This window comes from Persicirhabdus sediminis, from assembly GCF_016595495.1.
GTDB classification, from domain to species: domain Bacteria; phylum Verrucomicrobiota; class Verrucomicrobiia; order Verrucomicrobiales; family Akkermansiaceae; genus Persicirhabdus; species Persicirhabdus sediminis.
Window position 1 is genome coordinate 1 of record NZ_JAENIM010000020.1, and the last position, 51535, is coordinate 51535.

A 51535-nucleotide genomic window follows, 5' to 3' on the forward strand; every position below is an offset into this window, starting at 1 on the left:
CGTTCGTTCTGAGCCAGAATCAAACTCTCCGTAATATTTATAAAACGGTTATTTGGCGTCACGTAAAATTACGTAAACTGTAAACTATTATGTTTTCCAAATTGACGGTCATAAACCTTAATAAATTAAGACTTAAAACCATACTGCACATCTCGCAATGCACAGCGCACAATTCAATCTTTCCTACTCCACTTAGTTATTTCTTCGCTTCTGAACATGCTAGTCAGAATCACAAATTGCTTTGTTTCATCTGGCACGCTCCTTGCTTAGAACTAGGAACTAAGTTAAGTACACTCTGTAAAAGAACTAATACGAGGAGATAAAAAACCCGACTGGCTACTGGAGCTCGTCGGCGTTTGCTTCTCTCTCGTGCCCCCCTTTCGGCTGGCGGGGCGCAACCTACTCAAAATTCGGATTTGCGCAAGATAAAACTACACCGAAAGTGACAAAAAATTCACCCACCACCCACAAAGCCCACAAAATCAACCCTTAGCGATTTTCACAAAAATCCCCCACCCCAGCAAACTACCCACACCACAGCTGGCCAAAATACAATTTCACCAAATCAACATGCACCACATCCCCAGCAAAATCGCCTAACCGCCAGCCAATTCAGCAAAATATCCAGCCAGATACCCGCCACACCACAAGCATCCCGCCTCACTCAATGTGAATAAGTGGTGAATAACTCCAGCTGGCTGGTCATCAGCTGAAATCACCAGCGCACAAATTCTCTTCTCCTGCAAATTTCAGCCAGCTGAGGGACTGCAGACAAAAGATCTGTGTCGCTCTTTCAGAGCTTTTTTCCTTGGGGCGCACCGGTTCCTTGGGTTGCGTTGCCCCTTCGGGGCGGCCTTACCCAAGGCTAGGCTATTTCACGCCTTCGGCGTAGGCATGCCATATTTGACGAGTTAGGAGTAGATCGAATCTGCCAGTTAGAATGAAACCCAGCTAGCATGAAACCCAGCTAGCATTATCCCAGCTAGCATTATCCCAGCTAGCATTATCCCAGCTAGCATTATCCCAGCTAGAATGAAACCCAGCTGGCTGGTGCCTAGCTAACAAACCCGTATAATCGCATAACAAACTTCGATTACTCCCATCGTCATGGTTCGCTTCTTTTCGTTATTTGCCAGTCTAGCTATTTAACGAAAAAAATAGCCCGCAAGGATTTCTCCTCACGGGCTATAAATTGTCAGGTTATCTGGAATGATTAGCCAAGAGCCTTTTCAGCTTCTGCAGCCAACTCAGCTAGTTTCTCGCGCTGAGGCGCGGCACCACGAGCTGTATCAGGACGACCGCCACCTTTGCCTCCGGCGATTGGCGCCAACTGCTGGATTAACTTGCCAGCCTGCAGGCCAGCTGCCTGAGCGTCGCTTCCAGCGTATGCACCTAAGTGGAGTTTTGACCCATCATCAACGATGAAGAAGGCAGCTTTAGTGAATTGCTTTTTCTTCAGCCCATTGAGCAGCTCTTGCAGCAGTGCGGCTGATGCTTCGATTTGGAAGACAAAGTTAGATCCTTCAGAAATCTTCTCTTCGAGCGCTTCATCCGCATGAGCGGCTGCATGAGCAGCTTCCGCTTTTTTAAGTTTTTTGTCCGCACGAATAACAGCTTCATTGAGCGTAGTGACATGCTCGCGGCTCTTTTTGATCACAGTATTGATCTGGTGGAATGTGCCACCACCCATGAGCAATCCAGCCATGATACGAGGAAAATCTGGGTGATCTTCTGGCTCAAGACCGATAGATTTCAGCTTTTCGTTAGCCTCATCTAATCGCTTGCGTAGCTTTTCATCTTCCTCGGAATCTTTAGCAACCTCCGAGCGAAGGAATTCCCATGCAGACTCACCACAAGCAGCTTCTAAGCGACGAACCCCTGAAGCGATCGCGCCTTCACTCTTGATTTTGAAAATACCAATTTCTTCGGTATTGCGTACATGCGTACCACCACAGAGTTCCATGGAATAGCCATCTAGCTGTTGGGCTTCACCGCCAACTTGCACCACTCTGACTAAGTCACCATATTTATCACCAAAGAACTGCATGATATCACTGCGGCTCTTCACGTCTGCATGCGGCACCTCCAACCAAGAGACAGGCTCTTTAGCGGAAATCTTCTCATTAACAAGTTCTTCGATCTGATCTATCTGCTCAGCCGTTAGCGGTGCTGAGTTAAAGTCGAAACGTAAACGCTTACGAGTTACCAATGAACCTTGCTGAGCGGCATCTTTAGACACCACCTCGTGCAATGCCCAGTGCAGCATGTGTGTCGCTGTATGGTGAGCTTCGATTGGACGACGACGCTCGGTTTCCAATATCAGCTCAACCTTATCACCAACGTGAACGTCAGCATCTGAAGGAACCAAGTGAGCGCGAGCTGCTCCTAACTGCTGAACACCAGCAATCGTATACTCTTTGCCATTCACCCGCATGATTCCCTGATCACCATGTTGACCACCCATTTCACAGAAGAAGGTCGTCTTATCCGTGATAACTAACAAATGACCATCATCCAAGTGATTTTCGATCACAGTCGCTTCAGTATCATCTTGGTCGAAACCAACAAATTCAGTCACCGCATCCGTAGCAATGTCTGCAGCACGCACCAGCTCGCTAGTACGGCTAGCGCGGCTACGCTCACGCTGCTCTTCCATCAGTTGCTTGAAAGTTTTCTTATCTAGCGGCACATTGCGTTCTTCGCAGAGCAGCTCGGTTAGATCGATTGGGAACCCGTAGGTATCGTAAAGACGGAAAGCAAAAGTTCCTGAAATTGCGCCATTGTTAGTCACCTCACGTTCGAACATTTCCAGCCCGCGGTCGAGAGTTTCGTTAAAGCTCTTTTCTTCACGCTCGAGAGTTTCTTCAATCACACTGCGGCGCTCGATGAGCTCTGGGAAAATGTCACCTAGCTGCTCGACCAGTGTCACCACGAGATCTTTGAGGAATGTTTGCGATCCAGAGAAACCTAACTTACGACCGTAACGCACAGCACGGCGGAGAATACGGCGCAGCACATAGTTACGGCCAGCATTGCCAGGAATGATCCCGTCTGCAATCGAGAATGAAAGTGTACGGATGTGATCAGCAATCACACGGAAAGCAATCGCCTGCTCCAGCTCATCACTGGCAGCCCCACGAGTTAGAGTCTCTGGATAGATATCGTGATATTTCTTCCCACAGAGTTCTTCGATTTTTCTAAACAAGGGCTGGAATACATCCGTTGCGTAGTTAGTTGGTTTCTGTGAGAAATCAGTAAAGTTCTTAGTCCCCTGCATGATAGAGCAGGCGCGCTCAAAGCCCATACCAGTATCCACATGCTTAGCTGGAAGATCGCGGAATGAACCATCAGCCTCAGCATTGTACTGAATAAATACGAGGTTCCAGATTTCGATACACAGGTCACTATCCATGTTTACCAGCTTGCCGCCAGTATCACCGTTAGGGGTGAGATCTACGTGCAGTTCAGAGCACGGACCACATGGACCAGTCTCGCCCATCATCCAGAAGTTATCCTTCACGTTGCCATCTACAATCTGCACATCAGGGTCGAGGCCTTTAGCGCGGAATAGCTCAGCCCACAGCTCCCATGCTTCTTGGTCAAACATGCCAGGATCACCTTTGCCTGGACGATAAACAGTCGCGTAAAGTCGCTCAGCTGGGAAACCCCAACGCTCAACTACCAATTCCCACGCCCATTTGATCGCTTCAGGTTTGAAATAATTGCCAAACGACCAGTTACCTAACATCTCAAACATAGTATGGTGATAGGTATCGTAGCCAACATCATCCAAATCATTGTGTTTGCCGCCAGCGCGGATGCATTTCTGAGTATCCGCTGCGCGCGGTGGATCGTATGGAGCTTTTTCTGTTCCTAGGAAATAAGGCACAAACTGGTTCATGCCAGCATTCGTGAAAAGCAATCCTGGTGACTGTGGCATCAGCGAGGCGGATGGCACGATCGTATGCTGCTTCTCTTTAAAAAAGTCAAAAAAACTCTGGCGAATTTCGGCTGCGGTCATGGTTCTTAGCTGGTTAAATCACCCGCCTGGCCGCCCGTGGCCATCGCGGTGAGCGCGCACACTGCACAATCTGTGACTATTAGTAAAGGCATCATGTCAATTCTCAGCGGCAAAATCTGCCTATAACTGCCCATTTCATCCACCACACACGTTTTCAGCTAGCCATCTGGCTGGAAATCCAGACTTGCATCACCGTGCTATTTCTCTATCAAAACACTATGCATGACCCAGATGACGCCATTTGGTACTACCGCCGTGTTGGCCAGAAATACGGACCCGTACCACTCCAGAAAATCCTCGATCTAGCGAAAGATGGCATGCTGCACAAAGAACTCGATGCCGTGTGGACCAAAGGCATGAGCGAGTGGGCCACCTCGGGTGAAGTGAAGGGCATCCATATCGAAGCCAAACGGCTCAAGGAGCTGGACTCAAAAGCCATTCGCTACCGCCAATGGTTAAAGAAGAAACCCTATAACATCGCCAAGGTAAACCCCGTCCACCTCAACAACCTCGTGGCTCTAATTGGCGCCGCCATCATCCTAACATGCGTTGGACTCTACGGCCAATATAGCCGACTATTCCAAGACATCAACCTGCCTGTACAAATAGACGAAATGCTCATTATTGCAGGAGGATTCTTCGCCGCCGTCGCCGCCATTATCTTCTCAGTCTGGTTGTTTCGCGCGTGGCACATGCTGCGTCCTACTGGTGAAAAAATCCCCGCTTGGCTCGCTGTCCTGCTCATCTGGATTCCCGGAGCACAGCCAGTCACCAGTTTCTTTTCTATCGGACTCTGGCCACACGCATACAACCGAGCCCGCGCCAGCCACCCGCAATTCCGCTTTGTAGAAAAAGTCCCTGCTGCGCAATTCTGGGTCTTTTGTCTCTTCCCATGGATAGGCGCAGCGCTCAGCCCGCTCGTCTTCTATCAAAACCTCCAGCTGGAACAAATCACCATCGCCGTTAGTGTGTTTGCATTTATCTATCTGATGCTCGGCTATGCGGTTCTAAAAGCCATCACAGGCGCCATTAACGACATGGCTAACCTATACAAAGCTCAGCTGATGCGCCGCGAAGCTTTATAAAATTCCCTAGCAAACCAGATGATTCAAAAAGGAACCATTACACAATGGAATGATGATCGAGGTTTTGGCTTCATCACCACACCATCGAACAGTGAACGGGTTTTTGTGCATATAAAGGCATTCAAAAATCGTCAACAACGTCCGAAGCAAGGAGACGAACTCACCTACCTTCTATCATCAGATGCAAAAGGCAGACCTTGCGCCAAGGACGCCAAACTATGCTCGCGTTCCTCCACCAGCTCGTATACCAGAGGTAACTCAACCTTCACGGACACCTTCGTCACGCTGTTTTTTATTACCCTCCTGTTAGCCGGCTGGAGATCACATATCCCGTGGTGGGTATCTGGGCTATATCTCGGAATGTCAGTCATAACATTCTTAAGCTACAGAAAGGATAAACTGGCAGCAAAACAAGGCAAGCGAAGGACACCTGAACAAACACTACACATACTGTCGTTAGCTGGAGGGTGGCCAGGTGCTCTCATCGCCCAAACGCAGATACGCCATAAATCCAAAAAGGTATCATTTCGCTGTGTCTTCTGGCTAACATTGATCTTAAATTTGGCTATTCTCTGGGCATCTATTGGTGACAATGCTTCTTCGATCATAGAAATCATTACCTCCGTGGTTGATCAAAAACTAACAAATACAACAACGGTAGAAAATTTGCCCCAACTTGATGGAGATGCATTCTACATAAGACCTCTCAACTGAGTAAGTTTTAGCCTTTCCCTAACCCAACAAAAATGATTGATTTCTATCATGAATTTCCGTTGGGTTTCTTTTGCCGCCTTATCTTTACTGTCACCATTACATGCAGCCTCATTAGAATTTTTAGAATCCTGGGTATACTCAGAGGATAGAGAGCAAGCACTGCAGCAGCTCGTGCCAGGCACGGCTGATTATTATTTTTTCAACGCGCTGCATCTCCAGCTTACTGGCCAAAACGCCAAGCTGGAAACTCTGATGGAAGAGTGGGGTAACAAGATGCACGGAAATGGCTCGAACCTCGGCAATTACGAGCAATGGGAGGTCATTCGTAAGCGGCAATATCTATTCCTCTACCAGAAATCACCAGAGGAAGCACTTCATCACATCCGCGGAGATTTAAGAATTAGAACTCAGCATCAGCGCCCTATTCCTCCAGAAGAAGCCAAGGTTCCCAGCGTGCTGAGTGAGGATATGATCTCAGCTGATGCCTTTCTCAAACATCAAACCCGCCAGTACCAAAAGCTAACGGGTCCACTCCTCTACGCCGAGCTGGATAAAGACGAACCCATTGATTACAGCAAGCAGAGCCATTTGCTAAAAAACCTCAAGCGCGCCGACCACCCAAAGGTCATCGAACTCATCCTGACAGAATTAGCTGCAGCGCCTAACTCCGGTTTTCGTTCATTATATCACATTAATAAGTATCTCACGCTAGCCCAGCTGGACGAACTGCTAGAAAAACGCCCACAGCTGATCGAGGACGAATCATTTGTTGATGCCTACCTCACCCGCATGTGCCCAGCTGAAGCCAGCTGGTTTCTCTACCATCCAGCTGAGCGTATGAGCTGGCTAGAACAAGCGTGGGAATTTGCCCAGCCACTCCCAGAAAAATTCTATTCGCTCAAAGCGCACCTGCTAGGCAACTTGATCATGCAGAAACAAGCTGCGGGTCAATACGAGCTAGAGACATTTCTCAGCTACCTAGCCATTCCCCGCGACTCCAACATTTTTAGATCCTCACCAAGTGGGAAAAATTTCCGCGGCAGCGTCGGGCGACTAGAAAAAAAATTCTTTGATATCAGCCAGGAACATCCAGCTAAAGAAGAAGATTTTCTCATCCATCAGCTTCACCACTTCATCCGTAACGGAGTCGAGCCGAAACAATTTTCCAGCTACATCGAAGACGACATTTTACGTCGCGAAACAGCCATCGCCCACCTACTGCACGGTGGGCCAGCTGAACAATGGGGAAAAGAACTACGGCCAGAAGACTACAGCCAGTTGCGCGAAAAAACTCACATTCTCGTCGCTCCAGAGAATCAAAAACTCTGGGGCGAAGACGAGCTTGTTAGCTTGAATCTCCTGTTAAAAAACACCCCTAAGCTGCACATCAAGATCTTTGAGTTAGACCAGCTAAATGCCAGCACTACTATCAGCGCCGACGCCCCACTCAGCGGGCTAGTTCCGCACTACGAAAAGCATATCGACTATGCTCAGGATCCGCTGATAGAGCACCGTGAAAAGATAGAACTTGCCGAGCTAAAAGGGCGCGGCAGCTGGATTGTTGAATTGATCGCAAACAAATCCACTACTCGTGTGATGGTGCAAAAAGGCCAGCTCCACTTGATTACCAAAGACGCTGCCCACTGCCAGCATGCATGGCTGCTAGACGAAAACCGTGACATCATTCCTGCCAGCGCCATCTACCTCCACGGGAAAAAATACATCTCCGATAAAAACGGTCTCATCCAGCTACCATTAGCCGCGATCCAAGAAAAAGCAGAAATCACCCTCTTTGCAGCTAACGAAAATGCCAAAAATGCTAATTCTGGGCTCGCAGTTAAATCTGAACTCGATCGCGCCTCTACCCGCTATAACCTCCACCTCAGCTTGATCTCTAGCCGCGAGCAAATGATTGCCGGCAAGCAAGCGACCTTCAAGCTGCGCACCATCTTTGCTAGAGAAGACGTCCCCTGTGATCTTAGTAAGCTAGAAAACCCTAACTTCAAAGTGCTCGCGACCTTGACTGACGGAACCATCAGCGAGATCTCCAAGCGCGATATCCAGCTAGATAATGACGGGCTCATCAGCTGTAAAATCCATGTCCCAGAGGCTACCCGCAGGCTTAGTTTTAGGTTGTCAGCAGAGCTGCCCAAGCAGCTAGACCACAGCTCCAGCACGGAAAAACCAGCGCGCATTTTACAGGCCAAACGCTCAATCAGAGTCAACAGCTCGGATGGAGAAAGTCACATCGTTCAACCTAACTTCACCTATACCACAGACGGCTGGAAGATTGAGCTACGTGGCCGCAATGGTGAACCTATCAGCAAGCGCAGCGTCTATCTCACCTTCAACCATGAGTTCATCTCAGAGAAAGTTTCCTATCACCTACGTAGCGACGAAAACGGGCTTATCCACCTAGGCCAGCTAGAAGGAATCTCTGGTGTGCACTACAATGACAGCGAACAAGGGGTGAAAACCTATCTCAAGCCAAAGGATACACTCCACATTGAGTCTGCTAGCACCTATCAGATCAGTGAAAATAAACCACTCTACATCACACTGGATTCACCAATAGCTCCAGAAAAAGTCGAGCGAGCCTATTTTCAGTTCTACCAGATGGATGCCAATGAGCACAACTTGGTACGCAAAGATGTTTTGGAGAAAATCCAGCTGGCTGGCAACAGGCTAAAAATTGAAGGTCTATCAGCTGGAACCTATCACCTGAGATCACCATTGCTCGGCAGAGACGTCACTATTAAGGTGATGAAAGGAAAATCACAAGCTGGCTGGATCTGCGCAGAGGACAAAGCGCTAGAGTTAGTGGAGATCCCAGCGTTGAATATCGATTATAAAAACGACGACCAGCAAACGCTACAGATCCAGTTAGAGGGCCACAGCCCATCGTCTATCGTTCATCTAATTGGCACGCGCTATTTTAATCACCTCGATAACTATTATTACTCACGCTTCCAGCTACCTGGCTCATACAGCACGCAGCCATTTAGCTGGCAGGGAACGATCAGCTCTAGTGACGGCACCATCTCCGACGAGTACCGCTACATCATGGAGCGGCGAGCTAGCAAAATCTACCCGGGCAACATGCTGCCGCGGCCAAGTATTTTACTCCATCGCTGGGATATCAACCGGGCTAGTTATTCGGCCATTAATGAATCAGAAGCCGGCACACTCGAAGAGACTCCTGCTCCAGCTAAACAAAAATCTAGAAGCCGCAACTCCAGCAGTAATTCAAGTCAGTCAGGAAATACTCCCTACATGCCTAACTACGATTACTTAAACGAAACGGCGGTCGTTAAGTCTGGTCTACGTCCTGATGCTTCAGGTAAACTCAGCATCGATCTATCCGAGTTCTCTAGCAGCCAGACGCTCACCGTAATCTTTAACGATGGCGACAATACCTCTATCAAATCCATCCCCCTAGCAGCTAAACAGCTGGAAACCCGCGACCTCAGGCTGAAAAAAACTCTCGCGCTGGATAAACACTTCATGGATACACGCGGCACTGCAGTGCTCGCAGCTGGAGCAAAAACCACCATCGAAAATATGCTCGACGCTGACTGGCGAGCCTACACCGAGTTGGCTGACGTCTATGATTATATGGTTTCCAACAAGAATGGTAGCCAGATAGAAAAATTTGAAATACTGCTAGAATGGGACAGGCTAACTGAAGATGAAAAACTCACCGCGTGGTCGGTGCTGGCCTCACACGAATTCAACCTTTTCATTCATCGTCACGATCCCGCGTGGTTTGAAAGAGTCATTAAACCTGAGCTGGCAAACAAGATGCAGCGTGAGTTTATCGACGACTACCTGCTCGGCTCCGACCTCAGCAAATATCTATCAGTGAATAAGTTCAGCCAGCTAAATGCAGCCGAAATGGCATTGTTAGCACACGCGCAGCCAGCACACAAAAAATTCATAGTCAGATACCTCAGCGATGAATTTGCCAGCTCGCATCCAAGACCTGAGGTCGAAACTCGATATTTCACCTCTGCTCTCAAACACAATGCCCTCGCCAGCAAAGATCGGCTAGGCATCTCCAAACAGAAAATTGCGCTCGCCGCTGGAAAGATGCTGAATGCTGACGCCGAGCTAAAAACAAGAACCTCGTTAGAAAGCATCTTCATCCCTATCGTTGACCTGCAGGACGTAAGTTTGCAAGAGGCCATTGACTTTGTGAACCAAGAAGCCGCCGAAAGTTTTGCCTACGGCAACTGGCAGAACATAAGCATCGACAATAGTTTGGCTAGCGACCTTGGGACTGTGCGCATTCCAAAACTACAGCTCCGCAATGTTCCCCTCGGTGTCTGTCTGCAATACATCTGTGACTTGAGCAGAACTCGATACCAAGTAGTTGGACATTCTGCCATCGTCACCCCAATCGGCTCGCTAGAAACGGATGAACTCTACACACGCACTTTCCATGTTCCACCCGATTATATCACTAAGCTAGCGTCCGAAGTTAACTCATATGATGATCCATTTGCTAGTAGGCCTAGTGCAGCTGCCATTGCTCCAAGAAGAACTGTGAAAGAGCTGCTTTCAGAAAAAGGTCTCAGTTTTCCTGACGGCAGCAACGTGATATTCGACGCGGTAAACGGAACGCTAACAGTCACTAATACCTTAAGCAATCTCGATGTGACTGACCAATTAACCCAGTCTTTAAGACCGGGCGGGCCAAGCTCAAGAAAGCTACTGAATAATCAGCACGACGAATTTAACAACTATAGAAAACTCGACTATTTCACTTCACCTTCCTCAGGCGCTGAGGATGCCTTTGCTTCAAGCGCTGTTGCCGATGATCCCTTTGCCTCGAGCGCGGGTTCAGATACTCTCTATGAAACTAGTGAGATCGCACCTGATCGAGCTGAAATAGAAACTCAGGTCTGGGCGGAATCTCAGTATTTCCGCCGTGAAGATACCTCTCACATATCTGCGAACCGCTACTGGATCGACTATGCAAAATGGGACGGTAAAGGCGAATTCATCTCCGCTAGATTTCCTGAATGCGCTGGTTTGACTCACTCAGCGATGATGGCATTAGCCCTCTGCGACCTCCCAGCTAGCGGGAACAAACCCGAAACCACAGTGGCTAACAATCAGCTAACAATCACAGCCAAGTCACCGCTGATATTGTTCTACCGCGACACCCGAGAAACTAACAAAGTCGCTGATCACAGCCAGCTGCTAGCTCGCAATAGCCTGTACAAACTGCGAGACCGCAGCAAAACCGACAAACAAGGGCGTAAGGTAAATATCCCAGTCACCTCACCGCTTCAAGCAGGTGAAGCCTACACTAGCTCGCTCACACTAACAAACCCAAGCGACCTTCCTCAAGAAGTAGAAATTCTCCAACAAATTCCTCAAGGAGCCATTGCGCTAGGTGAATCCCCCGCCACCTATTCGGTAAAAAAAGAAGTCCCAGCAAACCAAACGATCAAGCTCGAGCGGCATTTCTATTTCCCAAAAACTGGCGAGTTTCCCCAATACCCAACTCACATTCTGCATAACGATGAAGTCCAGCTGACACTGCCAGCTGAAGCTTGGCAGGTCGTAGATACGCCGGCGCAGCGCGACCTCACTAGCTGGAAATCCATCGCCATGTACGGCAGCGACGAGCAAGTCATCGCCCAGCTGGAATCAGCTAACCTGAACTCGCTAGATTTAGCCCTAACTGCATGGCGAATGAAGGACAAGGCATTTTATGAGAGAGCAATCACCATCTTAAAGCAACGCTTATGCTATGACGGCACACTCTACAGCTATGCATTTTTGCACGGTGATGAGCCCGCGATGCAAGAATACCTTGAAGCATCCGGCGTACTAACAAATTCAGTAGGTAGCTACATTGATACCCCTATCTATCATTACGATGCGACCAGCTCCGAGCCGCTATGGCATCTCGAATTTGATCCTATCGTCAACGCCCGCCAACATCGATTCCAAGGCGAAACCAAAATCTCTAATGACAAGGTGAAGGAGAAGTATGAACAAATCATCCAAGACCTATCGTGGAAAGCCGAACTCAGCGCCAGAGATCAGATGATTCTTTGTTATCACCTATTTCTCCAAGATAGAGTGCAAGAGGCGCTAGCGCTGTTTGATCAACTAGAGCGTGACGAGTTAGACATGCAAATGCAATACGACTACCTGCACTGTTACGCACTTTTCTACCGAGAAGATCCACAAGCCGCGGCCAAGATTGCAGCTAGCTGGCTAGATAGAACGAAACAATCTATCAGCAACAGATGGCAGTATAACTTCGGACAGGTAGTCGGACAAGCACAGCAGGTTTCCAGCCAGCTCGCCGCTGAACACAATGAATCACGCCCCGAAAAACTAACGGCCAAGCTAGAATTAGAAATGAAAAATAGCCAACTGGTCGTCCACCACCGCGGCCTCAAGTCAGCTGAGCTCAAACTCTATCACATCGATATGGAAGCATTGTTTTCTGAGAATCCATTTCTCGATCAACAAAGCACCATGCAGCCAGCGATTCGCCCTAACTACGTGAAGACGATTCAGCTAGATCAACAAGTGCAAGAGCAAACTATAGAACTACCAGAAAGCTACCGCAGTGGCAGCCTGATAGCCGTGGCTGAAGCCGCTGGGCTGAAAACCACGCGGGCACTTAACAATAACAGCCTGCAAATTCAGCGCCGTAAGTTCTCACAAAGCCTGCACATTTCTAAGACCAATGACGGCAAATCTCTGAGTAAGTGTTATGTCAAAGTCTACGTCGAAAAAGTAGAAGCAGATAACGCTGAGCCGGTGTTCCTAAAAGACGGTTATACTGACATGCGCGGTTTGTTTGACTATGCCAACCAGCTGGACATCAAGGTGAAAAATATCAAGCGCTTTGCCGTTTTCATTCACCACCCAGAGCACGGCAGCCAGACGATGGTGTTCGACAACTAACTGGCTACATCACCAGTTGGCTAGAAATTTCCAGCCAGCTATAACAAGTTAAACGTAACAAAGCCCAGAACCGAGGTTCTGGGCTTTGTCCATTGTTAACCTAATCAAACTCGCTAGGTCTAATCTTTCTGAGCTTCCATCTGCTCTTTGACTTTGTCTTCCACCTCTTGGTAGAGCTCAGGTTTCTGCTTCAATGCGGCCTTGGCGGCATCACGACCTTGAGCAAGCTGAGCACCATCGTAGCTGAACCAGCTACCGCGCTTGAGGATGATGTTAAATTCTAACGCGAGGTCTAGCAGAGAACCAACTGATGAGATTCCCTCTGAGTACATGATGTCAAATTCAGCTTCAGTGAATGGTGGAGCCACCTTGTTTTTGACGATCTTGATTTTAGTGCGGTTGCCCTGCACGGTTCCGTCAGTCGCTTTGATCTGGCCAATGCGGCGGATATCGATACGGATAGATGAAAAGAACTTCAGAGCTCGGCCACCTGGAGTGGTTTCAGGGCTACCAAACATAACGCCAATTTTCTCACGAATCTGGTTAGTGAAGATACAAGTGGTGCGCGCTTTGGCGATGAGCGAAGTCAGCTTTCTCATAGCTGCACTCATCAAGCGTGCCTGAGCACCCACGGTGCTATCACCAATTTCACCGGCGAGTTCTTGCTTAGTCACCAAGGCTGCTACGGAGTCGAGAACGACGACGTCGAGTGCGTTAGAGCGCACCAGAGCTTCCACAATTTGCAATGCTTCCTCACCAGATGATGGCTGAGATACTAACAAATCATCGAGATTTACACCCAACTTCTTAGCATAAGTAGGATCGAGCGCGTGCTCAACATCAACAAAAGCAGCTAGACCGCCAGCCTTCTGAGCTTGGGCAATTGCGGTGAGAGTTAGAGTGGTTTTACCAGATGATTCAGGACCGAATACTTCGATGATTCTGCCACGCGGAAGCCCACCAACACCAAGCGCTCTATCAATGAGCAAATTACCTGTTGGGATGACATCAACATCCACACGGTGTTCATCACCCATGCGCATGATGGCGGTCTCACCAAAGTCTTTTTGAATTTGAGAAATCGCAAGGTCTAGGTTCTTCTTGCGAGCTTCTGAGAGTTTATCTGCATCTGTTTTTCCAGCCATGATCGTAGTTTGATTAATCTAATAAGTTGTGAGCACTGCGCTCGCTTTGATGATTTCCAAACTACTAGCAAAAGTCTCACGGTCAACATAAATCTGTTCTAGTGAACAGAAATGAGACCCAAGCAAAGCAAACAGAAAAGCAATCAACCCATTCTAAGATAACAAGTTAAAACAAAATACAATTGAACAGTATTTTTCTATTTTAGAAGCTTTGTGGCAAAGCTTGAGCTTCACGCTCTAGCCAGCTAGAGTCTGCGCATGGAAATTTCAGTCTATACAGGCGGCATGGTTTCTACCAATGCCTACCTCATCGAAGATGGAGACATTTGTGTTTTGTTTGATGCGCCAGAAGGCGTGGCCGGCTGGCTGCAAAGTAAAGGCAAGAAACCTAGCCATTGTTACCTCACCCACCAACATTTTGATCATGTCGAAGATGTTGCGGCTCTCAATGAAATGGGCGTAACAGTGCTCGCCTATATGGAGCGCAGTGAAGAACTAGTTCACCAACAGCTCGCTAGAACCTGGGGCCTTCCTGTAAACATCCGCGATTACAAAATTGACCAGCTACTAGCAGACACTACTAATCACGACGCTTCAGGTCTGCCATTAGAAATCTTCCACGTCCCTGGGCATTCCGTGGATAGCATCGCTTTCTATCACCAAGGATCGGCGACTCTAATTGCAGGAGATACCCTATTCGCATCAGGCGTTGGGCGCTCAGACCTACCAGGCGGCAACGAGCTAACATTATTCACTAGCATTAAAGAAAAACTCTACAGCCTACCAGATGAGACCAGCGTCTATCCAGGGCACGGACCTCGCACTACGATTGGCGTCGAAGCGAATGGCAATCCTTATGTCAAAAAATAAAACGCATCTTCTTGCACTTGAGTAAGATCAGTGCCAATGTACTAACGATAACTTTACGATAACCAACTAAATATATGGACACAACAAGCACGGAAACAGAATTTGTACCAGAAGTTCCAACAACAGAACCAACATCTGGCAAGCTCGACGTAGCTAAAGAGAAGGCACGTCAAATTGCTAACGAAGCCAGTGATAAAGCACACGAGCTTAAAGCTAGCGCAGCTGAAAGAGCAGCACACTTAAAGGCAATTGCTGAAGAACGCAGCCAGCATGCCCGTGCCGTAGCAGCCGAGCGCACAGCGCAACTCAAGCAGGTATCTAACGAGAAGATCCAACAGAGCCGCGTAAAAGCACGCGAATGCCACGCAAGCACAGAAGAATATATCCGCCAGCATCCTACTAAATCTGTACTCACCGCATTGGGTGTCGGATTTGTGGTTGGCCTTCTTATTCGTAAGTAATTCGCCCTTCAACTATTTACCGCCAAGGGCTAAATCCTTGGCGGTTTTTCATCTCTGTTTTGCCCACCAAACATGAATCCCGAAGAGGAACCCCAAGCTCCAACTGGGCCGTCATTAGATGACCTTGGGCTATCGCAATCAGCCAAAGCGTTTAGCCAAACATTCAGCACGTTCATCAAACATCGTGCCGAACTAACTAAGCTCGAGGCTCAAGAAGCTGCCCAATTTACCGCTATCAAATTAGCCGCGGGCGTGGGCTTGGCTCTGCTTGCCTTATTCACGTGGATGCTCATTGTGGCAGGACTAACTGGCATCATCGCTGGTGTACTTACTCCTATGATGCCCGGCTTCGCTGAAAAATTTGGCACTTGGCCACTGGCCTTATTCATCTTGGCATTGGTTCACGCTATTGGTGCATTCATTTGCTACCGACAACTGAAAAAATCGCCAGAGGCACCATTTTTCGAACTGACTAAGCAAGAAATAGAAAAGGACAAAGCATGGCTTCAAAAGCAGAAATAGCCCAACGCAAGCAGGCGCTAACAGCTGAAATTTCCAAAGCTCGAGCGCAAATGACTTTGCAAGGTGGACGGCTCCGTAAGGAGTTCAACCTGAAAAACCAAGTGAGCAAATCCATCAGCAAACAGCCAAGCAAATGGTTCGCTGGCTCACTAGCAGCTGGACTAGGAGCCACCTTCTTATTCCGCAAACCTAAAAAGCAAAAAGTTAAGCTGGTAGCCCCACCAAAACCGCTCTCACACCTCATCATTGGCTCGCTCATGCAAATGGCTAAACCAGCTATTCAAGCACTTGTCGTTTCTAAGTTGAAGGAATTTGCCATGGAGCGCGCGCAACAAAGCAGACGCTAGCTGAATTTAAGTGCTTTCAGCTAGGGCTTTACCCTTTACTTACAGGCGTAGCCTCGCGCATGCTCACTTGCGCATGAAGCGCCTTTTCATTAGCTCCATATCACTCGTAGTTTCGCTCTCCACACTGGCCCAAGAAGTGCAGCCAGAGCGTGACGGTGAAGTATTTGAGGCCCCCTCAATTTTGGGTGGAGACGACTTTGCCGTCCCTTCTATGCCCGAAAGCCTAGTGATCAATAATACTGGGGGGATTGAATTTGACATGGGCTCAGGCTCTATCATTTACAAAGACAATGTTAGCATCATTGCGGACAATGGCCTTGAGCTCTTTGCCAACCGCGCTCGAGTTGATAGTAAAACACAAAATATCTACCTTGACGGCGATGTTAGCATTTTCCAAGGCCCCGTCCTCATGCGCGGCAAAAAGGCTATCTTTAACTACGAGACCCAGCAGATAGATACCAAGCAATTGCGCACGGCAATGCCACCGCTCTTCATCGAAGCCGATGATTTTTCCAGCAAGGTTGTAGACGGCAAACACCTGCTAGAAGCCAAAAATGCGGGAATCACCACGCACGACTACTCCACACCTAACTACTGGCTTAGGTCTGACAGTACAACCATCGAAGATAAAGAGAGAGTTACCTTTGAGAAGATGCGTCTAAAATCTGGCGATCGACAACTTTTCTATCTCCCCTACCTTTCTCAGCCACTCGACCAAGCGCTCGGATATCATGTCACTCCCGGGGCAAAAACCAGTTGGGGGTTATTCCTGCTTAACCGCTACGCGATCATGCTCGGCGGCAAGACCGATCCTAACACAGGTAAAAAGACTGACCAATGGCTATTGTCCGACTGGCAACTCGACCTGCGAACTCGTCGCGGTGTTGGCCTCGGCGTCGACCTCATCGACCAGCGAATGAAGGAAAATAAAAACCTAGGCTGGCTGAAACTTTACTACCTCTACGATTTGGACCCAAACTACGAGAGGTCAAGCATTCCACGTGAAGGACTCGACCCTAACCGTGGCAAAGTCGAATTTAAGTATCGCTTCGACCTAGACGAAAATACCGATAGAAAATACTACGCCAACTTTAACCTCACTTACCTCTCAGATGAGTTTTTCTTGGAAGATTTTGAACCCAATACATTCCAGCTAGATCCAGCACCCGACAATACCCTTGGACTATTTCGCCAATCTGAGAGGACTCTAGCAGGTGTCTATGCACGTGTCAGACCTAACGAGTTTTATCAATCTGACACACGCCTGCCCGAGCTTTTTGTCGACCAAGCACGAGCACCAATCTTCAACTCAGGAATCCTACACGAGGGCAGAACGTCTCTAGGTGTTTATCGAGAATACGGACCCACTTATAAAAATCAGGCCAGCATTCCAGACATGGAAGACCTTGTCTTCCCTGAGGCTGACTACCAGCGATTTTATACCCATCAGGAAATATCTAAGCCTTTCATGTTAGCTGATACCTTTGCGGTAACCCCCCGTTTAGGTGGTGGCTATCGCCAATATTGGGATATCGACAACACAGGAGAGAACCAAGGAAGCGCGCACTTTGCCGCAGCGATGGATCTCTCTATGAAAGTCTCCAAAGTTTACGACGTCGACCGCCACGACTGGGGCATCGACTCACTGATGCACATCATGCAGCCCTACTCGACTTTCTCATTTGTCGCGGCTGAGGAAATTCAGAGCAACTTCACTAAAGTTGATAGACTCAATGCGAGCACTCGCCCAAGACCGCTAGATGTTGGCCGCTACAGTGCGATTGATGACTTGCAAGATTGGTCAATCCTTCGCCTTGGCTTGCGCAATACATTGCTCACTAAACGCGACGGCAGCAGCCATGAATGGCTCACATTAGACACCTACATCGACGCCTATTTTGACGACCCTGAGTTTGATAGAAACTTGTCTAACCTATACAACGATCTGCGGTTCCAACCTCTACCGTGGATGTATTTGAATCTGGAAACTCAGTTCCCGCTGAGCCAGGACGAAGCCGACTTCAACGAACTCACGATGTCGACCACCTTCATGCCGAAAGACGACCTCGAGTTCAGCGTCAGCTACCGACACCTCGATAGCCATCCCGTTCTGCAAAACAGTGATCGATTAGACGTAAGAGGATACGCTAGACTTTCAGAAACTTGGGGTGTTAGTTTCTACCAGTCATGGGAATTTGATGACTCCACTTTGGAATACCAGCTCTACTCGCTGCATAAAGACATGAGCAGTTGGACGGCGAGCATTGGGCTGATGATGCGTGACAACCGCGCAGAACAAGATGAGTACGGCTTCCTGATTAACTTTAGCCTGAAAGCCCTACCATCTATCTCACTTCCCCTCACACTCGACGTAAATCAATAACACAACACACCCTAATGACACCGCAAGAACTCATTTCATCACTACAAACCCGCTACGCCACCAAACAATTTGACCCTAGCAAAAAGGTTTCTGATGACCTACTCAATACCCTCGTTGAGAGCTTAGTCCTCACTCCATCTTCATTTGGCCTTCAGCCGTGGAAGTTCATTATTGTTAGCAACCAATCTATCAAAGAGCAACTACTGCCTCACTCATGGAATCAAGCTCAGGTTACTGAGTGCTCCCACCACATCGTTCTCTGTGCAAAAACCAAGGTTGATAGCTCAGATGTGGCTAAGCTTATTTCTCACACAGCGGAAACTCGTGGTGTCGAAGTCGAATCTCTACAGATGTACAGCGATCTAATGAACGGCTTCATTAGCAAGATGGATGAGGCTCAAATCAGCACGTGGGCACGCAACCAAGTCTACATCGCTCTTGGCCAACTCATGGCGAGCGCAGCAGCCCTCGGCGTGGACGCCTGCCCAATGGAAGGTATCACCCCTGCTGAATACGACAACATCCTCGGCCTAACTGACAGCGATTACCAAACTGTCGTCGCTTGCCCAATTGGCTACCGTAGCGCTGATGACAAATACGCATCAGCCGCCAAAGTACGCTTCCCAGCTGAGCAAGTTGTCGAGCTTCGTTAGCCTACAACATTCATTTCCAAAAACTAGCCAGCGAGGCACCTCGCTGGCTATTTTTTTGCCTAGAATCATCCACAAAACAGGCCCAACTAAGCAGACTAACATCTCAACCTAATAATTAGGCTCAGCCAATCGTAGTAAAAGAAGCCGCCATGAAAAAAATTCGTCTCACCATTCCATCACTGACGCTACTGCTATTACTAACAAATTGCGACTCAGCGCCGCAACCCCATCACAAAGAAACAAAATCTGAGATCGTCGCCGCAGCGAGACAGCAAATCGGAAAAACTGTGAGTTACGACCCTAGCTACCAGTCACTCAGCTATCCGAATGGGGACATTCCGCTAGAGGCTGGAGTTTGCACGGATGTGGTCATTCGCGCATTACGCACAAGCCACCAGTTGGACCTGCAGAAGCTTGTCCACGAGGACATGAAGGCCAATTTTTCGTCTTACCCAAAAATCTGGGGGCTCAAAGGTACCGACAAAAACATCGATCACCGGCGCGTGCCCAATTTACAAACTTACTTCAAGCGCATGGGCTATCAGCTAAAACTCACAGACAATCCAGCTAACTATCTAGCTGGAGATTTAGTCACCTGCACGGTGCCCCCGCATTTACCGCACATCATGATAGTGAGCAGCCGCACTAATGCTACAGGAACGCCCTTAGTCATTCACAATATTGGTAGCGGAACGCGTGAGGAAGACCGACTCTTTGAATTCAAACTAACTGGCCACTACCGAATACCTACAAACAAAAAATCCCCTCGTTGAGCTGGTGATGGCAGCAGCAGAACAACGAGAGGACAAGCGCTATGAGAGATATTTCTATCAGCGTATGATTAGAATGAGTATGCGAAACCAGCAGCTACGCGAGACTGGTCTTTGTGATTGAGGTCTTTGAGACCGTCTTGTGACCAGCTGTAATCAAAGCGGCCAAACAGATTCCAGTTTTCAGTAATTGTGAGATCAGCAACTACACCAACCTGGAAGTGGTTAAGAGTGAAATCGCTATCATCTTGAACGTAACCGAAATCAAATGCCTGCTGGATGAAAGGTGTTACGGTGAGGCGCTCTTCGATCACTTCGATAGGCGCAGCGAGCTCGAGCTCGAGGTAGCCACCACTGCTTTCGCGTGAGTAGATGTAAGTCGCTGACGCGTCGAATTTATCCCAACCGTTGTATGCAACACCAAGTTCGAACTCGTCGTCAGCCCAGTTGTCGTCAAACAACTCAACGCGAGTGTAGGCGAGGTAACCATCAAAATCACCCAGCTCGAAGTTGTAAGCAACGATGATGTCCAACTCGTCAAATGAGCTGCTGTCAGAAACTGCGTACCATGCGGCTAATGTCCAGTTGTTGTAGCTAACTGCTGCGTCCATAGCAACAAGACCTTCACCTTTATCAAGCAGGCTACGGCCCTTTGAGAGATACTTGCTAGACCAGTAAGAAGAAGCGGTGAACTCAACAGCGCTGTCGCTACTTCCGTGTTTGCCAAGGTAGTGGAAACTCTGAAATTCTGGTTCATCTGAGCTGAGTGCTGGAAGTGATAATCCTACGAGAAGGGCGGCGGCTGTAAGTGTGCTTTTCATCATTTTTATTATTGGTAATTGCCATCTCCTCAATACGACTAAAATTTGTATTAGAGATGAACGCACACAGCAATAACCCGAAATCACACTGCCTCAATCAAGTGCGATAACCTGCACAGGTTAGAACGCAGAAACACACATCACACGTTTGATAATAAACGAGTTAACAATAGACAAAAATCTAATTCGGCGACACCAAGTCAGCTCGATTCACTATCTCGAGCCGTCCCTTGCACGATGTACATAGGCCGTTGTTTCACCTCATCATAGATGCGGGCGATGTATTCCCCCACTAAAGCAATAGCGACTAAAATCAGCCCGCCCAGCATGCTGATGAGAATCACCAAGGTAGTGAAACCAGTGAAGGCAACCTCGTGGCCAAGCAGGCGCCTTGCGGTAAAATACACTGCAATGGCAAAGGCCGAAAAAGCTGTTAGCAAACCAATCCCTCCTAGAAAACGAATCGGCTTGTAGGAAAAACTTAGCACACCATCAAAAGCGTATTTGAACAGGCTTTGAAAAGTCTGCTTAGGAGCACCAGCCGAGCGTTCGTCGCGAGCGTAATCAACAAACCCCTGCTTGAAGCCGACCCAGCTGTAGAGCCCTGGTAAAAATCGATTACTTTCGGGTAGGTTCTTGATCTCATTGACCGCCCGACGATCTAGCAGGCTGAAAACCCCCACATTCCGTGGAATAGGAAAGGCAATAGCGTAGCGAAAGAACTTGTGGAAAAGCGCAAAACCAACGCGGCGCATGCCAGTTTCCGCACGCTGGGTTCGTCTAGCAAAAACCACCTGATGACCATCCTGCCAGCTAGAAATCAGCTGCGGAATCAGAGCCGGAGGGTCCTGCATATCGGCATCCATCACCACCACAGCATCGCCAACAGAATGATCAATCGCGGCAGTGACCGCCGCTTGATGGCCAAAGTTGCGCGACAAATCAACCCAGACGAGCTGCTCTAATGACTGAGATTTCTCCTGCAAAATCTCTAATGTGCGATCACGCGAGCCGTCATTGACGATAACTAACTCCCAGCTCAAATCTCCCCCCGCCATCACATCAGCCACGGCGTTGATAAAATCTACAATCCCCTCCTCTTCATTATAAGCAGGGGATACGATACTGATGACGGGTTTCTCTGACATAGCTGATATATTTAGGATTAGTTAGCTGGCGGGATAATAGCAATGCCATATCTCCCTGCATTACCGTCACTGCGGCGCGGCCACTCGATCACCAAATCATCGAGCTGATAGATACCAGGATAACGAGATTTCAAATCACCAAAGGTCTCCTCCATAGGTCTCGACCTCCCCGAGCTGGCATCACGGCTTTCTAGCCACAAAATGACAGCGCCTTTTTCCCTGACTTCTTCATCAGTTAGGTAGCGCGAGTGATCCAGCCAGCCACGAATCATCACCTCAGCGCGATCTTGCCCGTAGCGGTTCATAATGCCACCTAACCACTCATCCGCCACTACATACTCTAGCTCGGTTTGATATTTCTCATGCCAAATGCTCTCAACTTGGCTGGCAATCTCACGCGCTGGGTAATTAACACGATGAGGAGTTTTACGGATCTGCGGGCCAAAGCCAAACACCACCACATAGGCGACCACAAACAAGCTAAACATAATCACCGACGCCCTCAGCACCCATTGTGGAAATTGATCTAACTTAAACTTAGTCACCGCCCAGATGCCAATCGCCAGCGGCATCGGCGCAGCCCACATCGTCACTGGCTTGAAGGCCATCAGCAAACAAAACAATGCTAGAAAAATGTACGCGCCAAATGCCAAAGCAAAACTTCCAGCTGGCGGATCGCCAAATGATTTCTCTTTGCGCCAGGCTAACAACCCAAGAATCCCAATTGGAATTAGAAATGCTAACTGAGCACCGAGGAAATAAACCGGCATCCATAGATGATGCCACCATGGCGAAACCTCAGAGTCACCGCGGCTCAATCCGTAACTGATAGTCATCCACTCATTCTCCATCATCCAGAAAAAGTGCGGCAGGAATAACAAAATAGAAACCAATCCAGCTAGATAGAGCCCGGGTGATTTCAGCGCCTTGCCAAGCTCACCGCGCTGCCACCAGCATGCGAACAAAGGGATCAACATAAAGACTGCCAGATATTTGGTCAGAGCGCCCGCTGCCACGCAGACACCCAGCCCCAGCCAATACAGCCACTTTTGATCGCGAAGCCCACGCAGGCCAAAATACCAGCCCCACGCCCAACATGGCATCTGCAAGTAGTTCACATTGTATTCCACGCTGATGTATTGATAGAAATAAATGGTATCTAGCAGTAAGATTGCCAACACCGCTTGTTTGCTGCTCAGCGCAAAAAAACGAGCGAGTTTGTAGACCGCAATGGCTGCCGTCACAATACATAGCTGGCTGAGCAGATAGATACCGGCATCCCCCATGATGAGAGCCGCTAGCTCGGCGGTCCAAGCACTCAGCGGAGGATGTTTATCGTACCCCCACTGCCACTGAGATCCCCACATCACCGCCTCCATGCAGTCCAGCGGTAGACACTCGTTGCACAACCATGGCACCAATGTCCAAATCACTAAGTGACACATTGCCCAGATGGCGAAAACTCGTTTGGGGCGATCTAAAAACATACCTTTATCTGACTTGTGAAGTGTTTCCGCCGCCAGCCTAAACACAGCTCAGCTCCATCGACACGAAAAATTATCCGCTCAGCGTAGAAAATCTGCAGCAATCCAGCGACATGCCCCAAGCCCGCTGCAGCAGAGCTATAACCCCGAAACTAAATCCTTTTATTTGATCATCCAAACCATCTTCAATGAAACCAAATCAAATCACATGCGCCCCGCTTGCACTCATCATGCTGACCGCATCCAACTCGTCCAGCCTGCTGAAAACAAAAATTAACCCGCTGGTGGACTCCATTTTCTACGCCAATTCACCCGCTTAATCCTCCCAGCCACGCCAGTTCACCACTAGCTTGGCCACTTTTATACGAGAAATTTCCAGCCAACTGGACAGCCATCCTAACACCACTACCTGTGTCCATTTAGAGAAATTACCCACAGCCTGTGTTGCCAATCGGCCCGCTTTAAGCTACCTCTCTCTCGCCTTGACCACTACAGCTACCATCAACACAGTTCCAGCCACTGCAGCTCGCGAGATTTCTCGCCGCCGCACATTTGCCATCATCTCGCACCCGGATGCGGGAAAAACCACGCTTACCGAAAAGCTCCTGCTTTACGGTGGAGCCATTGGCCTAGCTGGCAGTGTCACCTCGAAAAAAGAAGAACAATCCACCTCCAGTGACTGGATGGCGATGGAAAAAGAACGTGGTATTTCGGTCTCCTCCACCGTGCTGCAGTTCGAATACAAAGACCGCTGCGTCAACCTACTAGACACTCCCGGTCACCACGACTTTTCTGAAGATACCTATCGCGTACTTTCCGCAGTAGATGCCGCGGTCATGGTCATTGATGCCGGTAAAGGTGTCGAGCCACAGACACTCAAGCTGTTTGATGTTTGCCGCCAGCGCGGTGTGCCTATCTTTGTTTTTGTTAACAAAATGGACCGCCCATCGCGTGCCCCTCTCGAGCTCATCGACGAGCTGGAAGAAGTGCTCAAACTCGCGCCAGCACCCGTCAACTGGCCACTCGGCGACGGCCCACGCTTCCGCGGCGTTTATGATCGCAGCAAAGATGAAGTTCACCTCTTTGAGCGCACCACAGGCGGCGCATTCAAAGCCCCGCTAGAAGTCGCCGGCATCGAAGATGATAAAGTGCGCGAAGCACTCAGCGATGACCTCTACGAAGCCGTCACCTCAGAAGTAGAAATGCTCGACGGCCTCACTGAGCCGCTAGACATCGAGCGTGTTCTCGCTGGCGAGCAGATGCCTATCTACTTTGGTAGCGCCATGAATAACTTTGGTGTGGAAAACATGCTAGAGAGCTTTCTAGAAATGGCTCCTGAGCCAGCTGGCCGCGTTAGTGATGAGAAAATGGTCGCCCCCGAAACTAACAACTTCTCCGGCTTTGTTTTCAAAATTCAAGCTAACATGAACCCGCGCCACCGCGACCGAGCTGTTTTTGTACGCATCGTTTCCGGTATCTTTGAGCGCGACATGCAAGTCATCGACCAGCGCACTGGCAAAAAAGTCAGACTCTCCAATGCGCAAAAACTCTTTGGCCAAGATCGCGAAACTCTCGATACAGCCTACGCTGGAGACATTCTAGCTCTCGTGGGTAACTACAACTTCCTCATCGGCGACACTCTAACTAGTGACCCAAAAGTCGTCTACAACGAGATGCCTCGATTCACTCCTGAGTGTTTCACCTACATCGTCAACAACGACACAGCTAACATCAAGCGCTACCGCGCCGGTATGGAGCAGCTGATGAAAGAAGGTGTCGCGCAGGCATACAACGTCCACGGCAGCATGCGCGCGGTTCCTCTGCTAGGCGCCGTTGGCCCACTGCAGTTCGAGGTGCTACAAGCCCGCCTCATCTCCGAGTACCAGGTAGAAACTCGTCTCGAGCACTCACCATGGTCGGTCGTTCAGTGGTTCGAGGAAAACGTGCCTGACACCATGAGACGCGACAGCGATCCTCCTGAAGTCAAGCTGCCATCAGGCTGCTCGGTCGCCCGCGACCAAGACGGCAACTGGGTGGTTCTTCTATCATCTCAGTATATGGTCAGTGTGCTGCACGACCGTAACGACCACCTTACCTTCCGCAACCACGCGAACGGGTAGGATTAAAAACCAGACCAATAACAACGAAGTTAGGGTGACAGCTGGCGCGCATTTTTACCATGCCGCCAGCCCATTCATCCGCTTCGTTTTTACTTCTTCACATCTAGCTCCTTTTCTAGCAGCAGATCTAAATCCGCTACCTCAGGCTTCACACACTCAGAGCGGCCCAGCCTAACGATCTGTACTTTTTGCGCGCTCTCCCCCACCGCTAGGTAAATATCTCGCCCTACTGGCAATCCAGAATACCTCGTCGCAAATACCTTGCCGAGAAATCGACCGTCACCTTCCGGGCTGGTCATCACCTCGCCAGATTCGCTGCTGAAGTCGGTAAATTTGGCGCCAATCGCAGCCGCTATGTATTGCTGAATTTCTTGAGTTTCCATAAGCAGATAATTTACCAGCTACCCTCAGGCAATTTCCAGCTGCAGACCAGCGCAATTTACCACAAGCACTCCCAGATGAAATCGCCAGTCTGATTTCACCGCTGCTTTTGCCTGTCGTGAAACTCAGCAATCAGCTGCCTAACTGGCTGCCATTCTTGTTCGAAAAATTGCAGCAACTTCCTGAATTCATCATTTTTATGCACCAAGGACTCGCCCGGTTTGGGAGCAGGATAGGCAGTACAGTAATCACCCAATAGAGTCAGGTAATCGCGGCGCGACTCAACCTTTACCAGCACTGGAGGCAAGCCAGCCTTTAGTAAGGGAATGTTAGCTAGTAATCTAGCTAGCCGACCATTGCCATCAGCATAGGGGTGAATGCTTACAAATGCTAAATGAAGGGTGGTGTAGACATCAATTGCTGAGCCTCCGTCCGCAATTACTTTTGCACTTTTATTAAATAAATCTAACCACTGATCCATCAGCGCCGCCACATGCCGCGGATGGCTATATTCATGCCACTCGGGATCACCCTGCGAGCGAATCGCCGTCGTTCCGTTAGCCTCCACCTTCCATTGGCCCACTGGCGCGTAGGCATCCAGTGTCCGCTCAGTTTGTACCAGCCGATGCAGCTCATGGCATCTGCCCACCGATAGCTTCTGTTTGTCATTCAGCCAGCTGGATATCAGCTTGATCGCTGAACCATGCCCATGGATCTCTTCGTGCTCGCGTAGCGACTTGCCACTAACCGTCAGCCCTTGGGTCAAAATCAGATGGGTATCTCCCGCCGAGATCGTATTTCCCTCCAGCCCAGTCGAGTGATGCGTCCATTGACAAATCAACTGCTCAATCAAGCCCGCACGTAAATCTCCATCCAGCCCAGCCAAAAACCGCCAGCCCACGTAGGGTTCATCTTGCCCCTGCTTCGCTATCGCTAACAGCGCTCTATCAATCACCTCCTCATCCACCTCCAGCACCTTAGCCAGCTTAGCTACGGTCTTGCGATGCGGGCGGTTTTTCCCAGCTTCTATTCGTGAAATCGTCTCAAACCGCAATCCCGACAAACGGGCCACATCACGCTGGCTATACCCGTGCCTTCTCCTGAGATCTGAAAAACTTATCATCTTGATCATACCCTAAATAGGCATTTTAAAATGTCAATTATAGACATTTCAAAATGTCTACAATCACCAACCATCCCACGCCAGATCATGCATCATCCCCTTACCGAAAACCCCAGCTGGAGCAAATATGCTTGAATCTGGCGGCGCAGGCCTCAGCGTACGCAAAATTTATGAACAATAACGACATCCTTCGCCGTCTTCGCTACGCGTTCAACTTCACCGACGTGCAGGTGAGCAAAATCATCGCTCACGTGGGAGCCGAGGTCCAGCCAGCTCAGGTAGCAGGCTGGTTGCAGCGCGAAGGTCACAAAGATTACCAAGCGCTCACGGATGTTGATCTCTGCCAATTCCTCGACGGCCTGATCATCGAAAGACGTGGTCCGCGCCCAGATGGCACCGTGCCAGAGGCGCTGAGCCAGCTGTCTAGAAACGAGATCTTAAAGAAACTACGCATCGCCCTCAACCTACGCGAAGAAGGCATGCTCACCGTATTTGAACAAGCTGAGTTTGTGGTGACCAAAGCCGAGCTCGGCTCATTTTTCCGCAAATACGGCCACCGCCACTATGCAGATTGCCCCGAGCAAGTGCTGCGCAAATTCATCGCTGGCCTCGGCCACGTCCCTAGTTAGTATCAGCTAGAAAATCTCAATCTCCCCCGTCACGCTCCTTCACCGGAACCTATCATCATCACCAGCAGCCACGCTGCACCAAATCTAATCACTATGTCAGAAGAACAAGCAAAAGCACCTAAGGGCGCCTCATTCGGATTTCCAAAATCAACACCAAAAAAACTGCAGGAAGAGATCGAAAAATTGATCCCTAAAGAACTGCACGAGCAAGCCATCGTCATTCTGCGCGACAACGAAAAACAAGGTCTGCGCGACACCCTATCAGCTCGTCCATACAAGCTGCCAGCTAGCATGATCGCCATGCTCATGAAAAACTACTACTCACACGGCTGTGACACAGCTACGATCTTAGAGAAAGCCAGCCAGCTTGCTGAACTGATCAGCCAAAAAGGCAAATAATCCAGCTCGCCACATCCCACGATGTAGCCAGCTAGATGAAGTCCAGCTAGATGAAGTCCAGCTAGATGAAGTCCAGCTTCCTAGCAAAGGACCTCAACCATAATAGAACTGACTATTTAAAATAAAAAAGCCACCCCAGATCTTCTCTGGTGTGGCTTTTTTAGTTCTAAAATGTATCTATCAGCTGGTTATTCAGCTGGTTCGGCAGCAGCCTCTTCCATGCTGAAGTGGCGCTCCATCTGCTCGCCTGCCACCATCACTTTGCCAAAAAACTCCATCATCATGCCCTGCACAAATGTCTGAGTATCGGCATCTAGGCTAAGCATCATGTTCTGCATTTTGTCGCCCATCTTAGCTTCGATTTCAGACTCCCTAGCTTCCATCTTTTTGCTGATCTTAGTTTTCAACTCCGCATCAGGCAGCTCCATCTTTTCCAGCTCAGCTGAGAGGGCGGTGAAGCGATCGCCAATTTTATCTAACTCAACTTTAGCGGCCTGCGCAGTTTCCATATCTTTAACCTTCAGCATCTCGTCAGCAAAGTCAGTCATCGCGTTCAATACCTGATCGGCAATTTCCTCGTGACGACTAACACTAGCTGCTGCTGGAGCCACCTCAGAAGTATCGGCTACCTCTGCTGCCGCTTCAGTTTTTGCTTCCGCTGGAGCATCTACCTGGCTCGCATCATCGCTACCTCCCTTATCACATGAGCTCACTGCCATCACTGCTACCAAAGGAAAAATGCACTTTTTAAGTTTCATAACTACCAAGTTACTCGCGGAATTTCCCTAACTTGTCGATAATTAATATTTTTATCAACTGCCATCACGCGCATAGCCGACTGCTAGCTAGCAAAATCAACTTGTGGAAAATGCCCTCCAACAGATCACGCCAGCCCAACAAATAAGAAAAATCTTGCCACACAAAAAAACTAACTGTATCAGTGTACCCATACAGAACGACACGCATTTATGCCACCCTTACCGCACCTACAGATCAACCCAGCGACAGGCGTCCCAGCCTATCGCCAGATCATGGAGCAGATAGCCGCGTATCGCAGCAGTGGCGTATTGCCAGCTGGCTCCCAGCTACCATCTATCCGCTCGCTAGCCAAACAACTCGCCGTCAACCCCGGCACTATCGTCAAAGCCTACAACGAACTCGAACACGCTGGCATTGCCGTGAGCCAAAAAGGCAAAGGCTTTTTTGTCACCGCCATCGAGCAAATAGCCAGCCGCAAACAACGCGAAAATGAACTCAGCGAAAGCTGCCAGCTACTCGTCCAACAAGCCAGCCAGCTGGACATCCCCTTTGACCGCCTCATCCAACTTATCCAGATAGAAATTAAGCATCATGACAAGACCTAGCATCGAAGTCAGCCAGCTACACAAAAGCTACAAACTTGGTACCGAAGTCCTCCGTGGTCTAGACCTCAGCGTGCAACCCGGCGAGGTCTATGGCCTAATCGGCGAAAACGGCGCGGGCAAAACGACCCTGTTCAGCTGCCTCACCGGCCTACTAGCTCCCAGCTCTGGGCGAACCCAAATCCTCGGCTCAAACTTCCGCCACGCATCGCCAACCCAGCGAGCTCGCACCGCCTATGTGGGGCAATATAACAGCGGCTACCCCAATCTATCATTGATGGAGCATTTCATCTACTACGAGAAATGTTTCCCCAAATGGAACGCCAAACAAGCTGGCTACCTGGCACGCAAATTTGACCTCCCGCTGTTCCATTCTTTCAAGTATATGTCTGGAGGTATGCAGCGCAAAGCCGCCATTGTGCTCTCTATCGCCTCACAAGCTGAAGTACTCTTGCTAGATGAACCAGCCGCTAACCTCGACCCACTAACAAGAATAACATTCGTCTCTGAACTCGCCGACATTTTAGCCGAGCGTGAGAATCTATCGGTTCTACTCAGCACCCATATTCTTAGCGACCTAGAGCGCGTCGCCTCCACCTTAGGCATGCTGCAAAACGGCAAGATCAGCTACCAAGCCAACCTCATCGAGCTGAGCGAATTTGTCCGCAAAGTTCAGGTCATCTTTCCGAAGGGAACAAACCCGCCAGCTGACTTCACCCTGCCAGGACAAATAGGCAGTCTGACTATAAATGGGCCCATCCTAACTGGAACTGCCAAATTCGACTCGCTTGACCAGCTCGACAGCTATGCGCGCCGCACTGACGTACAAGTTGGGCTATTTCCAATGAACTTAGAAGACCTCTTCATCGAACTCACCCAACTACGCAAAGCCTCATGAACAGTTTAGCGAAACAATCTATCTACGCGGTTTATCCAGAGACATGGAAGGCCATTCTGTGGCGCGATCAACAGCGCATGTTAAAGACTGGGAAAATCCTTCTCAGCCTGATCACCACCTTCTTTTTCCTGCTGCCTATAGACCATAGCGGTTTCATGATTGTGGCGAGCTCACTGCTTCTTGCGATCTATCTCTCCTACGCATTGGGCTGTAGTGATTTGATAGAAATGCGTGAGTCCTACGCCTTCACCTTGCCATTTAGACGGGCTGATTATTATTGGTCGCGATTACTAGCTGGCTTAGCCATTCTCCTCAGTGCGATCATCCTTATGACCACCGTGACCTTCTTTGACCTTTCCTCTAAGTTCTGGAGCTGGTTTTTCCAAAGTGGCCTAGCTACCCCCAGCACAATCGACGAAAAAGAGTTAGGCGACATGCTCATCATTGCAATATTCGCAGGCACCTCACTTTACCTTACGAACTTTGCTTTGAATTCGATGATCACCAACATCAAACAATTCTCAGCGATGCTCTCCTTAGCTCTGGCCATCGTCTTCTTGCCATCGGTCTTTCTCCTCACTCTACTGGAGAGCGCCAATGGATATCAGGAGCTGGAATTCACCGACGTCGCCGTATTCCTGATGCCGGCGACTACAGCCCTGCTGCTATTTCAGTCTCTGCGCGTCTATCTGGGCAAAACCCCAATCAGCTAAATCTAGCAAATCATGAATATCATCTACCTTATCGTGCTGATTTTTGCGCTCAGCTTTTTCAGCAAATGGATCTATCCGCGCATCCCAAATCCACTACCGCGCAAATGGCGTCTGTGCTCGCTAGGCATTGGGCTGATCATTCTAGCTGGATTGATAGGCAACACGGTGATCCATGTACGTGATACCGTGCTTGCGTCAAAACTCAAACAAAGCAGCACGACCATACAGGTTCCTAGCTATACACCGAGTGAAGAAGAAATAAAAAACAGCAAGCCTACTGACTGGATCGTTCTCGCTACTCTAGTGATCAGCTCAGACATCGATGACGATTCTAAAACCACTATCTTACAAAAGAAAGTTAGATATGATAAAGGCCTGCCTAAAACTACTATCAACAGAGCTGGTAATGCTTCTAGCTTAGAAATCGAGCCGGGCAAAAACATTTCCAGCCGAAGTATTCAGGTACGTGCTCGAGCTTCGCTTGAGCGCAGCAATGGTGGCAATTCAAGTGGCGCTGGCGGTTACTCCATCACACCTGGCCCCATCGGTGCCCCCAATGGACACCTCAAGATAGGGCAAGGTCCGCGATGGTTTCAGCTCATTCCCAGCGCTGTCGATGGTCAAAAACTCCAAGCGTATAACATCAGCTGGATTGCTAAAAAAGACGATCCCTTAAAAACCATCCCCCTATCAGATTTACAAGACTATGTGAAAGACTTGCCTAACTCGCTCGCTTACCGACCTGAAAACCTTGGCTGGGAACTCGGCTTACCCTACAGCTCAAACAAACCCCATATCAACCGAATAAGCTCATGGTTAGGCCTATCCTTTATGCCCGCTCTCGCGGCCCTCATTTTCATAACCGTGGCCAGCCCGTGGGATAAATCATTCTCGCTTACGGCTCTGGTTGTCATCTTCATTTTTGCTCTATCAGCCGTGGATTACTGGGCGCTTAACTTCAGCCGCAACATCGCCCTAGACAGCCAGCAAGCCCATGAACAACGCATGCGCGCCGCCCACCAAATGCAACAAACCTTCTTCTGGCAAGACAGCGCGCAAGAAGCCCTGCGGCAATGTAAGAACTAAGCTGCAATAGCCCCGCTCCGATTCAGCTGATATGAAACCATCCATCATCAAATTCTTAGCGCTAACAGTCACTCTAATCGCCTTGATCGTCTGTGGCATTATGATTTGCCACGCGCAATACGGGCTACCTTTCCTTGCTTTGGGTGGCTTTTTCATTCTCCCCTTTGTGCTGAAAAAGGTGCCACGTCCGCTTCCGACTCCATTCAGGTGGGCTCTAGCCAGCGTAGGCATTTTCATCCTAGTTTTCATCTTCGCCAATAGCATGTTATTTCTGCGCTCTAACTATACAGCAAATAACATTGATAGATCATCATTAATGATTTCGGTTCCAGCTGAGACAGCGGCAGACCTTCCCTCTCCTGAACAAGCTCCAAATGACTATCAGGTGATGGTCATGTTTTTGATATCGGCTGATCTAGACGACCCCAATACAACACGCGTACAGCAATGGATCGCCCCGACAACGGCGATGCCAGCTGATCCCTTCCAGCTGGCATTTCAAGGTTTGCATTTATCTGCCAGCTTAGATTCATTTTCTCCCACATCGGAGTGGATTAGCGGCGAATACAGAAAGGAAAGCATCAGCGCTTCACATCACTCGAGCTCCTCAGGCAGCATTGACTGGGACTTGAAAAAGGTCCGACAGAGCAAACTTGGTCACATCTTAGAAAGTGACGGCAATCTTATTTACAACCACACCCCCAATAAGATCTCACTCACCCCTTTAGACCTTAGCTATCATAGCTATATCATCGTTTGGCTGGTACACAAAGAAGCACGGATGGAGAAAATTGAGCTGAGCTCATTATCTAATCACCTGCTCCCAGAGGACAGCGATAAGCTTCTAGCTGACAGGCTCGATTCTGATCGCATGGGCTTCCATATATCATTTGATGAGGAAATTGCCGCCAAGGGTGTCTTGCTAGCTAACTGGCTCATGCCCGGCTTCCCATTGATCCTTCTAGCCATTTTGTTAATCATCTGCGCACTACCAAAATACAAGTACACTGGCCTAGTTGCGCTGCACGTCTTGGTGATTTTTGTGAGTGCCGCGATCGACTTCTGGGCGATTCACTACAGCTCCCGGGTGGCGCAAGATGCCGAGCGCCCCGACCACATTCGCATGCAAGCTGCTAGCCAGCTGAAGCATTCATTTTTCTGGCAAGAAAGCGCACAGAAAATGTTAGCCCAGCTAGATAAAAATGAGCTAACGACTCAAGCAGCCGATCAATAAGCAACTTCAGCATCCTGACTAAGTCCTAGCTAGCCCCTTCACTTCATCTTACCTAGGTGAGTCGATAGAGATTCCTGAAGCCATTGGTAGTCGTCATCACTGGCAAAAAACCTGCGAGGAAGAATCATAAACTGCCAATCAGATAGATAAACAAGAAGGACTCTATCATTGCTTTTCCAAGCATGAAGATTTTCCAATTTCTGGCGAACACGGCCGTTTTCACTCTCCAGCTCGAAACCATCTTGATCGATAGTGTATCGAGCCTTACAACCAAGCTTCTTCAGCTGGGCGAATTGTTTTTTCGCCTGCTTAGGCAGATAGTACAAGTAGAGCCAGAGCAAGCCAAACCAAGCACCAAAGAGACCACAAGCTATCCCCTTCATGCTACTCTCAGCGTCTAATCTGAACATGAAAAAAACAATGACGGGAGCCAATAGGGCGAAAAAAAGGGCTCCGTATTTCACCATTGGAGACATCGCCTGATAGAGATTTTGAGCCGCGACGTGGTCTTCCTCCGCGATATCTAACTCCAAGTTTAATGTCTTCATCCTAACTAAACAAATCTGGCTGATCTGAGCGCACTGGCTGAGGGGCGCCAATTTTTGAATAGGCAGCAGGCATGGCCACACGCCCTCGTGGAGTGCGTTTCATGAAACCTTGCATAATGAGGAATGGCTCGTGAACTTCTTCCAAGGTCGAAGCGTCTTCACCAATGGCTACGGCTAGAGTTGATAGACCTACAGGACCGCCGTTGAATTTATAAATCATGGCTTCGAGAATGCGGGCATCCATTTCATCGAGACCATCTTGGTCGATTTCTATCATCGCCAGTGCTTCATTAGCCACCTCACCAGTGATCGTGCCATCAGAACGCACTTGAGCGAAATCTCGCACCCAACGCAGCAGGTTGTTAGCAATCCGTGGAGTACCACGCGAACGACGGGCAATTTCTAATGATCCGTCTGCGGTAATCTCCACCTTGAGCAAGCCAGCTGAGCGATCGATGATCACGCTAAGCTGCTCGGCGGTGTAATAATCAAGTCGATTGACGAGACCAAAACGCGAACGCAATGGCGAGGTGAGCATGCCAGCGCGGGTAGTTGCACCCACTAGAGTAAACTTTGGCAAATTCAGCTGGATAGATCTAGCTGATGGACCGGAGTCGATGATGATATCTAGCCGGTAATCTTCCATCGCTGGATAGAGGTATTCCTCAATCGCTGGATGCAGACGGTGGATCTCATCAATAAAGAGAATGTCGCCTTTTTGCAGATTGGTTAGCACGCCAGCTAGATCGCCAGCCTTTTCAATCTGCGGCCCGGAAGTGGTATGTAAATTGGTTCCCGCTGCGCCAGCGATGATGTTTGCTAGAGTGGTTTTGCCCAATCCGGGAGGCCCTGATAGAAGCACGTGCTCAAGCACATCATCACGCATTTGCGCGGCCTCAACCATGAGCATGAGGCGGTCTTTAATTTTCTCCTGCCCGTGGAACTCGCTAAAGTCTGGCGGGCGCAATGATAGATCAAATCCAGGATCGTCTGGCTGATCCCCTTTGGGTTGGTAAAATGATTCTGACATGGCAGTGGCTATCGCAGCAGGTCTTCTTCGTAGACTATCTGCACTCCAGCTGAGCTGAGCACGGATACGCCAAAAAAGGTATCTTCCAAATGCATTGCGAGCAAGGTTTTGCCGTGCGGGTGGCACAAAAGTGTGTAGGTGAAGTCGACGTTAGTCTCGGCAGCTCTGAGCGTATCGAGGCATTTGCTGAGCCCAGCATTGACATCGCGCAGTGCCACAACACATAACTCACAGGTATTGAAGGCGATGCCCTTTTCTATGAATAGCTGAGAGGCCAGATCTGGGTCTGATAGAACTAATCTAGCTACTGAAACATCGTGAGAATCTTGCATGCTCAGCCCAACCACTTCGATCTTTGCTCGATGCAGCAAGCGAACTAGCGAGCTTAGGGCTCCAGCCCGATTCTTTAACAATACACTGAACTGCGTGGGCAATGTTCCCTTTGGTTTCACTTCCATCTCACTCATGACTTTGCTCTTTTATTTAGCGCCTAATGAAAGGTTTATGCCTTCTTCAGATCCGCTTGTCAAAGTGATTTGCGCTGCAGATAATGAGTCGATGACGATCACCTCGCCCGACATCGAGTAGAATTGATCACCTCGCCTAGCAATATATAATTTACCAGACTTAAAATGCCGAAGTAATGCTTGCGGCTCGATCACGTAGGCTAGCTGGCCACTTTCTATAGCTATGGCCACCTCGCTCCTAATGTCTTTCAGCTGCAGTAGTGAGCGGTCTACCATGTCGCTCGTGGCGAGGTCGCGTACTAATTTTCGCTGCATTGTCACCACTTGATAGGCTCCCCCAGCCATACTCTCACCAGCGACAATATCGTCCAGCTGAACCACATCGTACCACTGGCGAATTTTCGCCTGTCCACTCTCGTCCACAGCAAGCAAGCTAATCGGCAAGACGTAGTGTTCGTATGCTAGAAATTGCCACTGTTGGTCTAATGGAGTCGCTTGCTCCACGCTGACTTTACTGTGATGCAAGGCTGAGATGATACCGCTTTGTTGCTCTAATGACTCAGTCAGTGATTGTCCCACAGAACTGTGCCATGAAGTGCCTGCTGTAGATTTGGGCATCAGCCGCGGCCACTCGCTCAGCTTCGACCGCAGTTGCTTGGCCACTTCACTATGACCATTTTCTTCAGCCAGCTGCAGCGCACATTTCCCTGTATCGTCCAGAGAATAGGGACAAATGCCATGTTCTAGCAATGCGATTGCCGTATCCCCCTGACCGTGTTCCGCAGCTAACATAAATAATGTCTTGCCGCCCTTAGCTAGGGTGAATAGCGGCGCCCCTTGGTCAACCAGCATCTGGATCACTTCAGCTGAAGCGCCAGCTCTTACCGCCCCTTGCATCAAACTTCCCATCTGATCGCCAGCTGATTCCAACAAGCTAACAATGAGCTCGTCCGAGCCCTTGGAGATCGCTACGCTGAGCGGTGTCTCCCCTTGTTTATTGGCTAGGTCTACTCGCGCATGGCGCTGCAGTAAAAACTTAGTGCTAGCTGGATCTCCGTCGCGGACGACCAATAACAAAGCTGTGGATCCGTCTGGTCCCTGCTCGTTGATGTCAGCGTCCAGCTGGAGAAGAAAATCTATCACCTCAAAACGACCAGCACGCGCAGCGACATGCATCGCCGGCCAGCCAGCTGGATCATGCGCACCTACATCTATGCCTTCGGCAACGAGATGCTTGAGCGCAACGACGTCACCTTTTTTAGCTGCCTGCACAAATGCTAGCTCACTCACGTCATAACCACGCGACTTGAGCTCGCGCTTAGCCTTACTGCCGCATGCGACTAACAATAGACAGCAGCTAGATAAAATCAGCCCTCGTGAGATGAATCCATGCAAATGCATAGTACCACCTATAAATCGATCTAGCTAAAAATCAATTACATTTGAGGTCATCCTAGCGATTAGCTGGACGACCCCGCTGTTAGCTCGTTAGTAATTGAGTTCTTTGAGATCATCGACAACAAACTGGCCGTCTTTGCGGATCAACTCGCCATCAAAGTAGATTTCCCCACCACCGTACTCAGGGCGCTGGATATTCACCATGTCCCAGTGGACTTGTGAGCGGTTGCCATTGTCGGCTTCCTCGTATGCTTGGCCAGGGGTGAAGTGGAATGATCCAGCAATTTTCTCATCAAACAAGATGTCGCGCATTGGCTCTTTGATTACAGGGTGGAAACCGATGGCAAATTCACCGATGAAGCGTGCGCCTTCGTCAGAATCCAAGATTTCGTTGAGCGCTTCAGTTTTACCGCCCGCCTCAGCATTGACAACTTTGCCGTCAACAAATTCCAAGCGGATAGAGTCGAATGGCACACCTTGATAGATTGTTGGAGCATTGTATTGAACAACCCCTTGCACACTATTTTTCACTGGCGCGGTGAAAACTTCCCCGTCTGGGATATTGTAATTACCACCACAAACGATAGCTGGAATGTCTTTGATTGAGAATTTCAAATCTGTGCCATTGCCAATGATATGGACCTGCTCAGCTTCATCCATGCGCTTTTTCAATGCTTCCATAGCTGGCAGCAATGATTTGTAATCTAGCAAACAGACATCAAAATAGAAATCTTCAAAGGCAGCTGTGCTCATGCCAGCTTGCTGGGCCATTGAGCTGCTAGGCCAGCGCAAGACACACCACTTTGTCTGTTTGACGCGGTAATCTAGCACCGCGCGCACATGAGACATCATCAGCTTCATTTTGCTAGCTGGCACATCAGAGGTTTCGGCAATGTTGTTTCCACCGCGGATGGCGATGTAGGCATCCATTTTTTTCATCTCCGCCAGCTGCAGCTCAGCCATCGCGCCGTATTGTTCATCAGTCGCGCCGAGCGCCATGGTGCGGTTGATGAGACCGCTTTCCAAACGGACAAATGGCGTCCCTCCCGCATCCCTAACGGCATCAATAAGCGCTAGTCCAATTGCTTCGGGAACATCAAAAAGGTGCAGCAATACCTTTTCGTCTTTTTGGACATTCACAGAATACTCTACCAATTGCTTGGCCAGCTGGATGACACGTGGATCTTGCATGCATTCAACCTTACTAATCCAGCTAATATGTCAATCTCGGAACCTAGCCATTAGATGGCTCAGATGCCCAAGCGCAGGTGGACGTCGGCATTGATTTTGCCAAACATCACAGGGTCTATCACCTGCTCGCCAGCCCACTTATCAGCTGGATTTGAGCGCTCGGGAATCTCCACCCAAGAACGACATCCGCCGTGGCTTTTTTCATAACGAAAACGGTGAGGAACATCCAACCTAACGACTCGGGCTAATGCACAGTGAATGCTTTGGCCGGAAAGTTCTTTGAATGTCCAGTCGAAGCGCTCACGCAGGCATTTCTCCGTATAAATGTGATAATCATCCAGCTGACACACCTGCTGCCAATCAGTCAATGTGCGGGCCCACTCTAGGTGAGCAAAGCTAGTGATCTCGACTTCATCACCAATCTTCCATTCCGGCTGGCTGACACCATCCTGAACTTTCAGGTGCTCGGCTTTGCTATGGAAATGAGTGGGAAAGAGGTAGAATGCTTCGTGTTTGAAGGAAAACCCCTCACGTCCTTCATGAATTCCGCCTTTGCGAAACATCAATACTTGCTCGCCATGCTCCAATGCACGGCAGACGCGGGCCCATTCCTTGAATGCGATCATGATAGCGATGCTTGCCACGTCCCCCGCTAAGATGCAAGTTTGAGATCTATACAAGGAGAAAAAAACTCCCCTGATTGCCAGCTGGCCTTGCTTTTTCTCTTTCTAATCAGTCGGTTCAGCGCTAAGTTGATTCCCATGCAATCCGAAACCAAACCTAAAGATTGGACCAATACTAGCGCATCACTGGCACCTACATTACTAGGCGCGGCTGCAGGAGTCGCTATCGGCGAGTTGGTGAAAAACGAATCACGCAAACCACTTGCTTTGGGTTTGGTTTGCCTCGGAGCCGTTGCTTTAATGCCAAGCGTAGTAGACACCGTGGTTGACCTAATCAACGGTCCTAACTCACGCCGTGGATCACGCAGAACACTTCGCTCTATCCGCGATAGTGGTGCTGATGCAGCTGACCTTGAACTGCTCGAAGCCGACATGGATGACGAGCTGTTCATTGGCTAACAAAGAATCATGCGCATCGCACTCACAGGCCCAACAGGCAGGCTGGGAAACCAGTGGATGCGCAAGATCAATGCCACGCCTGGTTATCAGCTCGTCGCTCTGGATCGCCAGCTGCTAGACCTGAGCCAACCAGCTAAAATCCCCCAACAACTCAGTGAGATCCCCTTTGATTGTCTCATCAATACGGCGGCGCTCTCCAGCCCCGATGAATGTGAGAATAATCCTCAGCTAGCTGCTCGCTGTAATGCGCAAAGCCCCGCTGAAATGGCTAAATTCTGCCATCAAAACCAACGGAAATTTCTCCACTACAGCACAGATTATGTCTTTTCCGGCCAGCAATCTGGCTACCTCGATGAGTCGGTTGTGCCTGAGCCTATCAATGTTTACGGACAATCAAAACTTGATGGCGAGCGCGCCATTTTAGCCGCTAACCCAGCCGCCATCATTGCCAGAGTTTCGTGGTTATTTGGCCCAGGCAAAACCAGCTTTTTTGATTTTGTGCTAGATTCTGCTCAACAAGGAAAACCGCTGGCAGCCATTGCCAATAAGTTCTCTCTACCAACCTACACGGTTGACCTCGTCGACTGGAGTCTCACACTGCTAGAGAATGAGGCCGCTGGAATCTATCACCTCTGTAACTCTGGCGACGCGCAGTCGTGGCACAGCTACGCTAGCGAAATCATCAAGCAAGCAAAGCAGCTGGATTTATTGCCCGAGGAAGTGGGAGTTCGCAAGCAAATGCTCGACGAAATGGTGAGCTTCACGGCGACCAGACCTATACATACAGTTATGCGAACACAACGCATTGAGGATGAATTTAATATCAAACCAAGACCGTGGAATCTAGCGGCTCGCGATTTTTTGCATGTGTTTCGTAGATGATGGTGCTAGTGTTTAGCTTTACCGAATTACTGAACCAATTTACATGCCTGACGAATCCGATCCAAAAACAGAGATTAAATCATCCGCCTATACGGATGATTTTCCAGATACGCGATGGAGCGTCATCCTAACCGCTAGATCAGATAGCGACGATGCAGGCGATGCATTAGATCAGTGGTGCCGATCCTACTGGAAGCCTATCAATGCCTATGTCAAAGCGCGTGGCGTCAATGACCCGGACGAAACGACCCAGGCATTTTTTGTTCACATGCTAGAGAAAAAAGGTGCCGGCCTCCCAGATAATACCAAGGGAAAACTGCGCGCCTATCTGATGCGCTCGGTGAAGCATTTCATCACCGACCAATGGCGCAAACAAAACGCGCAAAAACGCGGTAGCAATGCCGAGCACGTAGGCATAGAGTTTGGCCACGACATCGATGAGAACCACGAGCAAGAGCCAGACAAACAATTCGAACGCCGCTGGGCGCTCAACCTTATGGAACGTGCGATGCAGAGGCTTGAACACGAGATGGCTCATTCAGGCAAAGGCCTTCATTTCAAATACATGAAGACCATGCTCTCCGGCGGTGAAGATCCTAAACTGCGCCAAGAAGCCATCGAAACCTTGGGCATGACTAGCAGCAATTTCCGCATTGCCCTGTATCGTGTACGCAAGAGATACCGCCACCTGCTAGAAGATGAAATCATGCAAACAGTGACCACTCGCGAAGAGTTCGAAGATGAGCTTAACTACTTCATGAGCCTCTGGTCCTAACTCTATCATTTCTACCATGCCCAACGAAACCTGTGATATCTGTGGAAATGAAATCCCTAGCGATTCGTTAAATTGTCCACACTGCACATTCTCTGCATTCTTTGCAGGTGATCAGGCTGAGGATTCACTTAATATTCCGGGTTTTGAAATCCTCGACGTCATTGGCGAGGGGGGATTCGGGTTAGTCTATCAAGCTGAGCAAACAGAGCCAGTGCATCGCAGCGTGGCGATGAAGGTGCTCAAGATGGAAGCGATGGCTAAGGCCACGCGTTCACGCTTTGCTGAAGAAGTCCAGACGCTAGCACTGCTAGAGCACCCTGGAATTGCTAGAATTTACGAATCTGGCGAGACCGACGAAGGTCTACCATTTTATGTCATGGAGCTCGTTCAAGGTTTAACCTTGATGGAGTGGATCCAACAAAAAAAGCCAACTCTAGCGCAGCGACTCATTGTTTTCCAAAAGATCTGTGATGCGGTGGAACACGCGCATATTCGCGGCGTCATTCACCGCGATCTCAAGCCAACTAACATCCTTATCAATAACGAAGACTCGCTGCCCAAAGTCATTGATTTTGGTGTTGCCCGTGTTTTTGAAGGGCCTGTCTCAGTTGGCCGCGAAGTCACCTTAGATGTCCAGCTGATGGGAACGCCTGAGTTCATGAGCCCCGAGCAGCTGGCTGGAGAAGCTAACATCGACATTCGCTCTGACGTCTATTCTCTAGGTTGCATTCTCTACTCGATGCTCAGCACCAAGTCGCTATTTCGCGAAACCTTGCAGAAAGCGCATAGCTGGAAGGACAAACTCGACGCCATTGACGAATTTGCCCCACCATCACTCTCGTCATTCACGCCAGACGGCATCTATGGCAGAACCGAACGCAACCGGCTCAAAGAGCTTGATTGGTTAGCCTGGAAGGCTATTGCGAAAAAACGAGATGACCGTTACCAAACGGTATCTGAGCTCAATCTAGATCTCACTCGATTTCTATCTAATCAGCCTATCAGCGCGGGCCCGCCTTCGTGGATTTACCGCACGCGCAAGTTCCTCTCGCGAAACCTAGCAGCGGTAATCACTCTATCAATGGTGATGGTCACCTTGCTGGGAACAACTATCACAACCTACATATTAGCGCTCAAGGCAGTAGCGCCAAAAGAGAAAACGGTTCAAGAACTCAACCAAGAATTCAACAAAAACCGCCAGCTCAGCAGGTATATCAACAACCTTCATGAAGTCGCCTCTATCGAGTCATTAGATCACGCGCGCACACTGATGGAATTTGAATTGAATGATCAGGCCGGCGAGCGCCTCGATCGCGCAGTGACTTTTTATTCAAAAAACCAAGATGTGGGAATGGCAGCAGCAGCATTTAATGCCTGGCACCGCAAACAATACGACCTGAAGCCAGCTGATCCAAACATCCTCTTCACTGTGGAGGATCACATCTTATCCTCGGATGGAAAAACGCGCTTTGACCTTGATGGTGTGCAATTCCATTTCACAGGTTTCTGGGATCCTAGTGAGCACCCAGCTAGCGAATGGATCGACGAGCTAATGACTCAAATTAAACTCTGGCAAGATTCTAACGACGAAAGGATCAGCGAAATCATCAGCTCGCGCCATAACGGCTCCACTCTCTTTCTGACAAAATCTGGCGATTTATATTTCATCACGCCAAGCACACCAGCGCAGAATATTGATCAACATGTTAGCGCAGCTGGCTTCACCATCAACTCCAGCGCTACTGGCATCGCCTACCTCAAGGAACACAAACAAATTTCTATTTTCGACTTAGAGACTGGCGAAAAGTGTACCGTGATCGACGCGCCAGCCGATATTGCCACCATCTACCTCTCCGACAATAACAAGCACCTAACTGCCGTCACCCCGGATCAAACTCTCTACGTCTACGAATGCCTCGAGGCAACCCTGAGCCCTAAGGTCATCCGCCACACAGCAGCCAATGATGGAAAATCCACCGGCGACCTTCTATTTAGTTTCTCGCGCTTTGGCTCAGTGATAGCCACCGCCCATACCAATGACTCGAAAATTAAGTTTTGGAACTCGATGACTGGCGAACCACACGGACCGCCAATCGACATTGAGGGGCAAATCGAACAACTAAAATTTTCCCGCAGTAGCTTTTATTTATATACGGCGCAAAAAAGAACTCAGCTCAACGAGCCGGTGAGTTTTCTCAACATTTGGTCAATGCAATACCGTCACAAGATCGCGGAATCCCCTGATTTTAAAGGCATTATCACCGACCTCGAGTTAAGCAAAAAAGACTCAGCTGCTGGCATTAGAACCAGCGAAAACAAAACAGCCGTTTGGCCGTTTTTACAAATCTCAAAATAATTGTCACATATTTGGTAACACGCGGCATTCCTTTGCGTTTGGGTATATGAAGACGGTCGTGAGTCTTCAGGACCCCCCAATCGGAATAGAACCCCACGACACACCTCCTCCATCCTCCAACAAACCTCTCCCCTAGCATTTTTCCCTCCAAAGATGCTTCGCAGAAGGACCCGACAAGCCGGCGTTAGGCCTTCTGCTCCCCTCCCCCATTCCGTGTAACTACGGATCCCCCCCAATAATCCTCCAGACACCACTTCATTCGTGAAGCTGATTCATCTAGCATTACATGCCCACACATGCCCTCTTAATGCTAGACAGCTCCCCTTCCCTCCAGCCGCCACGATTTGATTCCCCTTTTTTTGCCCCCCATCCTCTGTGCCCCCATGTTTTGTAGATGCGCGTACGACAACTCGCTCCAGCTACAACTAACGATTAGACATTACTGGCTCTTTTCTTCCCATCTAGCCACTCCGCTGACTTGTTATTATATCATTTTAGCTTGCCCTATCTGGGGTTCGCTTCCAAAGTGAACATTATAGGAAACTAACGACCTCATCTATGAATAACTTCTTCCGCATATCTGCTCTAGCAATCGCAGCGAGCGCCCTTACCAGCTGTGAGTCTTTCAATCAGCCACTCGATGGCAGCTCTAACCCACTAGACCCACCAGGCTCCGGCAACACACCTCCAATCGTCAGCACTCCAGCCTTTACCCCAGGGTCATTTGTGCAAACTAACGTCTCTAACGCAGCGTTCTTTAAGAATTTCCCAGCACAGGCAGATCAACCGACCAAAACACTGCCTGTTGGCACCAGCGCAAAAGTGATTTCTCTGAAAAAAGAATACGCCAGAGTGGAGCTAGCCAGCGGCGAAGTCGGCTTCATTCCAGCCTTCATGCTCATGGATCAAAGGTCAACTCGCGAAGTTCCTATCACTCCAGGAGTCGTCACAGAGCCTAGTTCTCCAATCAGCAGTCCTGAGTCTATTCCTGATCCAGAAATCCCATCTATCGAGCCGCCATCTACCATCAACCCTGGCGACGGACTCGAATAGCCAATCGCTGATTGATCCCATTTCACCAAAACCGCAGCTCCTCGTGGATCTGCGGTTTTTATTTTGCTACGAAGCGACCATAGATTGCCATGATTTGGGTTGAAGATTAGGCCAATCCAAGACAAAGCTAGTCGATCATGAGCAGGCAATATTCCATCTTTGGCGAGCAACTAGGGCAAGGCAGCGGCATTGAAGAGCTGATGGACGACCTTGGCCACGCGCTGGCATCAGGTGGTGATGAGGTAAAAATGCTAGGTGGTGGCCAGCCAGCTCATATCCCTGAGATGAATGCTATCTGGCGGCGCAGAATGGAAGAAATCCTCGAGGCGCCTGCTGAGCTCGATAGCATGCTCTGTAACTACGATCCACCACGTGGCAAACCAGCATTCCTCGCCGCACTGGCAAAAATCCTGCGCGAAAATTTCGGCTGGAATATCACCGAGAAAAACCTCGCCGTCACTAACGGTGGGCAAAGCGCATTCTTCTTTCTCTTTAACCTGCTAGCTGGAAAACACGCTGACGGCAGCACCAAAGAGATCCTTCTGCCTCTCGTTCCCGAGTACATTGGCTACGCTAACCAATCCGTAAGCGAGTCATTTTTCCGCGCCACACCGCCGAAGATAGAAACTATTGGCAAACACCAATTCAAATACCGCGTTGATTTCGACCAGCTAGAAATTAAGCAAAACACTGCAGCCATCTGCGTTTCCCGCCCAACAAACCCAACTGGAAACGTCCTAACGGACAATGAAATTGCTAAACTCGCAAAGCTGGCTGAAGAAAATAACATCCCGCTGATTATCGATAACGCCTACGGTGCGCCGTTTCCTAACATCATCTTTAGCGAAGCTAACCCAGTGTGGAACGAAAACATCATTCTCACACTCAGCTTATCTAAGTTAGGCCTGCCAGGCACGCGCACCGGCATCATCATAGCCGACGAACAAACAGCCGCCGCCATCACCTCGATGACCGCCGTCATTGGCTTAGCTAACAGCAACATTGGCCAGGCGCTCTTAGAGCCACTCATGCGCAGTGGAGAAATCCTCCAGCTGAGCAAACAGATCGTACAGCCATTTTACCTAGAGAAATCCAAGCTCGCCCAACAATGGGTTCACGAGGCCTTTGATGAGCAAACACCATATCGCATCCACCTCAGTGAAGGCGCGCTCTTCCTCTGGCTGTGGTTTGAAGGCCTACCTATCAGCTCTGCGGAACTCTACGAAAGACTCAAAAAACGCGGCGTGCTCATTATCTCAGGCCACTACTTTTTCTTTGGTCTCGAGCACAGCGACTGGCAGCACCAACACGAGTGCCTGCGCATGACATTCACCATGGATGAAGCGACCGTCAAAGACGGCATCCGCATCATCGCTGAGGAAGTCGGGCGAGCCTATGCTCAAGCTCGCTAGAAAAACTAACGGTGGCGGCGAATGAACTCGTTCGCCATCGCTCTGTATGCCTTGGCGCCATGGCCATAAGGGTCATGTTGGAAGATCGTCTTGCCGTGGCTAGGCGCTTCACCGATACGGATCGACCTAGGAATCACTGATTTATAGATCTGCTCAGGGAAATAGTTCCTCACCTCTTCTACCACCTGATGAGATAGATTGGTGCGTGAATCAAACATCGTCATCACAATACCTTCTAACATCAGCCCTTCATTGGCACCAGAATCGCGGATCTGCTCGATCACTTGAACAATCTTGGCAAGCCCTTCCAGACCAAACCACTCACACTGCAATGGGATGAGAATTTCATCCGCGGCAGCCAGAGCCGAGGTCATCAGCACACCCAGTGATGGCGGTGTATCTATGATACAAAAATCAAACTGATCATCCTCTTTCAGCTGGCTAACAACTTTACCTAAGCGAGTAAGATGGTCATCCATGCGGGCCATCTCGATCTCCACGCCAGCTAGATCCATATCAGATGGAATGACACTCAGCTTGCGCTGGCCAGAATCGATGATTTTATCCGCGACGCGCGCAGTGCCTATCAGCGGATGATACATTGATCCTTCGCCATCAGGCTCCAGTCCAAGCCCACTTGTAGCGTTCGCCTGAGGATCTAAATCAATAAGTAACACCCTCTTACCCCTAGCAGCTAGGGCAGCAGACAAATTGATTGAGGTGGTGGTTTTCCCCACTCCTCCTTTTTGGTTGGCTATGGCAACGACTTTCATAGGTATTCAGCCGCCACAACATGCCTCATGCAGGGCCACTTCTAAAAGCTCAAAGTTTATCATCTTCTCATATTTTCTCACAAATCGCTAATATTCAGCCAGCTAAGCTAATTTCCAGTCGAGATTCTCACTTCAGACTTGATTCACAAATATGTAAAATCACATTCACTGCATGGAAATCACCGAAGAATGGATTGGCAAATCAGCTGGCTGGAAAGCGCTCAAAGCTGGCCGGCTCATCGCCAAACAGAACTCTGTATTCGACTGCACCCGCAAAGGCAACTTGTTTCAGGGATTCCGCAAGGTAGCTAACAAAAAGATGCGCCTTGTAGTAGATGTCAAAGGTCCTTTCTCAATAAAAAACTCCTGCTCCTGCCCGATCAGTCGGTCAACCGGAGCGCTCTGTGAACATGCCGTCGCCCTCATGCTTAGCTGTCTTTGGGGAAATGAAAGCGCTGCAAAAAAGCCAGCGAGCCCAAAGAAAGACTCGTCGCCAGCAGCAAAAACCAGCCAGCCAGCTATCGTTCCGGGTGATTTCTCCCCGCTTCAACTCACATTTCCACCCAACCTGAGCGCCGCCTTACACAAAAAATCAGTCAATATACGTATCGCTCCAGCCAGTAACGCCGAACTCCACCCAGCGGATCTCGCTCTAGCCAGCTGGCTTCATAAAAATACCGGCAGCACAAAAGCGCCCCCAATCCTCGCTCTCAACGCCTCATTGATCGCCAGCCTGCTGCCAGCTCTGGTAGATCACCCACGCCTCACCGCTGGCGACCAGCCACTATCTATCAGGCAAAGCCTCATCAGAATCCCCGTCGAGCTGAGCCATGCCAAGCAGCTAACTCAGATCCAGCTGGCTGACCACGCCCACGATGCCATTTACTTTTTTGATAGCCAGTTAGTCGTCTGGGATGCGGCACAACAATCATTGCTCGTCAACGAACAACAAGCAGGCCAAGGCGACAGCAACGACCAATCACTACAGCAGCTCGCGAAAGGAAACTCAGTGCCGATTCCTACCGCACAATTCCTGCAAATGGCGGACGCGCTGCAGATGGTATTCCAGCTGCCCGATGACCTTGGCGGGCTCAAAGTATCAGCCGCCCAGCCGACATTCCACCTCCTGCTAGAAGGCTCAACTCGCGCGCTGCAGGCTAGGCTTTACGCCAATTACCCTGAAGGCAAACGCGTACAGATTGGCAATCCGAAATCAAAACGCGGACAATTCCCTATCAGCGCTAGCGATACTGATTGGCTCACCGCCAATGATGACGCCGAGCTCGTCGCCCGCGCTCAACTACTGGCAGCTGGTTTCCAGCTGATAGATAGTGCTGGCAACTTTGTGCTGCGAGGAGAGAACGAAACCATGGTCTTTCTCACCTCCACCCTGCCTGAGTTAGAAAAATCATGGCAAGTTGAGTTCCACGAGAGGTTGGCTAACATCAATAGCAAACTAGCTAGAATTACTCCTAACATCGACTTCCAAGGAAGCGGTGAAGACTGGCTAGCCTTTGATTGCAACTGGCAATCTAGCGACGGCAGCCAAATTGACCGCGAACAAATTCGCCGCATGTTGCAGATGGGTCAGCGCAGTGTGAAACTCGCTAATGGCAAACAAGCCGTGCTATCAGAGTTTGACGCCCAAACAATGGACGCACTGCTCTACGACACCGCCCCCGAACAAGAAGACGGACATTTTATCGTCGCAAAAAACCAAGCTGCCTACCTGCGCAGTTTGAAAGCCCACTACACTGGCAAATCTGAGACACCTGAAGTGGCTGTCCCTGCTCTACCAAGCCAGCTAGAATCCACCCTGCGAGACTACCAGAAACAAGGTGTCGAGTGGCTCTACCAAAAAGCCACTAGCGATGGCGCTGCTTTGTTAGCCGACGACATGGGTCTGGGAAAAACCATTCAAACACTGAGCTTCATCCAGCTCTGGCAAATGCAGAAAGATCAGCAAAAACCAGCGCTCATCGTTTGCCCTTCCTCCTTGTTAGCCAACTGGCGAGATGAGTCAGCACGCTTTACCCCAGAGCTTGATGTCATCGTCATGCACGGGCCAAAACGCAAAGCAAACTTTGAGCTGATAGAAAGCGCCCAGCTCGTCATTACCAGCTACGCATTGCTAGCCCGCGACATCAAACAATACCAAGAGATAGAATTTTCCACCATCGCACTGGACGAGGCCAGCCTGATCCGCAACCCAGATACACAAATTGCCAAAGCCGTGCGCAAAGTATCAGCCAGCTCACGCGTCGCCCTATCAGGTACTCCGATTGAAAATGGTCTTCGTGATTTATGGTCAATCTATCAATTCCTCCTACCAGGCTATCTAGGCGCGCAAAAAGACTTCCGCGAACGCTATGAAAAACCCTGCAGCGGTGAGAATGCCGACCCACAACTGATGCAGCGCTTACGCTGGCGCACCGAGCCATTCATGATGCGCCGCACTAAAGATGTGGTCGCCAAAGATCTACCAGCCAAAATCGAATCTGTCATTTGGTGTGAACCTAGTGATAGCCAGCGCCAAACCTATCAGGAAATCCTGCGCAGCGGTAATGCCAAGATTGACGAAATGAAAAAATCAGCCAGCCAGGGAGCTCGCCGCATGGCCATGCTTACCACCTTGCTGCGACTGCGCCAGAGCTGCTGTGACCTGCGCCTGCTAGATAAAAACCTCGAACTAGAGCTCGCCCAATCATCAGCCAAACTCACCCGCCTCCTTGAGCTGCTAGAAGAAGCTCAAGCAGGTGACCACCGGGTGATCGTCTTTAGCCAGTTCACCTCCATGCTTGGCCTCATCCGCGACGCGTTAGACAGCCAAGACATCGACTATTGCTACCTAGATGGAGCCACACGTGATCGCGATGCCGCCGTCAAACGATTCCAAAAATCAGACGGTCCGCCAGTTTTCCTCATCAGCTTGAAAGCCGGTGGCTACGGTCTCAACCTAACGGCAGCAGACACAGTGGTATTATTTGATCCATGGTGGAACCCAGCCGTAGAAGCTCAAGCGGCTGATCGGATTCACCGTATCGGCCAGACCAAACCAGCCACCATCTATCGCTTCGCCACACGGGGTACCGTTGAGGAGAAAATTCTCAAATTACAGGAGAAGAAACGCGCGGTGATAGATGCTACCATTGGTGACGAAAATAAACCGATGATGACTGGCCTCAGCGAGCAAGACCTTGAGTCACTCATCGGCTAGCCGTGCCTAGCTGGATGGACCAAGTGTGATTGTTAGCATCTACTAGTCAGCTGGATCGTCCAGCTGGCACACCGGCGAGCAGATTTGCATTGAAAATTGCAAATTCTCCACTAAAACTCGCCGCGTCATGCTCGATATCAAAGCCATCCGAGAGAATGCTGAAGCCATCAAAGAGCGCCTTGCCACCCGCGGTGGTGAAGCTCACTTGCTCATTGATGAGGTCCTTCGCTGCGACGAAGCTCGCCGCGCCGCCGAAACTGAAAAGCAACAGCTGCAAAGTCAGCGCAAGCAGATTTCCAAACAAATCGGCATGCTGCGCTCGAAAGGTGAAGACAGCTCAGCCATTGAAGCCGAGGTGAAAGCCATTGGTGAAAAAATCAAGGCTCTCGATGTCGACTCTGAGACAGCTGGCACACGCCAAACTGAGCTGCTGCTCAACATTCCTAACCTACCGCACGACGGCTGCCCAGTAGGCGCCGACGAAGACTCTAACCCAGAGATCCGCGTATGGGGTGAAAAGCCTGCGGTGGAAAATGCTAAAGATCACTTAGAGATTGCTACAGAGCTTGGGCTCATCGATTTCGAAGCTGCTGCTCGCATCACAGGATCTGGTTTTGCCCTCTACCGAGGCAAAGGTGCCCGCCTCGAGCGCGCGCTCATCAGCTTCTTGCTAGATACTCAAACAGAAGAACACGGCTACGAAGAACTCAACGTTCCTCACATCATTCGCCGCGAATGTATGGAGGGAACTGGTCAGCTGCCAAAGTTTGAAGACGACATGTACGGCATCGAGGAAAATAGCATGTTCCTCGCTCCTACTGCCGAGGTGCCAGTCACTAACATTTACCGTGAGACATTGCTGCAGCAAGACCAACTTCCTGTCAAACTCACCGCTCACACTCCATGTTTCCGCCGTGAAGCAGGCAGCGCAGGCCGTGATAACAAAGGCATCATCCGCACCCACCAGTTTGATAAAGTGGAACTCGTGCAGATCGTCAATCCTGCCGAGTCAGCCGCTGTACTCGAAGAACTAACTGGCCACGCTGAAGCTATCCTGCAAAAACTCGGCCTGCACTACCGTGTGATCGAGCTCTGCACTGGCGACATCGGCTTCTCAGCTGAACGCACCTACGACATCGAAGTATGGGCACCAGGACAAGGCAAGTACCTAGAAGTTTCATCATGCTCTAACTTCGGTGACTATCAGGCACGCCGCATGCGCCTGCGCTACAAAGATGAAGATGGCAAAAACCAATTCTGCCACACACTCAACGGCAGCGGCACCGCACTTCCTCGCCTCTACGTTGCTCTGCTAGAGCAATACCAGCAAGCTGATGGATCTGTGAAAATCCCTGAAGCCCTAGTTCCTTACTTCCGCGCCGAAGAGATCCGCTAGAAATTTCCAGCCAGCTGGAAACCATCCATTTCAAAAAGCACCGAGCCAGCTGGCTCGGTGCTTTTTTATTGCACAAAAGATGCCCCGCATAACTTCCTCTGAGATTTCTAGCGAAAAAAAGCACCGACCACTAGTGGCCGGTGCTTAAAATTATTAGCCACCAACTACATCAACTGGCAGCTATCGTTAGCAAATTACTTATTGCTTCATGAGCAGGCTAACCTGATAGCTCTAGCTGACTCATTCGACGATAAAAATCAGAGGAGGTTTACTGTACGAAATTTGAGAGAAAGATCAGCGTGATCTTCCCCTCAAATTTCGTACAGCAAGTCTCCTTTAATTTTTTTAGTTGAATTAGGCTGCTAGAGCAACCTGATTTTGTTTTTTGAGGTACTCAAATGGCGATATATAGCCCAGTGATGAGTGGCGTCTGTAGGTGTTATAAAAGCCCTCAATGTACTCAAAAATAGCTTTGCGAGCTAGTTCTCTGCTTGCGAAATAGCCACAGCTAGGAAGTAGTTCTGCTTTAAGTGAGCCGAAAAAACTCTCACATGTTGCATTGTCGTAGCAGTTTCCTTTGGCTGACATCGACTGCTTGAACTTATGATCTCCGAGTAACTTACGTAGTTTGCAGCTTGTGTACTGGCTGCC

42 protein-coding genes are annotated in these 51535 nt (G+C 49.5%); 26 read left to right on the forward strand and 16 right to left on the reverse strand.

All coding sequences use genetic code 11. From position 1 onward, the window contains the following. Positions 1–1213: 1213 nt before the first annotated feature. Positions 1214–4021 (reverse strand): alanine--tRNA ligase, encoded by a 2808-nt coding sequence (gene alaS, locus JIN82_RS03460; RefSeq protein ID WP_200310248.1) that lies wholly within the window; start codon positions 4019–4021, stop codon positions 1214–1216. A gap of 218 nt (positions 4022–4239) precedes the next feature. On the opposite strand from alaS, the gene JIN82_RS03465 reads away from it, so the two are divergent. The 3 genes from JIN82_RS03465 to JIN82_RS03475 are packed head-to-tail and all read left to right on the forward strand — an operon-like array spanning position 4240 to position 12756. Then, complete coding sequence (locus tag JIN82_RS03465; RefSeq protein WP_200310249.1) at positions 4240–5106, forward strand: DUF4339 domain-containing protein; 867 nt, start codon at positions 4240–4242, stop codon at positions 5104–5106. An 18-nt stretch (positions 5107–5124) separates the two neighbouring features. Further along, positions 5125–5820, forward strand: coding sequence for a DUF1294 domain-containing protein (locus tag JIN82_RS03470; protein ID WP_200310250.1), 696 nt, complete (start codon positions 5125–5127; stop codon positions 5818–5820). A 48-nt stretch (positions 5821–5868) separates the two neighbouring features. Continuing rightward, positions 5869–12756, forward strand: coding sequence for a hypothetical protein (locus JIN82_RS03475; protein ID WP_200310251.1), 6888 nt, complete (start codon positions 5869–5871; stop codon positions 12754–12756). A 119-nt stretch (positions 12757–12875) separates the two neighbouring features. Here the strand turns inward: JIN82_RS03475 and recA are convergent, their stop codons facing one another. After that, a complete protein-coding gene (gene recA, locus JIN82_RS03480) occupies positions 12876–13901 on the reverse strand; it encodes a recombinase RecA (protein WP_200310252.1) in 1026 nt (341 codons plus the stop codon). A 258-nt stretch (positions 13902–14159) separates the two neighbouring features. On the opposite strand from recA, the gene JIN82_RS03485 reads away from it, so the two are divergent. From JIN82_RS03485 to JIN82_RS03515, 7 genes are all read left to right on the forward strand, one after another. Then, positions 14160–14771, forward strand: a complete 612-nt coding sequence (locus JIN82_RS03485; protein ID WP_200310253.1) for an MBL fold metallo-hydrolase — start codon at positions 14160–14162, stop codon at positions 14769–14771. 74 nt (positions 14772–14845) lie between these two features. Then, a complete protein-coding gene (locus JIN82_RS03490) occupies positions 14846–15232 on the forward strand; it encodes an ElaB/YgaM/YqjD family protein (RefSeq protein ID WP_200310254.1) in 387 nt (128 codons plus the stop codon). 72 nt (positions 15233–15304) lie between these two features. Further along, a complete protein-coding gene (locus tag JIN82_RS03495) occupies positions 15305–15754 on the forward strand; it encodes a phage holin family protein (RefSeq protein WP_200310255.1) in 450 nt (149 codons plus the stop codon). Continuing rightward, on the forward strand, positions 15733–16101 hold the full coding sequence (locus JIN82_RS03500; RefSeq protein WP_200310256.1) for a hypothetical protein: 369 nt from the start codon (positions 15733–15735) through the stop codon (positions 16099–16101). The genes JIN82_RS03495 and JIN82_RS03500 overlap by 22 nt, the downstream gene beginning before the upstream one ends. A gap of 73 nt (positions 16102–16174) precedes the next feature. Next, entirely contained in the window at positions 16175–18484 is a 2310-nt protein-coding gene (locus tag JIN82_RS03505) for an LPS-assembly protein LptD (protein WP_200310257.1), read from the forward strand. 14 nt (positions 18485–18498) lie between these two features. After that, positions 18499–19137, forward strand: a complete 639-nt coding sequence (locus tag JIN82_RS03510) for an NAD(P)H-dependent oxidoreductase (protein WP_200310258.1) — start codon at positions 18499–18501, stop codon at positions 19135–19137. 149 nt (positions 19138–19286) lie between these two features. Beyond that, positions 19287–19910, forward strand: coding sequence for a DUF1287 domain-containing protein (locus JIN82_RS03515; RefSeq protein WP_200310259.1), 624 nt, complete (start codon positions 19287–19289; stop codon positions 19908–19910). A 68-nt stretch (positions 19911–19978) separates the two neighbouring features. Here the strand turns inward: JIN82_RS03515 and JIN82_RS03520 are convergent, their stop codons facing one another. The 3 genes from JIN82_RS03520 to JIN82_RS03530 all read right to left on the reverse strand — a co-directional run bounded on the left by JIN82_RS03520 (position 19979) and on the right by JIN82_RS03530 (position 23363). Further along, positions 19979–20731 carry a hypothetical protein gene (locus JIN82_RS03520; RefSeq protein ID WP_200310260.1) on the reverse strand — a complete coding sequence of 251 codons (753 nt, stop codon included), beginning with the start codon at positions 20729–20731 and terminating at the stop codon, positions 19979–19981. A 197-nt stretch (positions 20732–20928) separates the two neighbouring features. Continuing rightward, the gene (locus JIN82_RS03525; protein WP_200310261.1) at positions 20929–21876 is read right to left on the reverse strand and encodes a glycosyltransferase family 2 protein; all 948 of its coding nucleotides are present in this window, start codon (positions 21874–21876) and stop codon (positions 20929–20931) included. Between the two features lie 17 nt (positions 21877–21893). Then, the gene (locus JIN82_RS03530) at positions 21894–23363 is read right to left on the reverse strand and encodes a glycosyltransferase family 39 protein (protein ID WP_200310262.1); all 1470 of its coding nucleotides are present in this window, start codon (positions 23361–23363) and stop codon (positions 21894–21896) included. A gap of 479 nt (positions 23364–23842) precedes the next feature. Here JIN82_RS03530 and JIN82_RS03535 point away from each other — a divergent pair, with 479 nt between their 5' ends. Next, complete coding sequence (locus tag JIN82_RS03535; protein WP_200310263.1) at positions 23843–25480, forward strand: peptide chain release factor 3; 1638 nt, start codon at positions 23843–23845, stop codon at positions 25478–25480. A gap of 89 nt (positions 25481–25569) precedes the next feature. Here the strand turns inward: JIN82_RS03535 and JIN82_RS03540 are convergent, their stop codons facing one another. Continuing rightward, complete coding sequence (locus tag JIN82_RS03540; RefSeq protein WP_200310264.1) at positions 25570–25863, reverse strand: hypothetical protein; 294 nt, start codon at positions 25861–25863, stop codon at positions 25570–25572. Between the two features lie 95 nt (positions 25864–25958). Beyond that, positions 25959–26993 (reverse strand): helix-turn-helix domain-containing protein, encoded by a 1035-nt coding sequence (locus JIN82_RS03545; RefSeq protein ID WP_325099464.1) that lies wholly within the window; start codon positions 26991–26993, stop codon positions 25959–25961. A gap of 161 nt (positions 26994–27154) precedes the next feature. Between JIN82_RS03545 and JIN82_RS03550 the strand changes: the two genes are divergently transcribed. Then, on the forward strand, positions 27155–27613 hold the full coding sequence (locus tag JIN82_RS03550; protein WP_200310266.1) for a YehS family protein: 459 nt from the start codon (positions 27155–27157) through the stop codon (positions 27611–27613). Positions 27614–27706: 93 nt separating this feature from the next. Continuing rightward, a complete protein-coding gene (locus JIN82_RS03555; RefSeq protein ID WP_200310267.1) occupies positions 27707–28012 on the forward strand; it encodes a hypothetical protein in 306 nt (101 codons plus the stop codon). A gap of 188 nt (positions 28013–28200) precedes the next feature. Here JIN82_RS03555 and JIN82_RS03560 read toward each other — a convergent pair whose 3' ends face one another. Then, a complete protein-coding gene (locus JIN82_RS03560) occupies positions 28201–28770 on the reverse strand; it encodes a hypothetical protein (RefSeq protein WP_200310268.1) in 570 nt (189 codons plus the stop codon). 273 nt (positions 28771–29043) lie between these two features. Between JIN82_RS03560 and JIN82_RS03565 the strand changes: the two genes are divergently transcribed. Genes JIN82_RS03565 through JIN82_RS03585 form a run of 5 tightly spaced genes read left to right on the forward strand, consistent with a single transcriptional unit; the run spans position 29044 to position 33304 of the window. Then, positions 29044–29376 carry a GntR family transcriptional regulator gene (locus JIN82_RS03565; RefSeq protein ID WP_234041750.1) on the forward strand — a complete coding sequence of 111 codons (333 nt, stop codon included), beginning with the start codon at positions 29044–29046 and terminating at the stop codon, positions 29374–29376. Continuing rightward, positions 29363–30271 (forward strand): ABC transporter ATP-binding protein, encoded by a 909-nt coding sequence (locus tag JIN82_RS03570; protein ID WP_200310270.1) that lies wholly within the window; start codon positions 29363–29365, stop codon positions 30269–30271. The genes JIN82_RS03565 and JIN82_RS03570 overlap by 14 nt, the downstream gene beginning before the upstream one ends. Continuing rightward, positions 30268–30984 carry a hypothetical protein gene (locus JIN82_RS03575; RefSeq protein WP_200310271.1) on the forward strand — a complete coding sequence of 239 codons (717 nt, stop codon included), beginning with the start codon at positions 30268–30270 and terminating at the stop codon, positions 30982–30984. The genes JIN82_RS03570 and JIN82_RS03575 overlap by 4 nt, the downstream gene beginning before the upstream one ends. A 12-nt stretch (positions 30985–30996) precedes the next feature. Continuing rightward, positions 30997–32070, forward strand: coding sequence for a hypothetical protein (locus JIN82_RS03580; protein ID WP_200310272.1), 1074 nt, complete (start codon positions 30997–30999; stop codon positions 32068–32070). 31 nt (positions 32071–32101) lie between these two features. Further along, positions 32102–33304: a hypothetical protein gene (locus JIN82_RS03585; RefSeq protein WP_200310273.1), complete on the forward strand. Its 1203-nt coding sequence runs from the start codon at positions 32102–32104 to the stop codon at positions 33302–33304. Positions 33305–33342: 38 nt separating this feature from the next. Here JIN82_RS03585 and JIN82_RS03590 read toward each other — a convergent pair whose 3' ends face one another. The 6 genes from JIN82_RS03590 to JIN82_RS03615 all read right to left on the reverse strand — a co-directional run bounded on the left by JIN82_RS03590 (position 33343) and on the right by JIN82_RS03615 (position 38564). Further along, positions 33343–33852, reverse strand: a complete 510-nt coding sequence (locus JIN82_RS03590) for a YcxB family protein (RefSeq protein ID WP_200310274.1) — start codon at positions 33850–33852, stop codon at positions 33343–33345. A gap of 1 nt (position 33853) precedes the next feature. Next, positions 33854–34882 (reverse strand): Holliday junction branch migration DNA helicase RuvB, encoded by a 1029-nt coding sequence (gene ruvB / locus JIN82_RS03595; protein WP_200310275.1) that lies wholly within the window; start codon positions 34880–34882, stop codon positions 33854–33856. A gap of 8 nt (positions 34883–34890) precedes the next feature. After that, positions 34891–35349, reverse strand: a complete 459-nt coding sequence (locus JIN82_RS03600) for an acetolactate synthase (RefSeq protein ID WP_200310276.1) — start codon at positions 35347–35349, stop codon at positions 34891–34893. Between the two features lie 12 nt (positions 35350–35361). Continuing rightward, a complete protein-coding gene (locus JIN82_RS03605; RefSeq protein WP_200310277.1) occupies positions 35362–36750 on the reverse strand; it encodes an ankyrin repeat domain-containing protein in 1389 nt (462 codons plus the stop codon). 87 nt (positions 36751–36837) lie between these two features. Beyond that, positions 36838–37938, reverse strand: a complete 1101-nt coding sequence (locus JIN82_RS03610) for an aminopeptidase (RefSeq protein ID WP_200310278.1) — start codon at positions 37936–37938, stop codon at positions 36838–36840. A gap of 59 nt (positions 37939–37997) precedes the next feature. Beyond that, a complete protein-coding gene (locus tag JIN82_RS03615) occupies positions 37998–38564 on the reverse strand; it encodes a DUF1802 family protein (RefSeq protein WP_200310279.1) in 567 nt (188 codons plus the stop codon). A gap of 135 nt (positions 38565–38699) precedes the next feature. On the opposite strand from JIN82_RS03615, the gene JIN82_RS03620 reads away from it, so the two are divergent. The 6 genes from JIN82_RS03620 to JIN82_RS03645 all read left to right on the forward strand — a co-directional run bounded on the left by JIN82_RS03620 (position 38700) and on the right by JIN82_RS03645 (position 45498). Beyond that, positions 38700–39020 (forward strand): hypothetical protein, encoded by a 321-nt coding sequence (locus JIN82_RS03620; RefSeq protein ID WP_200310280.1) that lies wholly within the window; start codon positions 38700–38702, stop codon positions 39018–39020. Positions 39021–39029: 9 nt separating this feature from the next. Next, positions 39030–39902 carry an SDR family oxidoreductase gene (locus JIN82_RS03625; RefSeq protein ID WP_200310281.1) on the forward strand — a complete coding sequence of 291 codons (873 nt, stop codon included), beginning with the start codon at positions 39030–39032 and terminating at the stop codon, positions 39900–39902. A gap of 43 nt (positions 39903–39945) precedes the next feature. Continuing rightward, positions 39946–40677: an RNA polymerase sigma factor gene (locus JIN82_RS03630; protein ID WP_200310282.1), complete on the forward strand. Its 732-nt coding sequence runs from the start codon at positions 39946–39948 to the stop codon at positions 40675–40677. A 16-nt stretch (positions 40678–40693) separates the two neighbouring features. After that, complete coding sequence (locus JIN82_RS03635) at positions 40694–43033, forward strand: serine/threonine protein kinase (RefSeq protein ID WP_200310283.1); 2340 nt, start codon at positions 40694–40696, stop codon at positions 43031–43033. Positions 43034–43591: 558 nt separating this feature from the next. Next, positions 43592–44086: an SH3 domain-containing protein gene (locus JIN82_RS03640; protein WP_200310284.1), complete on the forward strand. Its 495-nt coding sequence runs from the start codon at positions 43592–43594 to the stop codon at positions 44084–44086. A 137-nt stretch (positions 44087–44223) separates the two neighbouring features. Then, positions 44224–45498: a valine--pyruvate transaminase gene (locus tag JIN82_RS03645; protein ID WP_234041751.1), complete on the forward strand. Its 1275-nt coding sequence runs from the start codon at positions 44224–44226 to the stop codon at positions 45496–45498. A gap of 5 nt (positions 45499–45503) precedes the next feature. On the opposite strand, the gene JIN82_RS03650 is transcribed toward JIN82_RS03645, so the two are convergent. Further along, a complete protein-coding gene (locus JIN82_RS03650) occupies positions 45504–46271 on the reverse strand; it encodes a ParA family protein (RefSeq protein ID WP_200310285.1) in 768 nt (255 codons plus the stop codon). Between the two features lie 172 nt (positions 46272–46443). On the opposite strand from JIN82_RS03650, the gene JIN82_RS03655 reads away from it, so the two are divergent. Together JIN82_RS03655 and serS are read left to right on the forward strand one after the other, a co-directional pair. Continuing rightward, positions 46444–49488 carry a DEAD/DEAH box helicase gene (locus JIN82_RS03655; RefSeq protein WP_200310286.1) on the forward strand — a complete coding sequence of 1015 codons (3045 nt, stop codon included), beginning with the start codon at positions 46444–46446 and terminating at the stop codon, positions 49486–49488. A gap of 127 nt (positions 49489–49615) precedes the next feature. After that, positions 49616–50884 carry a serine--tRNA ligase gene (serS, locus tag JIN82_RS03660; RefSeq protein ID WP_200310287.1) on the forward strand — a complete coding sequence of 423 codons (1269 nt, stop codon included), beginning with the start codon at positions 49616–49618 and terminating at the stop codon, positions 50882–50884. 354 nt (positions 50885–51238) lie between these two features. Here the strand turns inward: serS and JIN82_RS03665 are convergent. Continuing rightward, the coding region (locus tag JIN82_RS03665; protein ID WP_200310085.1) for an integrase core domain-containing protein at positions 51239–51535 on the reverse strand (297 nt) is incomplete at its 5' end.

Excerpts from the sequence above, each read along its gene's own strand:
- alaS (WP_200310248.1), bottom strand. The coding sequence starts at position 4,021 with ATGACCGCAGCCGAAATTCGCCAGAGTTTTTTTGACTTTTTTAAAGAG.
- JIN82_RS03465 (WP_200310249.1), top strand. The coding sequence starts at position 4,240 with ATGCATGACCCAGATGACGCCATTTGGTACTACCGCCGTGTTGGCCAG.
- JIN82_RS03470 (WP_200310250.1), top strand. The coding sequence starts at position 5,125 with ATGATTCAAAAAGGAACCATTACACAATGGAATGATGATCGAGGTTTT.
- JIN82_RS03475 (WP_200310251.1), top strand. The coding sequence starts at position 5,869 with ATGAATTTCCGTTGGGTTTCTTTTGCCGCCTTATCTTTACTGTCACCA.
- recA (WP_200310252.1), bottom strand. The coding sequence starts at position 13,901 with ATGGCTGGAAAAACAGATGCAGATAAACTCTCAGAAGCTCGCAAGAAG.
- JIN82_RS03485 (WP_200310253.1), top strand. The coding sequence starts at position 14,160 with ATGGAAATTTCAGTCTATACAGGCGGCATGGTTTCTACCAATGCCTAC.
- JIN82_RS03490 (WP_200310254.1), top strand. The coding sequence starts at position 14,846 with ATGGACACAACAAGCACGGAAACAGAATTTGTACCAGAAGTTCCAACA.
- JIN82_RS03495 (WP_200310255.1), top strand. The coding sequence starts at position 15,305 with ATGAATCCCGAAGAGGAACCCCAAGCTCCAACTGGGCCGTCATTAGAT.
- JIN82_RS03500 (WP_200310256.1), top strand. The coding sequence starts at position 15,733 with ATGGCTTCAAAAGCAGAAATAGCCCAACGCAAGCAGGCGCTAACAGCT.
- JIN82_RS03505 (WP_200310257.1), top strand. The coding sequence starts at position 16,175 with ATGAAGCGCCTTTTCATTAGCTCCATATCACTCGTAGTTTCGCTCTCC.
- JIN82_RS03510 (WP_200310258.1), top strand. The coding sequence starts at position 18,499 with ATGACACCGCAAGAACTCATTTCATCACTACAAACCCGCTACGCCACC.
- JIN82_RS03515 (WP_200310259.1), top strand. The coding sequence starts at position 19,287 with ATGAAAAAAATTCGTCTCACCATTCCATCACTGACGCTACTGCTATTA.
- JIN82_RS03520 (WP_200310260.1), bottom strand. The coding sequence starts at position 20,731 with ATGATGAAAAGCACACTTACAGCCGCCGCCCTTCTCGTAGGATTATCA.
- JIN82_RS03525 (WP_200310261.1), bottom strand. The coding sequence starts at position 21,876 with ATGTCAGAGAAACCCGTCATCAGTATCGTATCCCCTGCTTATAATGAA.
- JIN82_RS03530 (WP_200310262.1), bottom strand. The coding sequence starts at position 23,363 with ATGTTTTTAGATCGCCCCAAACGAGTTTTCGCCATCTGGGCAATGTGT.
- JIN82_RS03540 (WP_200310264.1), bottom strand. The coding sequence starts at position 25,863 with ATGGAAACTCAAGAAATTCAGCAATACATAGCGGCTGCGATTGGCGCC.
- JIN82_RS03545 (WP_325099464.1), bottom strand. The coding sequence starts at position 26,993 with ATGATCAAGATGATAAGTTTTTCAGATCTCAGGAGAAGGCACGGGTAT.
- JIN82_RS03550 (WP_200310266.1), top strand. The coding sequence starts at position 27,155 with ATGAACAATAACGACATCCTTCGCCGTCTTCGCTACGCGTTCAACTTC.
- JIN82_RS03555 (WP_200310267.1), top strand. The coding sequence starts at position 27,707 with ATGTCAGAAGAACAAGCAAAAGCACCTAAGGGCGCCTCATTCGGATTT.
- JIN82_RS03560 (WP_200310268.1), bottom strand. The coding sequence starts at position 28,770 with ATGAAACTTAAAAAGTGCATTTTTCCTTTGGTAGCAGTGATGGCAGTG.
- JIN82_RS03565 (WP_234041750.1), top strand. The coding sequence starts at position 29,044 with ATGGAGCAGATAGCCGCGTATCGCAGCAGTGGCGTATTGCCAGCTGGC.
- JIN82_RS03570 (WP_200310270.1), top strand. The coding sequence starts at position 29,363 with ATGACAAGACCTAGCATCGAAGTCAGCCAGCTACACAAAAGCTACAAA.
- JIN82_RS03575 (WP_200310271.1), top strand. The coding sequence starts at position 30,268 with ATGAACAGTTTAGCGAAACAATCTATCTACGCGGTTTATCCAGAGACA.
- JIN82_RS03580 (WP_200310272.1), top strand. The coding sequence starts at position 30,997 with ATGAATATCATCTACCTTATCGTGCTGATTTTTGCGCTCAGCTTTTTC.
- JIN82_RS03585 (WP_200310273.1), top strand. The coding sequence starts at position 32,102 with ATGAAACCATCCATCATCAAATTCTTAGCGCTAACAGTCACTCTAATC.
- JIN82_RS03590 (WP_200310274.1), bottom strand. The coding sequence starts at position 33,852 with ATGAAGACATTAAACTTGGAGTTAGATATCGCGGAGGAAGACCACGTC.
- ruvB (WP_200310275.1), bottom strand. The coding sequence starts at position 34,882 with ATGTCAGAATCATTTTACCAACCCAAAGGGGATCAGCCAGACGATCCT.
- JIN82_RS03600 (WP_200310276.1), bottom strand. The coding sequence starts at position 35,349 with ATGAGTGAGATGGAAGTGAAACCAAAGGGAACATTGCCCACGCAGTTC.
- JIN82_RS03605 (WP_200310277.1), bottom strand. The coding sequence starts at position 36,750 with ATGCATTTGCATGGATTCATCTCACGAGGGCTGATTTTATCTAGCTGC.
- JIN82_RS03610 (WP_200310278.1), bottom strand. The coding sequence starts at position 37,938 with ATGCAAGATCCACGTGTCATCCAGCTGGCCAAGCAATTGGTAGAGTAT.
- JIN82_RS03615 (WP_200310279.1), bottom strand. The coding sequence starts at position 38,564 with ATGATCGCATTCAAGGAATGGGCCCGCGTCTGCCGTGCATTGGAGCAT.
- JIN82_RS03620 (WP_200310280.1), top strand. The coding sequence starts at position 38,700 with ATGCAATCCGAAACCAAACCTAAAGATTGGACCAATACTAGCGCATCA.
- JIN82_RS03625 (WP_200310281.1), top strand. The coding sequence starts at position 39,030 with ATGCGCATCGCACTCACAGGCCCAACAGGCAGGCTGGGAAACCAGTGG.
- JIN82_RS03630 (WP_200310282.1), top strand. The coding sequence starts at position 39,946 with ATGCCTGACGAATCCGATCCAAAAACAGAGATTAAATCATCCGCCTAT.
- JIN82_RS03635 (WP_200310283.1), top strand. The coding sequence starts at position 40,694 with ATGCCCAACGAAACCTGTGATATCTGTGGAAATGAAATCCCTAGCGAT.
- JIN82_RS03640 (WP_200310284.1), top strand. The coding sequence starts at position 43,592 with ATGAATAACTTCTTCCGCATATCTGCTCTAGCAATCGCAGCGAGCGCC.
- JIN82_RS03645 (WP_234041751.1), top strand. The coding sequence starts at position 44,224 with ATGAGCAGGCAATATTCCATCTTTGGCGAGCAACTAGGGCAAGGCAGC.
- JIN82_RS03650 (WP_200310285.1), bottom strand. The coding sequence starts at position 46,271 with ATGAAAGTCGTTGCCATAGCCAACCAAAAAGGAGGAGTGGGGAAAACC.
- JIN82_RS03655 (WP_200310286.1), top strand. The coding sequence starts at position 46,444 with ATGGAAATCACCGAAGAATGGATTGGCAAATCAGCTGGCTGGAAAGCG.
- serS (WP_200310287.1), top strand. The coding sequence starts at position 49,616 with ATGCTCGATATCAAAGCCATCCGAGAGAATGCTGAAGCCATCAAAGAG.